Genomic DNA, 53569 nt, shown 5'->3' with positions numbered 1-53569 from the left:
CGTTCAAATGATCATCCGAGGCGGGCAAAGGCTCCGCCGTCCGGACCGGGAAGCGCGCGGCGGCGGCAGGGGACGCCATGACGGCGACGACGAACGCGGTGGTCAGGATGGAGCACAGGCCGAGGGCGGCGATGCCGGGCGACGGATGGTTGACGAACGGCCCGGTCACCAGCAGGAGGAACACCTCGTACCCGGCGGTCCAGCCGCGGGTGCTCGCGCGCCGCCCGCGGAACGCGGCGGCCAGCGCGACCGCGGCGACCGCGAGCGCGAACGGGTAGACGGCCAGGAACATCATCGCGGCGCCCACGCGGGCCTCGGCGCCGGTCGCCCTCTCCCCGAACGCCGCCATCGCCGTCCCGGCGGAGACGAGCAGCGCCGCCTGCGCCCACAGGACGGCACGGGCCGCGGTGACCAGGCGGCGGCCGAGGGCGGGGCCGGGGCGGGAGGCGCGATCGCTCATGCCCGCCACGATGCCGCACCGGCCCGTCCGGGCGCATGGGCGCGAATACTCAGTTACCGGCGAGTAATGGTCCGTGGGCGGGGCGTCAGCGGGCGAGGATCTCCGCGAGCACCGCCGCCTGGCTGTGGTCGACGTCCTTCGTGCCGGTGAGCAGCGTCAGCGGGCCCGGGTCGGCGTCGCCGCGCAGCCGGTCGAGGGCCGCGGCGCGCTCGGGGTCCTCCAGCTCGGCGCCGTAGCGCCGCCGGAACTCCTCGAACCGGTCCACATCGTGCCCGTACCACTTGCGCAGCTCGGTGGACGGGGCGACGTCCTTCTCCCACCGGGAGAGGCGGGCCTCCTCCTTCGACAGGCCGCGCGGCCACACGCGGTCCACCAGGACCCGCTCCCCGTCCCCCTCGTCGGCGCCGTCGTAGACGCGGCGCACCCTCACATCACGTGCCATGCCCCCGTTCCTACCCCGTCCCCCGGCGGCCATGAGCCGGGAAATGTCGGACCCCCGCCGCACAATCGGGGCATGAGCGCCCGGACGCCGCTGTGGCGGCTGACGCCGGCGCAGCGGCTGCTGGAAGGCGGAGCGCTGCTGAACTCGGTGGCCTTCTTCGCCGCCATGCCGTTCGCGCCCCTCTACCTGAGCGAGCACACCGGCCTCGGCAAGCCGGCCGTCGGCGCGGTGGTCGGCGCCGTCGCGCTCACCGCCGCGTTCGGGGGCCTCGCGGGCGGCGTGCTCGTCGACCGCCTCGGCGCGGTGCCGCTGATGCGGGCCGGGCTCGTCCTCCACGTGGCCGTGTACGGGCTGCTGGCCGCGGCGAGCGCCCCCGCCGCGATCGTGCCGCTGTTCCTGGCGCTGGGCGCGGCGCGGCTGATGGTGGAGCCGGGCGCGAAGAAGCTGCTGTCCCACGCCGCCGACGAGGAGGGGCGGATCTTCCGGATCCGGTACATGACGCTGTGCGCCGGGGCGGTCGTCGGGCCCGCGATCGGCGGCGCCCTCTACCACGCCGGCGCGGTCGCGTTCTTCTCCGTCCCGGCCGCGTTCTACGCCGCCTACCTGCTGCTGGTGCTGCTGCGGAACCGGGAGCTGGCGGCGCTGCGGCCGCCCGCCGGGGAGGACGGCGCGTCCGCCCCGTCCGCGCGGGAGTCGCTCCGCGCGACCCTCCGGGACCGGCGGCTCCTCGCGGTGGTCGCCGGCGGCGTCCTGGTGTTCTTCGTCTTCTCGCAGCTGGAGTCGATGATCCCGCTCTACATGAAGGGCCGGTACGGCGACCGCGCCGAGGGTTACTTCGCCGCGCTGTTCATCACCAACGCCGTCCTGGCGCTGCTGTTCCAGCTCCCGATCGACCGCGTGTCCGGCCGCCTCGGCCGCGCCGCGATGGTCTGGGCGGGCGCGGCGGGCTTCACGCTGGCGTTCGGCTGCTTCTGGGCGAGCCCGGCCGGCCTCGCCTGGCTGTACGCGGGCATCGTGTTCTGGACGGCCGGCGAGGGGATCCTGCTCCCGATGCCCGACATGGCCGTCCACGAGCTGGCGTCCGACGAGCTCAAGGGCGCCTACTTCGGGCTGTCGGAGGTGCGGCAGCTCGGGTTCTTCCTGGGGCCGCTCGCGGGCGGGTTCCTGCTGGACGCCGGGACGGCGCCGTACTTCGCGGTCATGGGGGCGTCCGCCTTCCTGTGCGTCCCGCTCCTCGCGCGCCGGGCCGCGCCGGCGCGCTCCGAGCCCGCCCCCGCCCCGGAGGCGGCCTGACCGGGGTCAGTCGAAGTGGAAGGCGTGGTGCTCGGCGGCGGTGCGGCGGGCGAACTCGCCGGCCAGCGCGCGGCCGAGGACGTCGTCGTCGGGACGGTGCCGCTCCAGGTACTCCAGGGCCTCGGCGAGCTCGCCGGCGGTGAGGCGGCGGAGCGGCTTGCCGGTCCAGGGCGGGGGCGGGACGTTCGGACGGCCGGGACGCGGGGCGGGCGGACGGGCGCTCACGGAATTCGGGCCTTTCGGTTGCGACCGCGCGGCGGCCGGTGCGGAATGGTCGGTTCGAATAGGATCGGCGGGTGCATTGGTGGAGCCAGCAAGCGTGCGACGCGGCGGCGGAGGCGCAGGCCGCGGATCCGTCGCCGGCAAATCTCATGGCGGCCGCGCAGGTGCAGGCGATGATCTCGATGGCGGAGGCGCTGCACCGCATCGCCGCGGTGCTGGAAGAGCGGGGCGAAACGGCGCCGGCCGCCGCCCGGCCGAAATAGCGCGGGCAATGAAATACCGGTGTGCCCCGTGGCGGGGCACACCGGTTCTCACGGAGCGTCAGACATCGCTGAACGACTTGCGTTCGATCCGGCCGTTCGCGTGCGGCGCGAGCCGGGAGGTCTTGCCGAGCGGCGGGCGGGGCGGCGGGACGGACGCGGGTTCGGCCGGCTGCTCCGGCTCGGCCGCGACCGAGGCGAGCCGCTCGTCCTCGGCGGCGCCCGGCTCCTCGTGCGGGCGGTCGCGGAGCCGCCGCGCCGCCTGCCGCAGGGCGCGCTCGCCGACCAGCCGGGTCAGCTCCAGGCCCCAGCAGTCCAGCTTGTCGGCGTCGGTCAGGTCGTCGCGGGCGCTGAGCTCGGCCGCGAGCCCGCCGAGCCGCTGCGCCTCGGCCAGGTCGAACTCGCGCAGCAGGTGGCAGCAGAGCTCGGCGAGCGCGGCGTGGTCGCGCTCGAACGACAGGTCCGCGAGGTCGTTGTGGGAGAGCCGGCTGATGGCGCGCTTGCGCTCCAGCTCGCAGTCGGCGATCCGCAGGATCCCGTTGAGCAGCGCGATCGGGCCGGTGCCGGGCGACGACGTCTGCGCCGGGGCGAACGACATGCGCAGGAGGGCGGTGGAGCCGAGCCCGGCGGCGATCACGTGGACGACCAGCAGCGCGGTCGGCGGCATCGTGTAGGGCAGCCCGAACCGCCAGCCGGCGGCGGTGACGGCGATCAGCGCGACCACGGACGCGCCGGTGTTGACGAGGGCGAACAGCAGGCCGCCCGGGGACAGCAGCGCCGCGACGGGCTTGTCGCGGTAGCGGGCGACGAGTTCGGCGACTCCGATCGCGCCGCCGATCAGGGCGGCGAGGAACATCTCGATGATCATGACCTTCGTCTCTATGCGCTGCGGGCGTTCATGCGGCCGAACGGGTGCTCCTCGGTCCGGCCGCCGGGGCGGGACGCGACGGCGGCGGGGCGCTGCCGGGCGGCCAGTTCGGCCTGCTCGACCTCGAGGAAGACCAGCAGCCATTCCGCGGGACCCGCCGCGCGGCCGCTGTGCGGGCGGAGGCCCTGCTCCCGAGCGGAGAGAAAGGAGAGCAGCCATCCGGTGGGGCCGGCGGCGGTGGAGGTTCGAATTCGGGAATCCATGCCGGAGACCATTCCGCAGCGTGCCGCGGAAGTCGACCTCCGACGCGTCAAGTTTTTCGCGCGCGATCAAGGAGAAGAGGCATCGCGACGGCCTGCCGGAACCGCCCCGTCACCTCTTGGCGATCTTCTCTCCATTGCCGGTGATCCGGTTCCTTTTGACCGGCGATGGAATTCCTTTACCAAGAATTCCGGTTGGGCCGGGCCGGGGAGATCGCCTTTTCCGGCGCGCGGCCCGCCGTGGCCGCCGCTGCCGCTCCGCAGGCCCGCGCGGCGCGGCCGCCCGGCGCGTCAGGCGGCGGGGGTCAGGTCCTCGTCGCGGGAGACCAGCGCGGTGTAGAGGCCGCCCGCGGCGAGCAGCTCGGCGTGGGTGCCGCGCTCGGCGACGCGCCCGTGGTCGAGGACGACGATCTGGTCCGCGTCCCGGACGGTCGAGAGCCGGTGCGCGATGGTGATGGTGGTGCGCCCCTCGGCGAGCGCGTCGATGGCCTGCTGGACGGCGTGCTCGGTCTGGGTGTCGAGCGCGCTGGTCGCCTCGTCCAGGACGAGGATCGGCGGGTTGCGCAGGATCGTCCGGGCGATGGCGAGGCGCTGCTTCTCGCCGCCGGAGAACCGGTAGCCGCGCTCGCCGACGACGGTGTCGTAGCCGTCGGGCAGGCCGCTGACGTGGTCGTGGATCTGCGCGGCGCGGGCGGCGGCGTGCAGCTCGGCGTCGGTCGCGTCGGGCTTGGCGAACCGCAGGTTGTCGGCGACGGACGCGTGGAACAGGTAGGTCTCCTGGGAGACGACGCCGACGGCGGCGGACAGGTCGGCGAACGACAGGTCCCGCACGTCCACGCCGTCGATGGTGACGCGCCCGGACGTCGCGTCGTACAGCCGCGGCACCAGGTAGCTGAGGGTGGTCTTGCCGGATCCGGTCTCGCCGACGACGGCGAGGGACGACCCGGCGGGGACGTCCAGGTCGATGCCGGTGAGCGCGGCGGAGTCCGCGTCGTAGGCGAAGCCGACGTCCTCGAAGCGGACGTGGCCGCGGGCCCGGGGCAGCGGGTGCGGCGCGGCGGGCTCCTCCAGGCCGGGTTCCAGGTCGAGGTACTCGAAGATCCGCCGGAACAGCGACATGGAGCTCTGCACGTCGACGGCGGTCTGGAGCAGCTGGACGGTCGGCCGGAACAGGCTGGTCTGCAGGGTGGTGAACGCGACGAGGGTGCCGATCGACACGAGCGGGTGGCCCTGCGAGACGGTGAGCCCGGCGGCCCAGTAGGTGAGCGCGGGCATCGCCGACATGACGATCTGGATCGTGGACTGCCGCCACCGCCCGGCCATGCTCGAGCGGATCTCCAGGTCGGCGAGGTCGCGGGACTCGCCGGCGAACCGGTCGGTGAGCGCGGGCGAGCGGCCCATGGTGCGGCCGAGCAGGATGCCGCTGACCGACAGCGACTCCTCCACGATCGCCGACATCGCGGCGAGCTGCCGCTGCCGCCGGGAGGTGATCCGCCGGCGCTCGCTGCCGACGCGGCGGCTGATCCACACGAAGAACGGCAGCGTGACCATCGTGACGAGGGTGAGCCGCCAGTCCAGCGCGAGCATCGCGATGGCGGTCGCGGTCACGGAGGTGAAGTTGGAGACGAGCGAGGTCACGGTGGTGGTGACCGTGGACTGCATGCCGCCGATGTCGTTGGCGATCCGGGACTGCACCTCGCCGGTGCGGGTCCGGGTGAAGAACGCCAGCGGCATCCGCTGCAGGTGCGCGTAGACGGCGGTGCGCAGGTCGTGCATGACGCGCTGCCCGACGCCGGTGGAGATGTAGGTCTGCAGGACGGAGAACACGCTGGTCGCGACGGAGATCGCGATCATGCCGAGGGCGAGCAGGGACAGCAGTCCGGTGCGGCCCTGCGGCAGCGCGACGTCCAGGATGTGGCGCAGCATGAACGGCGAGGCCAGCGAGACGAGCGCGGACAGGCCGACGAGCAGCGCGACGACGGCGAGCCGGGCGCGGTAGGGGACGAACAGGCGCAGGATGCGGGCGCGATCGGAGCGCGCGGCGCCGGGAGCGGGAGCGGAGTCGGCGGTGAGGTCGGTGGTGGGCTTCGCGGTGGGGTCCTTCGCCATGGGCGGCTCCTTCCGGGGGACGACCCTCGATGTAACTGAGCTTAGCTCATAATTATTTCCGCCCAACTATGAGCTAAGCTCGGTTCCATGGAGAACGATCTGGCCGACCTGTTCCTGATGGCGGCCAAGCGGATACGGCGGCACCAGGTGGAGCGGCTCGCGCCGCTCGGCCTCACCCCCGCCCAGTCGCGCGCGCTCCGGGTGATCGTCGGCACGGACGGCCCGCTGCGGATGACCGACCTCGCCCGCCGCCTCGACATCGTCCCCCGCTCCGTGACCACGCTGGTGGACGCCCTGGAGGCGGACGGCCTCGTCACCCGCGAGCCCGACCCGGCCAACCGCCGGTCCCTGCTCGTCCGCCCGACGGACGAGGGCCGCGCCGTCCGCGCGCGCATCGCCGGCACCCGCCGCGAGGCCGCCCGCGAGGTGCTCTCCCCGCTCTCGGACGCCCAGCGCGAAACCCTCCGCGAACTCCTCACCGTCATCGACGCCGCCGCCGATCCGCCCCGGAGACTGTCAGAACGCTGACAATCGCGGCGGGCGGATCCATCTCGGTTCCGCCTAGCGTCGCGGGGGCGGGCGGCGGACGCTGGGAGGCCCAGTGGCGTCAAGGGTCGCGAGTTCCAGGAGGGTGCCTTGAGCCGGTCCGCCAATCCCGCCGCCTCGGAGTTCCCGCTCTCCGGGGTGCCCGCCGGCATCGCCGAGCCGCTGCGGCCGTACCTGGAGGCCGCCGCGAGCGAGATGGTCGGCGAGATCCAGGCGCTCGTCCCCGAGTACGCGCGCCCGCCGGAGAGCCGCTACGGGCGCCGGATGCGGTGGGCCGTCGAGCAGACGGTCCGGCAGTTCGTGGACTCCATCGGCCGGCCCGACCTGGACTGGGGCACGGTCACCGGCATCTTCGAGGGCATCGGCGCGTACGAGGCGCGCACGGGCCGCAGCCTGGACGGGCTCCAGACCGCGATCCGGGTCGGCGGGCAGGTCGCGTGCCGCCGGTTCATCAAGGACGCCCGGCGGCTCGGCTGGTCGCTGGACGTCCTCGGGACGATCACCGAGTCGCTGTTCGTGTTCCTGGAGCGGATCGCCTGCGCGGCCGGGCAGGGGTACGCGCGGGCGCAGGGCGAGCTCGCGGGCGAGCGGGAGCGGTTCCGCCGGCGGCTGCGCGACCTGCTGGTCATGGACCCGCCGGCCAGCGACGAGGCGATCGGGGAGCTGGCCGGGGAGGCCGGCTGGCAGGTGCCGCGCACGCTCGCGGTCGTCGCGTTCCGCCCGGCGCCCGGCGGGCCCGTCCCGGTGCTGCCGCCCGCGTTCCTCGCCGACTGGGACGCCGCGGACCCCTATCTGATCTTCCCGGACCCGGACGGCCCCGGCCGGGACCGGCTGCCCGCGGCGGTGAAGGGGACGCGGGCGGCGGCGGTCGGGCCGACCGTCCCGCCGGCGCGGGCCGCGCTGTCGCTGCGCTGGGCCCGGCGCGGCCTCGCGCTGATCGAGCGCGGCGTCCTGCCGGGCAAGGAGCCGCTGCGCTGCCTGGACCACCTGCCGACCCTGGTCGCGGCGCAGAGCGAGGAGCTGCTGGACGTGGCGCTCGACGCCCGGCTCGGGCCGCTGATGGCGCTGGCGCCGCACCGCAGGGACGCGCTGTCGCGGACGCTGCTGACCTACATGGAGTGCCGCGACAACGCGGTGGCGGCGGCGGAGCGGCTCCTCGTGCACGAGCAGACCGTCCGGTACCGGATCCGGCGGCTGGAGGAGACCATCGGCGGCGCGATGCTGGACCCGGACCGGCGGATGGAGCTGCTGCTCCTGCTGCACCACCTCGTCCGCATCGACTCCGGGGACCGGCGGCTGTCCCCCGCGTGAAACGGGGGACGGCGCCCCCGGTCTCGCGCGCGGGGGCGCCGCCGTCGTTCCGGGCGGGTCACCCGTTGGGGCAGGTGTCCAGGTACTTCGCGATGCCGGCGTCCGGCTTCGGCGCCGGGCACAGGAACTGGTCGTAGCGGGTGTCGTTGTCGACGAACCGCTTCATCCACGCGATGGAGTACTTCGCGATGGTGGTGTTCGGCGACGTGAAGGTCATGTGGCCGGCGTTCCTCAGCAGCAGGTACGCCTTCTCCGGCGCCGTCCTGACGTTGTTGTAGTACGACTCGGCCATCGACGACGCGGGCGCGATGAAGTCGTTGTCCGCCCCCATGATGAGGGTCGGGGTCCTGATGTTCGGGAAGCTGTAGTTGGTGTCCCACGGCGCGAGCGGGATGTCGGCCTTGAGGGACGGCCGCTTGTTGGCGGCTTCGAGCGTCCCGCCGCCGCCCATCGAGTGGCCCATGACGGCGGTGCGGCTCGTGTCGATGCGGTTCTTGACGCCGCTCTTGCCGGTCAGCCAGTCGAGGGCGGCGAGCAGCTGGTCGCCGCGCGAGGCGGGGACGTCGACGAGGCTGTTGGTCTCCAGGGTCATGACGACGAAGCCCTGGGACGCGAGCCGGGGCCCGTACCAGGAGATCCACGCCTCCGGGGAGACGAAGCCGGGCGAGACGACGATGGCGCCGAACGTGCCCTGGCTCGTGTCGGTCGGCGCGTAGACGGTGCCCTTGTTGAAGCCGGTGCCGCTGCCCGCCGGGACCGGGATCGTCTCGATGGCGAACGGGCCCTTCTCCGCGGTGATGCTCGCCTCGGTCGGCGCGGGGCCGCGCTGGTACGGGTTGTCGGCGGCGCGTTGAACGGCTGCGGCCGCGGGTCTCGCCGGGGCCGCGGCGCTCGCGGGCGGGGCGAGGGCCGCGCCGGCGGCGAGGACGGACGCGACGGAGAGGAGCCGGACCGAACGGGCGAGATTCCTGTGCATCGGGGGGCGTGCCCTTCACTAGCCGGAGCCGCGGCGGGTGGGTCTCCGCGGGTGCCAGAATTGTGGGTCGCCCCGCCGCCGGGCGCTGCTTACGCGGCGACGCCTTGGAACCGGGGCCCTTATAGCGAGATGACAAACGGAGAGGGGCCACTCCCCCCAGAGTGGCCCCTCTCCCCCCGTTCCGCGGGCCGGCCCGATACGCGCACTGGGGACGGCCGCTCCCCCCGAAGCGGCTTCGGCGCGGGGCGCCCGGCGGATGAGAAGACGGTAGCGAGCCCCTCGGCCGCCGTTCGACGCTTCAACCCTCCGCGTCGACGAACGGTGCACCGTGTGCGACGAACGGACCACGCTCCGCAGCCGCACGCCTCCTCCTCCCGCGCGGAGACTCCGGCCGCGGACGGTCGGTGCGGGCGCGGGGCGAGGTGTAAGCGAGGTGTAATCGGCCCGCCCTACGGTGGCCGCGTGGTGATCGACCGCGACGGGCCGCACGGGGGTGGGCCCGCTGCGGCTCGGGCCGCCGGCGCCGCGGTCACCACAGCAGGTGCGCGGCCGTCCCGTCCTCGGTCGGGACGCCGAGCGCGTCGAAGATCTCGAGCGCCTCGCGGCGCGGGTCCGCCTCGCCGCCGGCGTCCCCGCCCGGCACCCGGTTCCCGGACATCTGTTCGCCGGACACCCGGTCGCCGGACACCTGGAGGAGGGCACCGAGGAGGAAGAGGCATTTGGCCCGCCAGAGCGGCACCGACACCTCGGTGGCGAGCTTCAGGGCGCGTTCGAGCAGCCGCCTCGCCGCGGCGAGGTCGCCGCGGTCCCAGTACAGGTCGCCGAGCACGTACATGATGCGCGCGCGCATCAGCGGGTCGGCGCGCTCCTCGGCGAGCCGCAGCGCCAGCCGCAGCGACCGCTCGGCCTCCGCCGTCCGGCCGAGCGCGAAGGCGGTGCAGCCGAGGCCGTGCGCGGCGTACATGCCGACGAGCCGGCTGCCCGCCGCGGTGCCCGCCTCGTCGATGTGCTCGAACAGCGGCCGGGCCTCGCCGGGGCGGCCGAGCGCGAGCAGCGCCTGCCCGATCCAGTACACCGCCTGGAGCTCGACGCCGGTGTAGCGGGCGCGGCGCGCCAGGTCCCGCGCCATGGTGAGCACGCCGAGCGCGTCCTCGGCGTCGCCGCGCTCGTACTGGGCGCAGCCGATCACCAGGACGGCGTGCGACTCGCCCGCGACGTCGCCGACGCGCTGGAACAGCTCGCGGGCCCGGCGGCCGTCGGCCTCGGCGTCGCCGAACCGGCCCGCCATCCGGTGCACGGTCGCGAGCTGGCGGAGCGAGAGCGCGGTGCCGTGGGGGTTCCCGGTCTCCTCGAACAGCCGCAGCGCCTCCCGCACGGACCGCAGCGCCCGGTCGTAGTCGCGGCGCGCGCACGCCAGGTCCGTCGTGCGCTCCAGCAGCGCCGCCTCGCCGCGCGGGTCGCCCGCCGCCCGGACGACGGGCAGCGCGTCCGCGATGACCTGCTGCCAGTCGTCGGTGTAGTGCGCGGGCTGGAACAGGATGGCCGAGCGGACCGCGATCTCCCAGGCCAGCCCCTCCTCGCCGAGCCGGGCGGCCTGCCGGACGGCGGTGGTGAGCCCGAACCGCTCGGCCTCGAACCAGTCGGGGGCGTGCGCCAGCGTGCTCCGCACGATCGCCTCGTCCAGCGGGTACCGGACGGCCGGGCCCGCCGCCAGGGCGTCGCCGCCTCCGGTGACCAGCTCGACGACCCGGTCGGTGAGCGCGAGCAGGCCGCCGAGGGCGCGGCGCAGCGCGGCGGTGCGCCTCTCCGGCCCGTCCTCGTCGCGGCACAGCTCGCGGGCGTGGTCGCGGACGAGGTCGTGGAACCGGTAGCGGACGGCTCCGACCACCGCGGACCGCCCCTGCGCGTCGAGGGGTCGCGTGTCGAGGAGCTGCGCGTCCAGCAGCTGCGCGTCGACGAGCGTCTCCAGCAGCTCGGCGACCTCGGCGGGCGGCCGGTCCAGCAGCGCGGCCGCGGTCCAGCAGGCGAAGTCGGGCGCGTCGAGCAGGCCGAGCAGCCGGTACAGCCGCCGCGCGTCCGAGCCGAGGCCCAGGTAGCTGAGGTGCAGGGTGGTGCGGACGCTGAGGCCGCGCTGCGTCAGCTCGTCCAGCCGGCCCTGCTCGCGCATCCGGCGGACGAACCCGGCGATGCTCCAGTGCGCCTTCGCGGCGAGGCGGGCTCCGGCGACGCGCAGCGCGAGCGGCAGGTGGCCGCACATCCGGGCGAGCTCGGCGGCGGACTCCGGCTCGGCCGCGACCCGGTCCGGGCCGACGATGTGCACGAGCAGGTCGACCGCCTGCCCGGGGGTCAGAACGTCCAGCTCGATGAGGCGGGCGCCGGGCAGCGCGGTGAGCCGGGTGCGGCTGGTGATGACGGCGCGGGACAGCCGGCCGCCGGGCAGCAGCGGCTCGACCTGCGTCTCGTCGGCGGCGTTGTCGAGCACGACGAGGATGCGCCGGTCGGCGAGGATGCTGCGGTACAGCGCGGCCCGCTCGCCGGGGCTCTCGGGGACGGCGGCGGCGTTGACGCCGAGCGCGCGCAGGAACCGGCCGAGCACCTCGGCGGGGTCGGCGGGGTCGCGTTCGGCGCCGCGCAGGTCCACGAAGAGCTGGCCCTCCGGGAAGGCGTCGCGGGTGCGGTGGGCGATGTGCACGGCGAGGGCGGTCTTGCCGATCCCGCCCATCCCGGCGACGGCCGACACCGAGACGGGCGCGTCGCCGTCGCCGCCGGACAGCAGCGCGAGCATGCTGTCGATCTGGTCGCCGCGTCCGGTGAAGTCGGGCACGGCGGGCGGGAGCTGGCTCGGCCGCTCCGGGCGGAAGCGGTCGCCGCCGCCCGGCCCGTCGTCCCCCGGTTCGCTGGGGCCCGGGGCGGCGGGGGCCGGGCCGGCGGCGGTCTCCTGGCGCAGCACGCGGACGTGGGCGTCGCGCAGCTCGGGCCCCGGGTCGATGCCGAGCTGGTCCAGCAGCCGGACCCGTGCCTCCTCGTACGCCTCCAGCGCCTCGGCCTGCCGCCCGCACGACGCGAGCACCTCGATCCATACGGTGAGCAGCTGCTCGTCGAGCGGGTGGGCGCGCACCAGCGGGTTCAGGTGCGGCAGCGCGCGCTCGGGCGCGCCCGCCGCGAGGACCGTCCGGGCGTGCTCCATCGTCGCCTCGACCCGCTCGCGCTCCAGCCGGTCGACGGTGGCCTGGTCGACGGACTCGGGCGACACGTCCTCCAGCGCGCGGCCCCGCCACAGCCCGAGCGCGCGCTCCAGCGCGCCCGCGCGCCGGTCGGGGTGCAGCATGCCCGCGTCGGCGACCGCGCGGCGGAACACCGCCGCGTCGATGTCGGCGCCCGGCAGTTCCAGCGCGTACCCGTTGGTGGTGCGGACGACCTCGACGCCCGGGCCCGCGGTCTCGGTGAGCCAGCGGCGCAGCCGGTAGACGGCGACGGCCAGCGTCGAGTCGGAGATGACGTTCTCGCGGGTGCCCCACAGCAGCGACTTGAGCGTGTCGTCGCCGAGACCCGACAGCCCGGCGAGCCCGGCGAGGGCGAGCGCGCCGAGCAGCGCGCGGGCGATCCCGGAGCTGGGCAGCGCGCGGCGGCCGGCCCGTTCCACGCCGACCCGGCCGAGCAGGACGATCCGGACGTGCTCCCGGTCCCGCTCGGACCCGCGCTCGGTGCGCTCGCCCGCCACCGCCGATGTCGCCTCCCGTGCAATGTGACCTCCACCATTTGATCAAAATCACGCCCGGTTCGGTGCTGGTATTTCTGCACGGTCGTGCGAAAGTCGTGCCGCCGCGGACCCGGCGCCCGCCCTTGCGCGCCGGGCCCGGGGAGGATGGGACAGGATGGTCACCGAGCGCGAAGGGAGATCGGATGGCGGGACGGGTGCGGCCGATCACGCTGGTCGGGACGCCGGTCCTGCACCGGGCGTGCCGGCCGGTGCAGGAGTTCGACGCGGCGCTGGCGGAGCTGGCCGACGACATGTTCGCCAGCATGTACGCGGCGGAGGGCGTGGGCCTCGCCGGCAACCAGATCGGCGTCGATCTGCGGATCTTCGTCTACGACTGCCCGGACGAGGACGGCGAGCGGCACAAGGGGACGGTCGTGAACCCCGTGCTGGAACTGCCGGACCTCGCGGACCGGCGGCTCGACGACGACGAGGAGGGGTGCCTGTCGGTGCCGGGCCCGCACGCGCGCGTCGCCCGTCCCGACCGCGCCACCGTGCGCGGCTTCGACGTCGAGGGGAACCCGGTGACGGTCGAGGGGACGGGACTGCTCGCGCGCTGCCTTCAGCACGAGACCGACCACCTCGAAGGCAAGGTCTACATCGACCGCCTCTCGGCCCGCGCGCGCAAGAAGGTCCTCAAGGAGTACGAGGCGCTGCGCGCCGCCGCCGAAGCCGAGTGAGTCGGGCCGGGTGAACCGGCCCGGTGAGTAGCGCCGGGTGGGTCAGGGCGCCCAGACGGGCAGGTGCAGCGCCGACGGGTGGCCCGCTCCGCGCAGCACCTCGATCCGGACGCGGCGCGACGCGACGGCCCGCCCGGCGGGTTCGCCGCGCCCGTGGTTGCGGGCGAAGCGCGGGAACGCGCCGCCCGCGAGCATGACGCGCGGGCGGTGCCCGCGCCGGAACCGGTAGCCGGTCGGGTGCATCTCGATCTCCGCCCGGACGGTCTCGCCCGGCCCGGCGTCGATGCGGAGCATGCCGTCGGTGACGTTGCGGGAGGCGCCGTCCGGGCCGACGTCGCAGAGCCGGACGAACAGGTCGGCGTGGCCGGTGTCCGTCCGGACGTGGAACGCCGCCGAGACCGGGCCGATCAGGTCGAGGCGGCGGTCGAGGCGGGCGCCGGTCAGCACGGCGACGTCGCCGCGCGCCTCGATCCGCCCGTTGTCGCGCTGCCCGCCGCGTCCGGGCGACAGCAGCGGCCCGCCGGTGGACGGCGTCGGGTCGAGCGGGTCGTAGGTGAACGCCGCCGGGTCGAGCGGGGCGGACGGCTCGTCCCAGGTCAGGCCGTGGGAGAGGTACAGCGGCACCGGGGTGGTCTCCGGCGGCGGCCACTGCTGGAAGTCGAGCCAGCGGTCCGCCTTCTGCAGGTAGAGCCGGACGGGTGCGCGCCGCAGTTCCGCCGCGTCCCCGTGCAGGTGCGCGTTCAGCCAGGAGACCTGGTCGGCGAGGAGGGCGCGCAGCGCCCTGGCGTCGTGGCCCCAGGGGCCGATGGTGATGCGGGCCTGCCGTCCGGCGGCGTGCAGGGCGGCGAAGTCGCGGAGTTGGCCGCGCAGGAACAGGTCCCACCAGCCCGTCACCATGCTCGCGGGCGAGGTGGTCGCGGCGACGCCCGCGCTGTGGTCGGTCTCCCGCCAGAACGCGGCGTTCTCGGCGTTGCCGGTGACCTCGCGCAGGAACGACTCGGCCCGCCCTATCGCGGCGATGTCGGACTCGCCGACCGGCAGGTGCCGCATGGCGTGCCTGACGCGCCGGTTGTGCAGCGGGCGCCTCCGGTCGTCGCGCGTCCCCATCAGCGACGACCACACCAGCGTGTTGTGGAGGGCGAGCGCGCCGCCCGGGTAGAAGGAGCTGACGAACTCGGACGCGGTGATGCCGAGCCCCATCGCCTCCAGGGGCGGGTCCGCGTACGGCGCGATCGCCCATTGCGTGTAGCCGAGGTAGCTCGCGCCGGCGGTCGCGACGCGCCCGTCGCACCACGGCTGGGCCCGCACCCACGCCAGCGTCGCGAGGCCGTCGTCCCGCTCGTCGTGGAACGCGTGGAACTCGCCGCCCGACCCGTGTATCCCGCGTACATTCTGTATGACGACCTGGAAGCCGCGCCGCGCGAGGACCCCGGCGAGCAGCCGCACGAGCGCCTGCCGCTTGCCGTACGGGGTCCGGACGAGCACGGCGGGCAGCGGTCCCGCGCCGCGCGGACGGTACAGATCGGCGACCAGCACGGCGCCGTCCGGCATGGGGACCCGCAGGTCGCGGGCGATGCCGACGTCCACGGCCGCGGCATCGGCCCCGGTCCGGGGCAGCCCGAGGAAGCGGTCGGCCAGCCGGCCCGCCATCGACATGCGCAACCTCCGACGAAGGGGACCTCCACCGTCCCACGACCCCGCGGGAGCGGGGTCAGAGGGCGGCGAGGCGTTCGTACTCTTCCAGGACGCGCGCGAACTCGCCGGTCGGCAGCTCGCAGGCGTGGCCGTCCAGCCAGAGGTGCTCCAGCCGGACCGTCCGGACGTCGAGCCGCAGATGGCAGGCGTTCCCCGTGTGCTCCCACCCGGGACGCGCCGCGCGGACGACGTCGAGATGGTGCCGGTGGCTCTGCACGTCGTGCAGGAGGAACGCCGTCAGGACGTGCGGCGCGCCGCTCACCGCGCGGGCGGTCCCGGCGGCGCGCGAGGCCGCCCCCTCCAGGTCCACGCCCGATTCGACGAGTTCGGGGAAGAACACCCGGACGTGCTGCGCGACGCCCTCCGCCTCCGCCGGCGCGCACGGCAGCCGCACCACCGCGTCCGGGTCGGCGTAGCCGTGCACGGGGACGCCCGCGAGGAACGACGCCCACGCGCCCGGGACGGACGCGAGGAACCGGGCGCGGGTCAGCGCGTCCCGCAGGTCCGGGACCAGCCGGTCCGCGTCGATGCCGCGCGGCATGAAGGTCTTGGTGCCGCCGCGCAGCCGCCCGCCCGCCTCGTCCAGCACGGCGAGGTCGGCCCAGCACGCGCCCGACCCGGTGCCGAGGACGCCGTGCGGGAGGCAGGCGTCGGGGTGCGGGGTGAGGCCGGCGACGTCCTCCAGCGTGGCGCGGGGCGTGCGGACGAGCGCCCAGCCGCGCGTCCGGCGGGACGTCCCGCCGAGCGCGAGCACCGCCGCCACCGGCTCGTCGCGGCCGGGCGCGGCGGCCCGGTGCGAGTCCGCGTGCGCCTGCCGGAACACCGCGACGACCTGCCGGAACGTCTCGCCGTCGAGGCACAGGTAGGCGCCGCCCTCGCCCTCGATGGTGGCGATGCCGTCCGCGACGCCGACCCGGAACACCCGGCCCGGCCACGTCACGGCGGCGTCCGGGCGGCCGAGCTCGGCGAGCATCCAGTCCAGCCCGAGGACGAACTCGGCGTCGCCGAGCAGCCCGGCGAGCGGCTCGTTGCCCGGCGCCGGGAGGCACGCGACCTCGCCCGGCCCGCCGACCCGGAACGCGACGGGCAGCTCCCGGTCCGGGGCGAACCGCTCCGTGCCGGACTGGAGCACGCCTTCGAGCATCTGCCGGTGCCGCACCGCCCCGACCTGCTCCAGGTACTCCTCCAGGCAGCGCAGCAGGACGCCCGGGTCGAGGTCGCAGGACGACCAGCCGCCGACGTCGCGCAGGTGCACGACGGCGCCGTCGTAGTCGAGCCGGTGGAAGCGGTAGAGCTCCTGCCAGGGGTGGGGCCCGCCGGGTCCGGCCGGCCCGGCGCTCAACCGTCCCTTGGTCCGGATGATCGCGGCGACGTCCTCGCCCAGGTCGTTGAGCAGGAAGTCGCGCAGCGGGGCGTGCGCGGGGTCGGTCTCGACCGCGACGCGCACGCCGTCACCGCGGATCCGCACCGGAAGCGCCATCGCCATTCGCGTGATTATGCCGATAAGCGAAGATCATCACCGGTATGGCTGAATGTTCGATCCCGATTCGGGACCGGCGCCGTGCCCGGAGCGGGCCCGGAGCGGGCCTGGAGCAGGGCCGAAGCCGGCCCCGAGCAGCGGCCGGAGCGGGCCTGGAGCAGTGGCCGGAGCGGGCCTGGAACGGGGCTAGAGCGGCTCGTCGGCCATGTACGGCGGGGCCGGCTCGTACTGGATGTGGCGCCGCACCGTGCGCGCGTGGTCGCGCCCATGGATGCGGCCGACCAGCCACAACGCCATGTCGATGCCCGCCGACACGCCCTGGCTCGTGACCAGGTCGCCGTCCACGACGTAGCGCGCGTCCCGGACGACCGTCACGTCACCGCGCGCCTCCAGCTCGTCCTCGTGCGTCCAGTGCGTCGCGACCCTGCGTCCCCTGGCAGGGCCCGCCGCGTGCAGGAGGAACGAGCCGGTGCACACGCTCGACACCCAGTCGGCCCGCTCGGCGGTCTTCGCGATCCAGCCCGTCAGCGCCGCGTTGCCGATCTGCGTCACCCGGGCGCCCCGCCCGCCCGGCACCAGCAGGACGTCCAGCTCCGGATGGTCGTCGAACGTGCAGTCCGGCACGACCCTCATGCCCTTCGCGCAGCGCACCGGCCCGGTCCGCTCCGCGATCAGGACCGCCCTGTCGCCCTCGCCGCGCTGCGCGGCCGACGCGGTGAGCACCTCCCACGGCCCAACGAAGTCCAGCTCCTCGGCGTCCTCGAACACCAGCAGCCCGTAGGTCGTCATGCGTACTCCTTCGTCCCTCGGAATCGGTCCCGGTAGTCGGACGGCGCCACGCCGACCCGCCGGTGGAACGCGCGCCGCAGCGTCTCGCCCGTGCCGAACCCGAGCCGCCGCGCCAGCGTCTCGACCGGCTCGTCGCCCTCCGCCAGCGCCCGCCGCGCCGCCTCGATCCGCACCCGCTCCACGTACACCGACGGCGGCACCCCCATCTCGGCGGTGAACCGGCGCTGCAGGTGCCGCGGGCTCAGGCCCGAGCATTCGGCCAGGTCGGCGATGCTGTGCCGGGCGCCCGGATCGGTCTGCACGGCCGTCACCGCGACCCGGATCGGGTCGGACGCCGGCTGCGCCGACCACAGCGGCACGCTGAACTGCGACTGGCTGCCCGGCCGCCGCAGGAACATCACCAGCTCCCGCGCGACCGCGTGCGCGGCCTCCCGCCCGTGGTCGTCCTCGACGAGCGCGAGCGCGAGGTCCATGCCCGCGGTGACGCCCGCGGACGTCCAGACCCGCCCGTCCCGGACGAAGATCGGGTCGCAGTCGACGCGCAGCGCCGGGTACTCGGCCCTGAGCTGCGCCTCGCGGCCCCAGTGGCTCGTGACGCGCCGCCCGTCGAGCAGCCCGGCCTCGGCGAGCAGGATCACCCCGCTGCACACGGCCGCGACCCGGCGCGCGTCCCGCGCCGCGTCCGTCACCCAGCGGACCAGCGCCGGGTCCTCGCGGGCCCGGTCGACGCCGCTCCCGCCCGCCACCAGCACCGTGTCGAACCCCTCCGGCGGGAGGCCGCCGACGCCATGGGAGGCGACGACGGGCAGCCCGCTGCTGGACGTCACCGGTCCGGCCTGCGGCCCCACGACCAGGCACTCGTACCGCCCGGTCGCCTGCATGACCTCGTACGGACCGGTCAGGTCCAGCCCCTGGAACCCGTCATAGATCACGAATGCGACGCGCATGACTCCAGGCTGCGGCCCCGCCCGTCATGGCGTCAACGACACGTACCCCACAGTTCGCGACACCCCCCTCGCGGCTCGTTCCGCGGCCCGCGCCCGTACCGCGCGTTTCACGCTCCGCCGGAAAAAAGGAGTTGACGCCATTACCGGCCTCAGGCATGATCATCAGCATGGAGCTTTGATACCTTCACGGTCGAGCCGCCCGCGTTCTCGCCGGGCCCGCTCCCGCTCTCCGCGCCGAAGGCGACATTCCGCGAACATCCTCACTGGTCGACGCATACCCGCGTGACCAGCGGAATCGCCATGCCTTCGGCCTTTCATCACCCTTTCACGGCACCCTTTCACGGCTGCGATTCGACATGCCCGGAGGTGGTTTCTCCATGCGCGCCAACAACCTCGAGAACGTTCCCTTCCCCACGAAGAAGAAGCTCAAGAAGAACAAGACCGACTTCAGGTCGGCGACGTTCGCGAACAACCGCCGCGGCACCGGCCGGATGCCGGCCCGCCAGTTCAACCGGGGCCGCTGACGGCACCCCGGCCCCGGGCCCACGCGTCCGGGGCCGGGAACTCCGCCCACACCACGGTCCGCGTCCCGTCCGCGCGGTATCCCCACCGCGCGGCGAGCGCCTGCACGATCCGCATCCCCCGGCCGGTCTCCGCGCCGGGGTCGTCCTTCACGTACGGCCGCGTCCCCGCCGCCCCGTCGTCGGCGACCTCCAACCGCACCGCCCCCGGCACGGCCGCGACCGTCACCGTCACGAGGCCGCCCTCCAAGCCCGACGCCGTGTGCGTCACCGCGTTCGCGACGGTCTCGCTGGCGGCCATCACCACATCGTCCCGTCCCGGCAGGTCCGCCAGGAGGCCGCGGACGAACGCCCGCGCGCGCCCCACCGACCTGCCGGTCCCGGGCAGCGTGACCGTGCCGAGCACCACGAGCCCTCTCCCGCCCACACCACCGCCTCCCCCGTACCGGCCACGGCCGGCGACGCGGCCGGCGGTTCCGAGCACGTCCTCGACGCCCACGCAGACGGCCCCCCTCGCTCCGAAAGCAGCCCGTCACCGCCCAGTACGTCTCCGCACCCGCCCCCCGTTCACTCCCGCCGGTACGCTCCCCGCCATGCCGACCACCCACGTCGTCGAGCTGGGCACGGCGACCGTCACCAAGCGGTACCGCTCGTGGGACCTGGGGCAACCGGAACGCGAATGGCGGGCGCTGACCCTGCTCGCCGAGCACGCGCCCGCCCTCGCACCCGAACCCCTGCGCTACGCCCCGGCGGAGACGCCGCCCAGCGTCACCATGTCCCGCCTCCCCGGCGAGCCCCTCTCGGCGCCGCTCACGGACGCGCAGCTCACCGGGCTCGTCGAGGCGATGACCGCCTGCCAGAGCGCGATCCCCGCCGCGGACCTCGCCGCCCTGCCGCCGCGGCTCCTCCATCCCCTGGACGCGTTGAAGAAGCTCCGCGCCTGGTCACAGCGGGTGCCGACGCCCCCGGACGGCCCGGCCGCCGCCGCCCTCGACGGCGCCCGCGACTGGCTCGGCCGCCCGCACCTCGACACCGTCTTCGCCGCCGAACCGCCGCCCGTCCTCGGCACCGGCGACGGCAACCTCGCCAACGTCCTGTGGGACGGGTCGCGCGCCCGGCTGGTCGACTTCGAGTTCTCCGGACGCGGCGACCGGGCCTACGAGCTCGCCGAGGTCGCCGAGCACGTCTCCGCGAAGAACGTCCTGGCGCCCGGCGACCTGCTCGACCGGTTCGAGCTGACCGCGTCCGAGAAGATCCGGCTGCCCGAGTGCCGGCGCCTGCTGGCCGTCTTCTGGCTGCTCGCCCTGCTGTCCGACGATCCGGACCGTCCGCGCAACCCGCCCGGCACCCTCGTCCACCAGGCCGAGCACCTGCTGACGCTGCTCTGAGCCGCGCGTCGGACCGCCCTCTCAGGACCGCCCTCAGGACTGCCAGGGGCGGCCGGTCAGGCGCTCGTAGACCTCGATGTAGCGGGCGCGGGTGGCGTCCACGACGTCCTGGGGGATGGCCGGGCCGGGCGGCGTGCGGTCCCAGTCCAGGGTGCTGCTCCAGTCGCGGACGTACTGCTTGTCGTACGAGCGCTGCGGGCGGCCCGGCTCCCACTCGTCCGCGGGCCAGAAGCGCGACGAGTCGGACGTCAGCACCTCGTCGGCGAGGACGAGCGTGCCGTCGGCGGCGCGCCCGAACTCCAGCTTCGTGTCCGCGATGATGATGCCGCGCTCCGCCGCGATCTCGGCGCCCCGCTTGTAGACGTCCAGCGTCACGTCCTTCAGCCGCGCGGCGGTGTCCGCGCCGATCTCGGCCACGACGTCGTCGTAGGTGATGAACTCGTCGTGCCCCTCGGACGCCTTCGTGGTCGGCGTGAAGATCGGCTCGGGCAGCTTCGACGCCTCGACGAGCCCGTCCGGCAGGGCGATCCCGGAGACGGTGCCGCCCTTCTCGTACTCCTTCAGGCCGAGCCCCGCGAGGTAGCCGCGCGCGATCCACTCGACGGGCAGCATCGTCAGCCGCCTGCACCGGATCGCCCGTCCCGCCCACTCGTCCGGCACCCGCGTCGCCGAGATCACGTGGTTCGGCACCACGTCGGCGAGCTGCTCGAACCACCACAGCGACAGCTGGGTGAGGATCTTCCCCTTGTCGGGGATCAGCGTCGGCAGGACGACGTCGTACACGCTCACCCTGTCCGACGCGACGAGGATCAGGTCGTCCCCGTCCGCGTAGACGTCCCGGACCTTCCCCGAGTGCAGCAGTTCCACGCCGTCCCCCTCAACTCCGCCTCACGAGTGCTCCCGCCAATGATCCCAGCAGCGGCTCCCCGGCCGTCCGCGTGGGTGCATCCCTCCCAGGAGAAGCGCACCTCTCGTCCCGTCCGGCGGGCGCTGCGACGCTTCCCGGCATGAGTACTGACCAGCACGAATCCAAGGTCGTCCTCGTCACCGGGGCGAGCAGCGGCATCGGCGCGGCCACCGCCGCCCGCCTCGCCGCCGAGGGGCACCGCGTGGTCGCGGGCGCCCGCCGCACCGGCCGGCTGCGGGACCTCGCCGCCCGCTCCCCCGGCGTCCTGCACCCCGTCCCGGTGGACGTGACGGACCGCGACGACGTCCGCGCCTTCGTCGAGGCCGCCCGCGACCGGTTCGGCCGCGCGGACGTCCTCGTCGCCAACGCCGGGGTGATGCCCCTGTCGCGCCTCGACTCCCTGCTCGTGGACGAGTGGGACCGGATGATCGACGTCAACGTGCGCGGCCTGCTGCACGGCATCGCCGCCGCCCTGCCCGTCTTCACCGAGCAGGGGTCGGGGCACTTCGTCACGGTCGCGAGCATCGGCGCGCACCAGGTCGTCCCCACCGGCGCCGTCTACTCCGGGACGAAGTACGCCGCCTGGGCGATCACCGAGGGGCTGCGCCAGGAGTCCGACCCGTCGATCCGGGTGACGACGGTCTCCCCCGGCGTCGTCACGTCCGAACTCGCCGGCACGATCACCGAGCCGGGCGCCGCGGCGGCCATGCGGGAGTACCGCGCCCACGCCATCGAGCCGGACGCCATCGCCGCGGCCGTCTCCTACGCCCTGGCGCAGCCGCCCGACGTGGACGTCAACGAGATCGTCGTCCGCCCCGCCCGCCAGCGCTGACGCCGAGGGGCGAGGCGCGGTCCGCCCCGGCCGGTCTGATCAGTTCGCTGTGCGGAGCGGCACGGAATCGGACGTCGGCGCCGTGCCGGTGATGCTCGCCGTGCGGTGCCGGTCGTCCGCGACCGTACGGGTCTCGCGGAGGATCAGCAGGCCGATGATCGCGATCAGCGCCGAGGTCAGGCCGTGGATGCCGAACGCGGCGGCGAGGGGGCCGCGGTGGGCCAGGACGTTGATCATGTCGCCGAACGGGGCGACGGCCTCCATCAGCAGGACCCAGCCCAGCGCGCGGCGGTGGCCCGTCAGCAGCAGGATGCCGATGACCAGGCCCATCGCGAATTCCCGGGTGCCCTTCATGATGAGAAAGCCGTCACCGCCGCCGGCGCGCCATTCCGGCAGGCCGACGCCTTGGGTGGACGCCTCCGGGGCCAGGATGAAGGACAGCCCGAGATAGAGGACGAACAAGGCGCAGACGGCGACCAGGACGGTATTGACGTTCTTCAGCGACATGGCGCTTCTCCTTCGACGTTCGGAAACGGGGCAGGGCAGGGCAGGGCGTGGCGGGGCGGACGAGATCGGCCCGCTCGGGGCGCCGTCGGCCTCACGATCCGGCGTCGCCCGGGGTGAGGATCTCCATGAGATGCCCGTCGGGGTCGTGGAAGTAGGTGCCCCTGCGGCCCTTGATGTGCTTGCCGTGATAGATCCGCCCGATCTCTTGGCATGCGGGATCGCCGTAGTGGGCGATCCCGCCGTGCCGGATGCGGGCGAGGGCGGCGTCGAACTCCTGCTCGCCGAGCATGAACGCGTAGTGGTGCGGCTCGAAGTCGTCCAGCCGGTCGTAGTCGAGGGTGACATGGTTGGCCAGCGTGACCGGTGTGAAGTGCGCCAGCGGCGGATCGACGGTCAGGCCGAGAATTCCGGCCAGGAACCGCGCCGAAGCCTTCGGGTCACGGGCGGGGACGATGGTGTGGTTCAGTTCCACGGTCATGGGGACTCCCTTTCTGGGACGGGGCTGCGCGGGGGCTCGCGACGGCCTGGCCTGGTGCATGGATGCGTGACCTTCCGGGGGACGGCAGGGCGTCTCCGGCTGCCCTCCCCGGCTGCGGCCGCGGTGTCAGGCGTCGATCTGCTCGAAGATGTGCGGGTAGGACACGATGTCGTCGGGGAACTCGGCGGCCATGCGCTGGAACTCCGGGCTGCCGAACGCCGCGGCGAGTGCCTCGGTCGACTCCCAGACCGCGACGTTCATCAGAAGCCGGCTGCCCGCCGTTCCCTTGTGCATCCGCAGCGAGACGAATCCCGGCTGCGCCTTCATGAATTCGGCCTGCCTCCGGAAGAGGGGCAGGAACGCTTCGGCCCTCTCCTGCGGGACGAGGAAGGTGTTGGCCAGGACGATGGGTCCGGTCTTCTCGGTGAACTGGGCGAACATCGGCGTGCTCGGGTCCAGGCTCTTCAGCTGGGCCATCTTCGGTACTTCCTCTCGCCGTGGGTCGTCGTGCCGCGCGACTCCGCCAACGCTTGTTGGCAAACGCTTGTTGGCAAACGTAGGTCGCGCGATCGTGGATTGTCAACAGGCGTTGGCCTACACTCGTTGGCATGACGGGCACCACGGAGAACCAGCAGGCCGCACGGCGTTCCGACGCCACCCGGGCCGCGATCCTCGCCGCGGCCCGGGAGCGGTTCGCGGCGGACGGCTACGAGAAGGCGACCATCCGGGCCATCGCGCGCGACGCGCGGATCGACCCGTCGATGGTGATGCGGTACTACGGCAACAAGGCGTCCCTGTTCGCGGCGGCCGTCGCGATCGACCCCGGGCTGCCGGGCCTGCCCGTCGAACCGCGCGAGGACCTCGGCCGGACGCTGGTGCGCCACTTCCTCGCCCTGTGGGAGGAGAACGAGGGGCTCACCGCGCTGATACGGGTCGGCGCCACCGACCCGGCCGCCGCCGAGCGCATGCAGACCGTGCTGCGCGACCAGCTGATCCCGCTGGCCCGCCAGGTGGGCCCGGAACCGGAGCAGGCACCGGCGCGCGCGGCGCTGTGCGCCTCGACCGTGCTGGGGCTCGCGCTCACGCGCTACGTGCTGCGGTTCCCCGAGAGCGTGGCGCTCGGCCGCGAGGAGATCGTGGACTGGCTCGGGCCCACGATCCAGCGGTACCTCACCGCGCCCACGCCCTGAAGAACCCGCCCCGGGGTCAGGCGGGCGGGGACGGCAGGCGCGCGGGGGTGCGGTCGGCGACCTGCTCGAAGATCATCGACGACCGGAAGCCGGTGATCTCGCGGCGGCCGGCGAGCCGGTCGACGAGGAAGGCGTGCAGGTGGTCGAGGTCCTGGACGGCGACGTGCAGCAGGAAGTCGTCGTCACCGGACAGGACGAACACGCGGAGCACCTCGGGCAGGCCGCCCGCGAACTCCTTGAACGCGTCGATCGCGGTGCGGCTGAGCGGCCGCACCTGGATCGACACCAGCGCCTGGACGCGGCGGTTGAGCGCGGCGGGGTCGATGTCGGCGTGGTAGCCGCGGATCACGCCCCGGCGGGTGAGGGCGCGGACCCGCTCCAGGCACGTCGAGGGCGCGATCCCGAGCCTGCGGGCGAGCTCCCGGTTGGACTGCCGCGCATCCGTCTGGAGAAGCCGCACGATCTCCGAATCAAGTTCGTCCACGCCCCGGAACGTAGCACCAAAATCAACCATTCGTTCGGTACATCTGTTCGCCGACAAGCATTTGCCTGATTCTGTGTGAGGAAGATGTGCGTTCGGAGGGGAAACGATGTTCGAGCACGAACAGGTGGTCATGCGGACCGGCCCGCGCACGGGACTGCCGGTGTTCATCGCCGTCCACTCGACGGCCCTCGGTCCGGCCGCCGGCGGCGTGCGGATGTGGCGGTACCCCGGCTGGCGGGACGGCCTCGCCGACGCCCTCCGGCTGTCGGCCGCGATGACCGCGAAGTTCGCGGCCGCCGGGTTGTCCAACGGCGGCGGGAAGACCGTCGTGGCGCTCCCCGAGGGGACGGAGCTGGACGCGGCCCGGCGGCGCGACGCGCTGCACGACGTCGGCGACGCGATCGCCGCGCTCGATGGGGCGTACTCGGGCGGGCCCGACGTCGGCACGTCGCCCGCCGACATGGCGGTGATCGGCGAGATCACGCCACATGTCTTCTGCCGGCCCGCCGAGGCGGGCGGCAGCGGCGACTCGTCCCCGCACACCGCGGACGGGACGCTCGCCGCGCTGCGCGCAGCCGCCCGCCACCTGTACGGCACCCGGAGCCTCGCGGGCCGCCGCGTCGGCCTGATCGGCCTCGGCCGCGTCGGCGCGCATCTCGCGGGCCTGCTCGCGGCGGAGGGCGCCGAGCTGACGGTCACCGACATCGACCCCGGCAGGCGGCGGGCGGCCGAAGCGCTCGGCGCCGCCTGGACCGGTCCCGACGAGATCCTCGGCGCGGACGTCGACGTCCTCGTCCCCGCCGCCCTCGGCGGCGTCCTGTCCGAACGGACCGTGCCGCGGCTGCGCTGCCGGGCCGTCGTCGGGCCCGCGAACAACCAGCTCGCCGCCCCCGGCGTGGCGGACCTGCTGCACCGGCGCGGGATCCTGTGGGTGCCCGACTACGTCGCCAGCGCGGGCGGGGTGATCCACGCGGTCACGGCGGAGCTGCACCGCCTCGGTCCCGACGAGGCCCGGGCCCGCGTCGCCGCCATCGAGGACACCGTCACCGGCCTGCTCGACACCTCGTCCCGCCTCGGCCAGAGCCTCGCCGAGGCCGCCGACGCCCTCGCCCGCCGCCGCGTCGAGGCGGCGGCATGAGCGGCATCGCACGGTCCAGAAGAGCCGAGTTCTTCGCAGCCGACGGCGACGGGGACAGGTTCGCCTTCCCGGCCGTGGGCGACGAGCGCCGCATGCTCCTCGACGTCCTCGCGTCGCAGCGGGCCACGCTGGAGCTGAAATGCGCGGGCCTGGGCGCGGAGCTGGCGCTCCGGGCCGTCGAGCCGTCGACGCTGTCGCTGCTCGGGCTCGTCCGGCACCTCGCCGACGTCGAGCGCCGCTGGTTCCGGCAGGTGCTGGCCGGGCACGACGCCCCGCCGCGCTTCTCGTCCGCCGCCGACCCGGACGGCGACTTCGACGGCGCCGTCCCGGACCCCGGCGTGATCGCCGCCGCCTGGGACGCGTGGCGCGACGAGGTCGCCTTCGCCGGCGCCTTCACGGCCGCCGCGCCTCACCTCGACGTCGAGGGCCGGGACGCCTGGCGCGGGACGGTCTCGCTGCGCTGGGTGCTCCTCCACATGATCGAGGAGTACGCCCAGCACAACGGGCACGCGGACCTCCTCCGCGAGCGCATCGACGGCGCCCGCGGCAAATGACCGCAGGGTCATGACACGACCTGCAGGAACACCCAGCGATCCTCCGGCCCCTCAGCGGACCCGTGGACGACCCGGTCTCAGCGCTCGCGGACGGCCTTGAGCTCGATGTCCAGGTCGAACGGCACGGCGAGGGCGATCCGGTCATGGTGCACACCGCTCGCGACGTATGCGCCGGTGGCGTCGTCCAGTTCATATGTGTAGACCGCGAACGCCGGTGCGGTCTGGTCGGTCTCCACACGCCAGTAGTGCCGGATCCCCGCCTCCGCGTAGAGCGCGGGCTGCGTCCGCCGGTCCTTGCGCTTGGTGGACGGCGACACGACCTCGGCGACGAGAACGACCAACTCAGCCGGGATCGGACGCTCGTAGACGTCATGGACGGCGGAGTACACAACGATGTCGGGAGCGATCTCGACCGGCTCCACCTCGTCGTCGTCGAGGAGGACGTCCACGTCGGTGTCGACCTGCCAGGCATCGGGGGCGGCGTCCTCGATGCGAGTCGCCAACCGCCGCGCGATGCGCTGGTGAATCGGACGGCGGCGCGCCCTCACGACGAGTTCTCCGTGGACAAGGCTCACGCGCACCGGCAGGTCTTCCGGCGGGCGGCGGGCACGGCAGCGCGTCGTTCAGGAAGTAATCCGTTTTGTGTGTCACCACGGCTCTGTCAGCATGAGCCCATGCGCCACCCACTCGACACGCTGGACTGGCCGATCTCCACCGACCGGCTGCTGCTGCGCCGGGCCTCCCCCGACGACCTGGACGCGACCTGGACCTACCGGCAACTGCCGGAGACTCACGAGTGGGTCGGGGCCGCCACGACGACGTACGACGGCTACCGTGAGCGTTTTCTCCGCGAGGAGCGGCTCACGGACCTGCTCGTCGTCGAACTGGACGGCCGGGTGATCGGCGATCTGACGCTGCAGGTCCAGGACGCTTGGGCCCAGGAGGAGGTCGCCGACCAGGCGAAAGGCGTCCAAGCAGAGCTCGGGTGGACGTTGGATCCCTCCTACGGCGGCAAGGGCTACGCCACCGAAGCGGTACGCGCCCTCATCGACATCGCCTTCGGGAGGCTCGGCCTGCGCCGCCTGCACGCGGAGTGCTTCTACGACAACGAACCTTCGTGGCGGCTGATGGAGCGGGTGGGGATGCGCCGCGAACAGCACACGGTGAAAGACTCCCTCCACCGCACCAAGGGATGGCTCGACGGTCTCTCATACGCGATCCTGGCCGAGGAATGGGCCGCTCCCGAGTGATCCACCGCCCCGCTGTCCAGGTCCGGCGCGGCAACGGCCGGGCCCGAACCGTCCACCGACACCGTGAACCGCAGCCGGCACCGGCTCCAGAACACGATGCGCGGCGGCCCCGTCAAGCCCAGGCGCAGGAAGCGCTGGATCGCCGCCGGAGTCGGGCTCACAGCCGCGGCGGCCGCGGTCGTCTCCGATCTGTCGGCGCCGGACGCGTAGTAGGAGCCGGTCCTGTCCGGGCGGCAGGTCATGCTCGCCGCCGCGACCACCGCGGGGTCCAAGCCCGCGAGCTCCGGCAGGTACTGGCACACCAGGTGGGTCGAAAAGCTGGGCAGGGTCACCCAGGTCTCCGAGTGGTGGACGCGGCGCGACGGCAGCACGTGGCTCAGCGTCGCGCCGGGCCTGGTCAGCCGCGTCGAGAAGCGGTCGCTGATCAGGGTCGCCGACCTCGGCTTCGCCCACATCCAGCGGCTGCCGACCGATCCCGTCCAGCTTAAGGCCGCGCTGCTCCGAGCGCCGCTCCGGGCGCCCGGGACCAGCCGCAGATCACCACCATCAACCTGCTCAAGGATCTGCTGGCCGCGACACCCGCCCCGGCGAAGGTCCGCGCCACCGCCTACCGCGCCCTCGCGGCCATGCCGCACATCGACAACCTCGGCCGGATGGCGGGCGGCTACCGGCTCAAGATCTAGTACATGAACGAGCACCTCAAGGCCCAGAACCACTGACCTGGGCGACAACGGTCTCCCTCGACACCGGGACAACCACCCCGGCCGTCGAGGGAGACAAGTCCGGCCACCGAATCCGGCAGTCCTTTTGCGGCCACGATTCCGCACCGCATTCCGGCCGATACGGCGTTCAATGAACCTTGTGATCGTCTTTAACGTCTTCCTGTACGTCGTGCTGCTGGGCGTGTTCGCCATGGGCCTGTTCGGCCTCGTGACCGGCATACGCGACCGCGACGGCACGGTAGCCGGCGGCGTGCTCATGATGCTCGCCGCCGTGGGCATCGGCTGGGCGATGACCTTCGTGGTGAAACAGGAGCACCAGCTCATGACCAGCCAGGTCAGCGCCTCTGACGCGCTGCGGTGCACCGCCACGGTCCTCAAGGTGAGTGACGAGCGCTCGACCATCAACGACGACCGCGTCTACCGGTTCCACGTGCGAGTACAGACCCCTGGCGAGGCCCCGTACGAGACGGACAGCACGGCGGCGGTGTCGCCCATGATCGCCGGCGCCATCGGCGCGGGCAAGACCGGATACGCGTGCCGGGCCGATCGCCACCACCCCAAGAAGGTGCAGATCCTCTGGAACCATCCGACGGCGGGAGGCGGAGTTCCCGCGCCGCAGCACCGCACGACGGAAGTCCGAAAGCCCGCATAAGGGCGACACGCCACGACTCAACGCACCCGGCCACCGCCATCCGGTGACCACCGCTCGACGCTCGTCAGGAACTCCGCGAACGCACGCCGGTCGAACACCAGCCTGGGACCGTCCGGGTCCTTGCTGTCTCGTGCGACGACGGCATTGGGGAGAGCACCAAGCTCGACACACTGCCCGCCGTTGTTGGTGCTGTGGCTGCTCTTACGCCAGGAAATGTTGTTCAGGTCCATCTCTCCGCTACCACCCTACGGATAATCTCCATGGACTCTCGCACGGAATGAGCGTTGGCCCGCAAGGAGCATAGCGATTCGGAAAGTTTCGCCACGTCCCCGACGCCCGCCATCGTGAGACCGCGAATCGCCGTCTCCACATAAGCTACCTCGCTGCGGTCCGCCATGGTCGCGAGCACGAAGGAACCGGAGAGGCCCTCGTGCACCGCGCACGGCACGATCTGCACCGTGAGGCGTCTTCCCTGCACCTCGATCAGATGCTCTAGCTGCTCTCGCATGACTCTGTGATCGCCGACTTCGCGGTAGAGGACGGCCTCGTCGAGGAGAACAGCGAGGGCTGGCGGAGCCGGATCTTCTCGCAAGAGGATGCTCTGCCGTGCCATGCGCGCCTCCACTGCCGCCTTGTCTTCCAACAGGGCCATCGCGTAGTCGGGAGTCTGCAGCAGGCCATCGACCACGGATATCTGGAAGGCTTGGAGCATCGCGGCGTCGCGTTCGATGGCGGGCCAGTCGAACCAGGTGGGGTAGGCGGCGTCCTGGACGAGGTCCTTCCAGAGCCGGGCGAGGCACCCGTCTGCGCCCACCAGCTCGTCCAGCTGCTGCGCGAACTCCTCGGTGCAGCGGGTCTTGCCCACCTCGATCTGCCCGATGTACGAGCCGCTGACGGGGAATCGCTCGCCGAGACGGTCTTGACTGAGCTTCATCCGCTCGCGGTAGTAGCGCACCTGGTTCCCGAACGCGATGAGCGTCGGGCTGATGGCCTGCGAGTTGTGGCGAGCCTTCCGGACCATGTCGCATCCTCCCGCAACCGTTCCGCGCCGCCCGGCAAGGAGCGGCGAGCGATCGCCAACCTCACCAGGCGTGATTACGCGAATGAACTCCTGTTGTCACGCAGAGTGTTGCTCATGCGCTTCGCTGGTGCCTGCCGAATCCGAAATCTGTCAGGGAGGGCGGGCGATATGTCCCTGAATGCCATGACGCCGGACGTGCCGACGCTGGTGTTGGAGCCGGATGATCGGGCTCCGAGGCTGGCGCGGCGGTTCCTCGCGGAATGGTTCCGCGAATGGGGCTCGCGCGACGACTACATCGGACGCGTCCTGGTGAGTGAGCTCGTCACGAATTCGTGCGTGCACGGCGAAGGTCCGGTCGTGGTGCGGGTGTTCCGGGACGAGCGGGACGGCGGCGCCGTGATCGAGGTGTGGGACGGCGGGGACGGGCGTCCGGTGGTGCGCGCGGAGGACGTGCAGGCCACGTCCGGGCGCGGCGTGTTCATGGTCTCGCAGCTCGCCCTCTCGTGGGGAACGCGGCCGCTGGTGGAGGGCGGAAAGGTCACGTGGGCGAAATGCGGCCTCTAGGGGGTCGTGCTCTTCGGCGGCGGCTCGCGGCCGGCCGGGCGCGGGCCTTTCGGCCGGCGCCTCCGAGACAGGGCGAGGTTCTGTTTCCCCGCGGCGGTCCGGAATCGCGGATGGAGGCGGTCGGTGCGCTTCTCACGTGCCGGTTGTTCTCGGGTCGGTAATGCGGCGTCCCGGCAGGGGGCCCGGCGCGAAACAAGGAGGTACGGCGATGGGCAAGCACGACAACAATGACGACACGCACCGGCCCGGGCAGCCGATTCCCCCGGACAGGAAGGACGACGACAACACCGGTGGCGGCGGGAAGAGGGGCAAGTGACGGCATCCGACCTCGTCCGGCGGCTGCGGGAGAGCGGTGACCTGCGCAGCCCGGAGTGGGAGCGGGCGATGCACGCGGCGCCGCGCCATCTGTTCGTGCCGGACCGGGCGTGGTGCACGCCCGACGGTGCCGGTGCTCCTTTCACGATCGACCGGGCCGCCGATCCGGAGCGGTGGCGGGAGGCCGCCTATGCCGACGCCGCGATCGTCACGCAGGTGGACGACGGTGCCGGGGATCCGGCATCGGGCGAAGGGATGAGGACGTCGTCGCTGTCGGCGCCCGGGGCGGTGATGAGCTTCCTCGAACTGCTCGCGCCCCGCGATCACGACCGCGTGCTGGAGATCGGCACGGGGACGGGCTGGACGGCGGCCCTGCTGTCGTCCAGGCTCGGCGCCAGGCGGGTGACGTCCGTCGAGGTGGACGGGCGGGTCGCGGAGAGGGCGGCGGCGAACCTGCGCGAGGCGGGGTTCGCGCCGGACCTGGTGGTCGGCGACGGCGAGGAGGGCGTTCCCGCGCGGGCGCCGTTCGACCGGGTCCATGTGACGTGCGGGGTCACCGTCCTGCCGCCGAGCTGGATCGAGCAGACGCGGCCGGGCGGGGTGGTCCTCTTCCCCTGGATGCCGTCGTTCGGGGACGGGCACAAGGCGCGGCTCACGGTCACGGGCGACGGCCGCGCGATCGGGCGGTTCCACGGCTCGGCCGACTACATGATGCTGCGGTCGCAGCGCAGTCCCGGGTTCGGCGACCTCGACCGGGACGGCGACGAGACGCGAACGCGGCTGGATCCGCGGACCGTGACCGGCGACTCGTACGGGGCGGACGTCGCGATCGCCGGGATGCTGCCCGACGTGCTCGGTGCCGAGCGGATCGTCCGGGGGCGGCCGGTCCTGGTGCTCGTCGACGAGGCGGGGACGTCGTGGGCGCGGTGCTCGTACCGGGCGGGCGCGGACGACTTTCCGGTGGTCCAGGGCGGTGAGCGTCGGTTGTGGGACGAGGTGGAGGCCGCCTACCTGCGCTGGGTCGAGTGGGGAAGTCCCGGACGGGACCGGTTCGGGCTGGTCGCCGGCCCGGAGGGGCAGCGCGTCTGGCTCGACCGTCCGTCCGACGTGATCTGAGGCGGGCGGGCCCGGCGGCACGCGACGTCGTGCGCCACCGGGCTCGCACGGCGTCAGGGACGGGCCGGAACCAGGTCGGCCGTGAAGCGGTCTATCTCGGCGGCGAGCGCACCGGGGGCCTCCAGCGGGGACAGGTGGCCCGTGTCCTCGATGACCGTCATGCGCGCGCCCGGGACGACGGGCAGGAGGTCGGCCTCCAGCGACGCGGGCGGGTCGACCCGGTCGTGCCGCCCGGCCAGGACGTGGACGGGGACGTCGATGGCGCGCGCGGCGGCGGTGATGTCCTCGGTGATGCCGTGGCGCGGCCAGGCGAGCCGGGCGTCGTCGCTCGCGGCGAGGCTGTCGTTGATCACCTGTTCGCGCAGGCCGGCGGGCAGGGGCCGGTGGGTCAGGACGTGCTGGAGCGCGTCGCCGACCGTCGCACGGCTGTCGTAGGCGTGCGCCAGCGCCTCCGCCGCCCGCGCGTCCACGGCCGGGCGCGGCGGGGCCGGGGCGACGAGGACGAGCCCGGCCAGCCCGCCGGGCCGCCGCGACGCGACGAGCTGGGCCGTCTTCCCGCCCATCGAGTGCCCGACGAGCACGTACCGGTCGAGCCCCAGCCCGCGGACGACGTCCAGCACGTCGTCGGCGAGGCGCTCGATCCCGTAGGGGCCGGGAAGGTCGCGGGCCGCGCCCCAGCCGCGGTGGTCGTAGGACACGACGGCGCGTCCGGACGCGAGCCGGTCGATCACCGGCGCGAAGGTGCGGTGGGAGCCGCCCCAGTAGTGGAGGAACACCAGCGCCGCAGGCTCACCGTCGCGGACCCACACCGGCAGCCGTCCGCCCTGGACGTTCACGTATCGCTTGTCCATCGGGACTCTCCTTTCATCTCCTTCGACGCTAATGACCGGCGGCCTCCCGGAACAGGTAAGCTCCGGCCTGCCCATGGTGAAAAACGGACAGCACGCTTCCATCCGAACGCTGCGCTACGAGGCGGGCGACGCGGCGGACGGCGGCGTCGAAGTGATCACGTTCTCCCAGCTGCGCGCCATGCCCGCAGGCAGCGAACTTCCGCCGTTGCAGCGGGCTGACTTCCATGTGCTCGCGATCGTCGGTGAAGGGCGGGGAGCGGCGACGGTGGATTTCGTCCATCACCACTTGGAGCCGGGCACGATCGTCTGGATCCGGCCGGGCCGCGTGCACCGCTGGGACGACATCGCCGACGTGGGCGGAACCCTCGTGCTCTTCCGTCCCGAGTCCGTGCCGCACGGCTCCCCGGGCGCCGAGCCATTCGGCCCGGTCGCCTGGCGGCAGCCCGGACGCCCGGCGCTGGTCCGCCTCGCGGCCGATCACCTGCGCCGCGAGTACGACGCGTCCCGCGCCCGACCGATGCCCGGCGGCACCAAGATCCTGCGCGCGCTCCTGGAGGTCCTCCTGCTCCGCGCCGCCGAATGCGCGCCGCCGCCGCCCGCCGGGCGCGAGGCGTTCACCGCCTATGCGACGGCCGTGGAGGCGCACTTCGCGACCTCGCGGGAGGTCGCCTGGTACGCCCGGCGACTGGGCTACTCCCCGCGCACCCTCAGCCGGGCGACGCAGGAGGCGACCGGCCGCAGCGCCAAGCGGTTCCTGGACGAGCGGGTGGTGCTGGAGGCCAAGAGGCTGCTCGCCCACACCGGCATCACCGTCGCCGAATGCGCCCGCAGGACCGGATTCGACGACACCGCCAACTTCTCCAAGTTCTTCCGCGCGCGCGCCGGACTCGCCCCCTGCGCGTTCGCGACCCGCGCACGAACACCCGCGACGAACGCACCGCCCACTGCGGAGCGGAATGGTGCAGACTTCCTGTAAGCGGTGATTCGCGGAGGGGGCTCCTGTGGACAGGGCGTTGCTGTTCGTGATCGGGCTGGTCAACCGGACGGTGTTCGCGGTCACGCGGGGACGGATCGTGCTCTACCGTTTCGGCGGGATGCCGGCCGTGATGGTGCAGCTGGAACCCCTTGGCGGACCGGAGGTCATCGCCTCGTTCCGCGACGGCGAGGACCACGTCCTTCTGGCGGAGGACGCGGAGGACGCGGAGGACGCGGACGGCGCGCTGGTGGAGTCGTTGCGCTCGGCCACGTCCGCGAGGGTCGAGGCCGGGGGCCGCTGGTACCCCGTCGGCATCGTCATGGTCGAGGACGGCGGAGAAAGAGAACGCCTGCTCAAGCGGGTGCTCAAGCAGGCGTCCATCAGCGAGCGGTACGAGGCGAAGCGGCGGCGGGCGGTTCCCGTCGCGCGGCTGACGCCGCAGGGGGCGCCGGCGCCGGACGCGTCCGCCGAGGCCGTCAGCGGGATCCGGACCGGCTGATCAGACCGACGACCGCACCCGGCGGCGTGCCCGCGCCCCGGCGGGCGACTCCACGAGGCGGCGGCAGAGATCGGCGAGGAAAAGGCCCGCCATGCCGACCATCAGCGATCCCGGCAGCAGCATCAGAGCGGCGGGCACGCTGTTCGGGAGGACCCCGCCGGCCGCGTTGACCAGGCCCGGAGCGCCGATGAGGGCGAACAGGACGAGCGCGCGGCGGCTCGTGCGGTCGCGCGCCAGCGCGGCGGCGGCCAGGACGGCGGCCGCCAGCACGCCCGCCGCCTGCAACTCGCTCCAGGTCCGTACGACGGCGCCGAGAGCGTTCATGGCGTGCGGCGGTTCCGTGTCGGCCCGGTGGCCCACGAACAGGACGAACGCCGGGTACGAGTAGAGCACGGCCAGGATGGCGGCCACGGTCACGGCCCCGGCGAGACGGGCGCGGCCGAGGAGGCGGGCGCCGTGGCGCGGGCCGGGGGACAGAACGAGGGACGCCGTGGCGAGCAGCGCGAGCGGCAACGAGGTTCCCGCGAAGTCCCTGCCGAGATACGCGTAGGCGTAGTCCTGGAAGGCCGTCCCGTAGGCCGCGAAAGCGATCTGTACGGCGGCCACCGTGCAGGCGCCGATGGTGGCCTGGCGGCGCAGGCCCCGCCAGGCCAGCATCGCGATGACCGTCCAGGCGAGCCAGTACGGCCCGGTGCCGAAGTGGTAGAGCAGCCCGTACGACCCGAAGCCTTGGTGCCCCAGACTGGCGGCGACGTCGACCAGCGTCGGCACGTTCAGGATGAACCGTGCCGTCTCGACCATCAGCAGGAGCAGGGCGAGGAAGCCGGTGATGGCGAGGGCGTCCGGCCAGAGGGACGTCCCGGCGCCGGACAGGGCGCGGCGGATACGGATCCGCACCGCGCCGGACAGCAGGTCGGCGGTGTCGGCGAGGGACGGGCGCGTCTGGCCGGGGCGGGCCGCCGACAGCAGGACGTCCAGCATCTCCTGGCCGTGGGTCTCGCGGTGGGCGGCGGGGTAGCAGCCCAGGAGGCGGCGGTAGCGGTCTTCGAGCGTGCTCAACGGAGCCCCCTCGGGGAGAGTCCGGCGAAGGCCGGGGCGGTCCCGCCGCCGGGCAGGCGGAAGGCGGCGAGGCGGCGGGCGGCGGCCTCGGTGCGGCGGCGGAGCGCCTCGACCTCGGCGGCGAGCGCGGCGGCGCCGTCCTCGGTGAGCCGGTAGTAGCGGCGCAGCCGGCCGTCGACGACCTCCTCCCGGTCGGGGGCGATGAGCCGCTCGGCCTGGAGCCGGTCGAGGGCCGCGTAGAGGGTGCCGGCACGCAGCCGGGTGCGCCCGGCGGAGATCCGCTCGACATCGGCGATGATCCCGTAGCCGTGCTGCGCCCCGTCTGCGAGGGCGGTGAGGATCAGGAACGTCGGTTCCTGCATCGGCTTGCTCATGCGATCTTTATATATCGATCACTTGACTATGCACAAGACCACCGGTTCCCCGGGACGGGTTCACCGCACCGTACGCTTGGTAGCGATCGATGACACAGGGTGACGATCCGGGGGAGGGACGGCTGTGACGCAGAGCTGGGGCGAGCGCACCCGCTACTGGCGCGACCGGCTCTTCGTGTCCGTGCGGGGGCGCGCGACGATCGTCACCGTCACGTTCGCGGCGCTGTTCCTGACCGTGATCCTGGTGCTCGGCATGCTCCTCGTCCGCGACTGGCTGCAGCGCCGCGAGGCGGACAAGGCGGAGCGCACCACGGAGCGGATCGTGTTCGACGTCTTCCGCGGGCGGGCGGGCGCCTCGCTCACCACCCGCCCGGACGAGTCCACCCTGGTCCAGGTCGTCAGCCCGGACGGCAGGACGGTGCTGGCGGCGACGCCTCCGGCCCGCGACAAGCCGCCGCTCGCGTCCGTCAACCTCGCGACCGGGACCCTGCTCGTCGACCGGCGGGCCTGCCCCGCGTCGATCCCGGGCTGCGCATGGGTCTTCGGCCTGCGGGTGGCGAACCCGTCGCCCTGGCCGCCGGGGGCGATGGTCATCACGGCCGAGCCGCTGCCGAGCCTGCTGAACGTGTGGGGGCTGCCGCTCAGCCTGGTCGCGATCCTGCTCGTCCTGCTGGCCCTCGTCGCGTGGTGGACGTGGCACACGATCGGCCGGGCGTTCGCCCCCGTCGACCGGATCCGCCGGGAGCTGGCCGGCCTCGACGCACGCGACCTGCGCCGGCGCGTGTACGTCCCGCGGACCCACGGGGAGATCCAGGCGCTCGGCGAGACGGTCAACGGGACGCTGCAGCGGCTGGAGGAGGCGACCGACCGGGAGCGCAGGTTCATCTCCGACGCCTCGCACGACCTGCGCAACCCGATCGCCGGGCTGCAACTGCAGCTGGAGATGGCGCTGGACGAGGCGGACGAGGAGTCGCGGCCGCTGCTCCGCTCGGCGCTGCGCGACACCGAGCGGCTCAACGACATCGTGATGGACCTGCTGGAGCTGTCCCGGCTGGACTCGCGGGCGCCGCAGCCGGAGGAGGCCGTCGACCTCGGGGAGGCGGCCCGCCGGGAGGCGGACCGGCGCAGCGACGGCGTGCGGATCACGGCCCGGGTCGAGCCCGGCGTGGCCGTCCGGGCGAACCCGGTGCGGATCGCGCGGGTGCTCGGCAACCTGATGAGCAACGCCCAGCGGCACGCCGAGTCGAGCGTCGTGGTGACGGTCCGGCGGGACGGTGGAACGGCGCTGCTGGAGGTCCAGGACGACGGCCACGGCATCCCGCCGGACCAGCGGGAACGGGTCTTCGAGCGGTTCGCGCGGCTCAGCGAGTCGCGCGAGCGGGACCCGCAGGGGACGGGCCTCGGGCTGCCGATCGCCCGCGAGATCGCCGAGATCTACGGCGGCACCCTCACCATCGCCGACAGCGACAGGGGCGCGCGGTTCGTCATGCGCCTCCCTCTCGTGCCGGACGCCGGATGACGTCGATGACCGAGGACAGGCCGCCGTCGCCGTGCCCGGCGTCGACGGCGCGCCAGAACAGGTCACGGAGGGCGCGCGGCCCGGCGGTGTCGATGCCGGCCTCGTGGCTCGCCTCGACGACGTGGTCGGCGCCCACGGCCTGCATGCGGAGGCTGTTGGCGCCGCCCGGGGAGGTGCCCCCGTCGATCTCCTCGGTGAGGATGCGCAGGAAGCCCATCGGGCCGTCGCCCGTCAGGGCCTCCAGGGTGGTCGACGCGAACGGCCGGAACTGCTGCGCGGACACCCCGGCCGTGCCGAGCAGGGCCGCGGCGTGCATGTACGAGGTGAGCGTGGACCAGAACAGGTACAGCTGCGACTGGTAGAAGAGCATGGACAGGCCCGGGTCGGTGCCGACGAACGTGGTGTCGCCCAGCTCGGCGAGGGTGCCCCGGTGGCGGTCGAGGACCGCTTCCAGGCCGCTGTAGAAGACGTACGAGCCGGGCCGCCCGATGCCGGGCGGGGGCACCATCACGCCGCCCGTCAGCAGGTCGGCGCCGTTCTCGCGGGCCCAGTCGCCGGCGCGGCGCAGTTCGCCGGGGCTGCCGGAGCTGAGGTTGACCAGGGCGCGCCCCTTGACGTCGGCGTCGCCGATGGAGTCGTACATGGCCTGGTAGTCGGTCTGGCTGATGACGACCAGTTCGGACGCGGCGAGCGCGTCGGCCATAGTGGGCGCGAGGGTCGCGCCCTGTTCGACCAGTGGGGCGGCCTTGGACGGGGTCCGGTTCCACACCGTGGTCGGGTGACCGTTGGCGAGGAACGTCCGCGCCATGGTCGCGCCCATGGGGCCAAGGCCGATGACGGTGACGGGCGATGTCATGTGCTCCTCCTAAGGGCGGGTCGTTCGGGCCCAACCGTGGCGTGGAGCGCTACGGAACGGCTGCGGGTCCGTCCGTAGCGCTCGTTACGCTGGCGGTGTGCGCTTTGGGGTGCTTGGCCCGCTTACGGGGTGGACGTCCGGCGGGACGCCGGTCCGGGTGCCCGAGCCCAAGGTCCGGACGCTGCTCGCGGCGCTGCTCACCGGGGTGCTCACCGAGCCGGGGCGGCCCGTCCCGGTGGACCGGCTGATCGACGCGCTGTGGGGCGACCGGCCGCCCCGGAACCCGGTGGGAACGCTCCAAGCCCGGGTCTCGCAGCTGCGGAGGGTCCTGGAGGACGCCGAGCCCGGGGCGCGGGCGCTGGTCGCCGCCCGCCCGCCCGGGTACGCGCTCGACGTCCCGCCGGACGCCGTGGACGCGGGCGGGTTCGCGGCGCTGCTCGTCCGGGCCGGGCGGGCCGCCGATCCGGTCGCCAGGGCGCACCTGCTGGGGTCCGCGCTGGAGCTGTGGCGGGGGCCGGCGTTCGACGGGTTCGCGGACGCCCCGTTCGCCGAGGCGGCGGCCGCCGGCCTGGAGGAGCGCCGGCTGGCCGCGCTCGAAGAGCGCGCCGAGGCGCGGCTCGACCTCGGCGAGCACGCGGCGGTCGCGGCGGAGCTGGCCGCGCCGGTCGCGGAGCACCCGCTCCGGGAGCGGCTGCGCGCCGCGCACCTGCGCGCCCTGTACCGCGCCGGACGGCGGGCCGAGGCGCTCACCGGCTACCACGACCTGCGAGAACGGCTCGCCGACGACCTCGGCATCGACCCCGGTCCGGAGCTGACCGCGCTGTACCGGTCGATGCTGGAGCAGGACCCGTCCGAGACCGAGCGCCCCCGGACGGCTCCGCTCCTGCCGGCCGTCCTCGGCGAGCTGATCGGGCGCGAGCGCGAGGTCGAGCGGGCCCGCGCGCTCCTGGCCGCGCACCGGCTGGTGACGCTGACCGGGACCGGAGGCGTCGGGAAGACCCGGCTGGCGCTGGAGACGGCGGCCCGGTCGGCCGCCGTCCACCCGGACGGCGTCTGGTTCGTCGAGCTGGCGCCGGGCCGTCCGGCGACGCCCAGCGAGGTCGCCCGGCTGATCGGGCACGTCCTCGGCCTGCGCGACGAGACCGCGCCGGACCCCGGCGGCCCGTCCGACGCCGCCGGGCGGGTCGGCGAGGCGCTGCGCGGGCGGCGGGCGCTGCTCGTCCTCGACAACTGCGAGCACGTGGTCGAGCAGGTCGCGGAGCTGGCCGGGCGGCTGCTCGCCGCCGCGCCCGGCCTGCGGGTCCTCGCGACGTCGCGCGAGCCGCTCGGCCTGCCGGACGAGCGGCTGCTGGTCGTCCCGCCGCTGGACCTGCCCGGGCACGCGACCGCCCCGGACGCGCTGCCGGAGTCGGGCGCGGTCCGGCTGTTCGCCGCGCGGGCGTCGGCGGCCGACCCCGGGTTCGCGCTGGACGCCGCGTCCGCGCCGTGGGTCGCGTCGATCTGCCGGCGGCTGGACGGCGTCCCGCTCGCGCTGGAGCTGGCGGCGACGCGCGTCCGGGCGTTCGGGGTGCGGGAGCTGGCGGCGCGGCTCGACGACCGGTTCCGCGTGCTGGCGGGCGGCCGGCGCGGCGGACCGGAGCGGCAGCGGACGCTCCGCGCGGTGATCGACTGGAGCTGGGGGCTGCTCGGCGAGGACGAGCGGGCGGTGCTGCGGCGCCTCGCCGTCCACGCCGGAGGCTGCACCCTCGCGGCGGCGGAGGAGGTCTGCGGCGCGGACGCCGGGGTCCTCGCGCGCCTCGTCGACCGCTCGCTCGTCGTGCGCGCGCGGGACGACCGCTACCGCCTGCTGGAGTCGGTCGCCGCGTACGGGCTGGACCGGCTGCGCGAGGCGGGCGAGGAGGCCGAGCTGCGGCGCCGCCACGTCCGGTACTACACCGGCCTGGCCCGGCGGGCGGACGGCGCGTTGCGGGGCCCCGGGCAGCGCGAATGGCTGGAGCGGCTCGACCAGGAGGGCGCCAACCTGCGCGCCGCCCTCGATCACGGGGCCGGGCTGCCGCTGGCGAACGCCCTGGCCTGGTACTGGTACCTGCGCGGGCGGTTCGGCGAGGCCCGGTGCGCCTTCAAGGAGGCACTGGCGGAGTCCGGTGCGGCCGAGCACGGACGGGTGGAGGCCGAGACGTGGCTCGCGGGTTTCACCATGCTGGCGGGCGAGACCACCGATTCCGAGCGCCTGCGCGTCGCCGCCCTTGAGCGCTACAAGGACCGGGACGCGTTCGCCTATGCGCGGGCGGAGTGGTTCCTGAGCCACGCCCACTGGGCCTATGGCGACATCGCCGCGAACCAGGCTCGCGTCGAGCATGCTCTCGCCGTGTTCCGCGCGCGCGCCGATCCCTGGTACACGGCCGCCGCGCTGGCGACCCGCGCCAAGTTCGCGATCGTCGACGGCGGCCTGGCGGCCATGGAGCGCGACGGCGGCGAGAGCATGGAGCTCTTCACCGCCCTGGACGACGCGTGGGGGCGACTGGAGGCGACCGACGCCCTCGGCCGCCGCGCCGAGATCACCGGCGACTACGCGGCGGCCGCCGCCCACCACCGCGCGGGCCTGCGGCTCGCCGAGGACCTCGGGATGTGGCCCGAGGTGTCGTTCCGCACGGCCGGGCTCGGCCGCGTCGCGCTGCTGACCGGGGCCCTCGACGAGGCCCGCGACCTGCACGAGGAGGCCCTGCGGATCGCCGTCCGGCAGGCGGCCCGGTCGGCGGAGGAGTTCGCCGAGGCCGGGCTCGGGCTGGTCGCGCGGGCCCGCGGCGACCTCGACGCCGCCGAGCGGCACCTGCGCGCCCCGCTCGGCTGGCTGCGCGGCATCGGCGGGACGGCCGGGATCGCGTTCCTGCACGCCCAGCTCGGGTACGTCGCGGAACTGCGCGGGGACGCCGAGGCCGCTCTCTCCCTCCAGCTCGACGGGCTCGCAGGCGCGCGCGCCACCGGCGACCCGCGCGCCATCGCGCTCGCGCTCGAAGGGGTGGCGGGTGCGCGCGCGCTGGCGGGCGAGCACACCGCGGCGGCGCGGCTGCTCGGCGAGGCGTCCGCGCTGCGCGCGTCCGCCGGCGCCCCGCTCCCGGAGGCCGAAATGGGGGATATCAACCGAGCTGTCGGGACGATCACGGCGGCGATCGGCGTTGCCCCGTTCAGGAGCGCGTTCGAGGACGGCCGCGCGGGCGCGCGGCCGGAGGGAGCACCATGAGCGAGGATCTCGGTTTCGGCTGGCAGGGCGATCTGCTGGACCTGCCCGCCTACCTGAAGCGCATCGGCTTCGACGACGACCCGCGGCCGGACGCCGCGACGCTGCGCGCTCTGCACCGGGCGCACGTCACCGCCATCCCCTTCGAGAACCTGGAGATCATGCTGGGCCGGCCGATCGGGCTGGACCTCGCGACCGTGCAGGGCAAGCTCGTCGACCGGCCGCGCGGCGGGTACTGCTTCGAGCACAACCGGCTGTTCGCGGCGGTAGTGGAGAAGATCGGCTTCCAGGTCACGGCGCTGACCGGCCGGGTGTCCATGGGATCGGAGAAGGTGCTCCCGGGCACGCACGCGCTGCTGCACGTCCGCACGCCCGGGCAGGGCGAGCACGAGCCCGCGCTGCTGTGCGACGTCGGCTTCGGCGGCGGCCCGCTGGAGCCGCTGGAGTTCCCCGGCAGCGCGGACATCGACCAGGACGGCTGGGGCTTCCGGCTGCGTTCCGGCTCGTCCGCCGCGGCGCTGCCGGCGAGCGCCCAGGTCTGGGAGATGCAGCAGCGCGGCGCGGACGGCTGGTTCCGGCGGCACTCGTTCCCCATGGTCGAGGCCTTCCGCGTCGACTTCGACGTGCTGAACCACTACGTGGCGACGAGCCCCCGGTCGCCGTTCACGAGGCGGCCGTTCGTCCAGCGGTTCTCCCCCGAGGCGCACCTCGTGCTGGACGGGACGAGGCTGACGGTGACGCGGCCGTCCGGCGCGAGCGAGGCGCGCACCGTGGCGCCGTCGCGGCTCCCCGACGTGCTCGCCGAGGATTTCGGCATCGTCCTGGCGGACGACGACGCGCCCCGGCTGGTCGAGGCGGTGGACGGATTGAACCTGGACGTGTAATGTCCGGGTTATGCGGATCGGCGAGGGGGTCGAGTGGGCGGCGCACTGCCTGCTGCTGCTCGACTGGATGGGCGAGGACCGGCCCGTGCCGACGGCACGGCTCGCGGCCGGCTTCGAACTCCCCCCGCCCTACCTGAACAAGCAGCTCCAGGCCCTGGTCAAGGCCGGTCTCGTGACCTCGACGCCGGGCGCGCGGGGCGGCTTCCGCCTCGCCCGCCCGCTGGAGAAGATCACGATGATGGACGTGGTGGCCGCGATCGAGGGGCCGGAGGAGGCGTTCCAGTGCACCGAGATCCGCGAGCGCGGCGTCGGGGCCGGCACCCCCGCGTCCGTCCTGCGGCGGCCCTGCGCCGTCAGCACCGCCATGCGGAAGGCGGAGCTCGCCTGGCGCCGGGCGCTGGCCGAGCAGACGCTCGCCGACGTCAGCGCGGCGGTGAAGCGCGGGGTGCCGGAGATCGAGGACAACGTGCGGGCCTGGTACGCGCGCAACTGACCACCTGACCGGCACCGGGCCGTCCTCGGCGGCACCGGTGCGCTCCAAATCTGGTTATCCCCCATCTTGGAAAGGGAAAATTATGAAGGCACGGATGACCGGGCTCCCCGCCATCGCCCCCGACGCCTACAAGGCCCTGCTCGGCCTGGAGGGCGCGCTGGCCAAGAGCAGCGTCCCGAAGAGCACGCTCGAACTGGTCCGGCTCCGCGCCAGCCAGATCAACGGCTGCGGCTTCTGCGCCGACATGCACGCCTACGACGCCAAGAAGGACGGCGAGACCGACGAGCGCCTCTGGTCCGTCGCGACCTGGCGCGAGTCCCCGTACTTCACCGACGAGGAGCGCGCCGCGCTCGCCCTCACCGAGGCCGCCACCCGCCTCGCCGACGACCCGGCGGGCGTCCCCGACGACGTCTGGGACGAGGCCGCCGACGCCTACGACGAGGAGAGCCTGCTCTCCCTCATCATGTGCATCGCCGCGATCAACGCGTGGAACCGGATCAACGTCACGACCCGCCAGATCGCCGGCTCGCTGCGCGCCTGAGGCCGCTCCCGGCCGGGACCAGTCGGGTGACGGATGCCCGGCCGGTCCCCCGGCTCCTAGCGTCGGCGACGACGAGAGGAGACGGGCATGGGCGGGGAGAACGCGGTCACGGGCTGGATCGCGGAGGCGGCGCGGCCGGTCGCCGCGGGCTCGGCGGACGGGCCGCTCGGCGACCTGGAACCGCTGCGGGACGCGGCGCGCGGCGCGCGCGTGGTGGGCCTCGGCGCGGCGACGCGCGGCGCCCACGAGCTGTTCGTGCTCCAGCACCGCGTCCTGCGGTTCCTGGTGGAGGAGCTGGGGTTCAGGACGCTCGCCCTGGAGGAGGACTGGACGAGCGGCCTGCGCCTCGACGCCTACGTGCGGACGGGCGAGGGCGACCCGCGCGCGCTGCTGGCCGACGCGTGGCTGCCATGGCGGACGGACGAGGTGCTCGACGCGCTGCTCTGGATCCGGCGGTTCAACGAGCACCACCCCGACGACCCGGTCCGGGTGTTCGGGCTGAACTTCACCACGGTCCGGGCATCGGCGTACGACCTGGTCATCGAGCACGTCCGGCGGGCCGCCCCCGGCAGGCTCGGCGAGATCCGGGAGCTGTACGCGCCGCTGCGGCCGGACGGCGACATCGACGAGCATGTGGGCCGGTTCCGCCGCGAGCCCGCCAAGCGTCCCTTCACCGACCAGGCCGAGCGGGCGTACGCGCTGGTCAAGGACCTACCCGGCGACGATCTCGCGGTGCACGCGGCCCAGGCGATCGTGGACTTCCACCATTTCCACGGCCTGCCCGCCGACGGGATCATCCCGTTCAGCGAGCGGCGGATGGCGGCCAACCTGCTCTGGTGGCACGACCGGACGCGCTCCAAGGTCGTCTACTGGGGCGGCCTCGCGCACGCGGCGAACGGCGAGCGCGTCACCAGCGGGCCGTCCGAGCGCACGAACACGGGCGGTCGCCTGCGCAAGGCGCTGGGGAACGGCTACCTCGCGGTCGGGCTGACGTTCGACCACGGCGCGGTGCACGGCGGCGTCCCGGTCCCGCCGCCGCCCGCCGCGTTCGGCGACGCCGTCCTCGGGCAGGCGGGCCCGCCGCACTACCTGCTCGACCTGCGCGGACCGCGTCCGGCGGAGGTCGCCGCCTGGCTCGCCGCCCCCGCGCCGATCCGCGTGATCGGCCCCGGCTACCGTCCCGAGGACGACGCGGACCACGCGATGCCCGGCTCGTCCCCCGGCGCCCTCCTCGACCTCGTGATCCATTCCCACGAGGTCACCCCGGCCCGCCCCCTCAGGTGAGGTCGAGGTGCGGTAGCTCGCCTCGGGACGCGACGCCCAGCTTCGGGTACGCCTTGTAGAGGTGGTAGCCGACGGTGCGCGGGCTCAGGAACAGCTGCGCGCCGATCTCCCGGTTGCTGAGGCCCGCCGCGGCGAGCCGGACGACCTGGAGCTCCTGCGGGGTGAGCCGGGCGGCGAGATCGTCGCCACCCGCGTCGGCGCCGGCGGCGGCGAGGCTCTCGCCCGCCGCGCGCAGCTCGGTGCGGACGCGCTCCGCCCACGGCGCCGCGCCGAGCCGCTCGAACGCCTCCAGCGCGGAGTGGAGCTGGGCGCGCGCGTCGTTGCGGCGCCGCGAGCGCCGCAGCCACTCGCCGTAGAGCAGCTCGGTACGGGCCCGCTCGAACGGCGTGCCGCCCTTGCGGTGCAGCTCGACGGCCTCCGCGAACATCGCGTCCGCCGCGCCGTCCGGGGCGAGCAGCGCGGCGCAGCGCAGCGCGATCGCCTCCGCCCACGGCCGCCCGATCTGCCGCGCCCAGCCCGTGTACCACCCGGCGGCGTCCTCCCCCAGCTCCGGGCGGCCCGCGCGGACGGCGGCCTCGACGAGGTCGGGCAGGCTCGCGATCGCGCCCTGCCGGTTCGGCCCGCTCACCACGTCCGACAGCCGGGACAGCGCGGCCTCGTGGCGGCCGAGACCGAGATCGAGGAGGCCGCGCGCCGCCGCCGCGTGGACGCTGCTCGGCGGCACCGCGCGGGCCAGCGCCTCCTCGGTCAGCTCGGTGCAGCGCTCCTCGTCGCCCTCGATCGCGGCGAGAAGGCCGAGGACGGTCTCCAGGTAGACGCGGATGCGGTGCTGCCCGGTGTCGGCGGCGATCCGCAGGCCCTCCGTCGCGGCGGTGCGCGCGTCGCGGTGGTGGCCGAGCATCAGCCGCGCCCGCGCCCGGATCATCAGGACGGGCGCCAGCAGCCCGATCGCGCCCTGCTCACGGTACCGCGCCTCCAGCTCGGCGGCGGTCTCGGCGGCGCCCTCGATGTCGCCGATCAGGATGTGCCACAGGGCGACGCGGACCCGGTCGCGCGGGCCGAAGCACAGGTTCATCCCGTCCATCAACTCGCGGAGCGCGGCCACGCCCCCGGCCATGTCGCCGGACGCCGCGAGCGGGTTCTGCCCCGCGAACACCCGGGACAGGGCGCGCAGGTGGGACGCGTTCGGCAGCTCCAGCTCGGTGCCGCGCGCCGCGATGGCGTCGACCGCGGCGTAGTCCCCCGCGTTCGCGGCCGCGCCCGCGGCCTGGAAGAACAGGTAGCCGGACAGGCGGGGATCCAGCTCGGCGACGGACGCCGCGGTCTCCGCGAACATCCGGTACGCCTCCTTCGTCCGGTCCTGCTCGTCGGCGAGGGACGCGCGGATCAGCGTCAGGTCGGCGCGCGCCCGCGGGTCGTCCAGATCGGCCTCGGCGCGGGCGGCCAGCTCGACGGCCCGGTCCGTCAGCCCGGCGAACGCGTACGCGCGCGCGGCCGTGGCCAGCCGGCGGCCGCGCGCCGCCGGGTCGGGGCTGAGCGCGGCGGCGGACTCGTACATCGCGGCGGCGGACGCGTTGCCGCCGGTGTCCCGCTCGTCGCCCGCCGTCGACTCCAGGACGGCCGCGACGGCCTCGTCCGGCCCGGTCGCCGACCGGGCCAGGTGCCAGGCGTGGTGGCAGCGGTCGCCGCGCTCCCGGTACGTCTCCGCGAGGGCGCGGTGCGCCGCGATGCGCAGGTTCAGGGGCGCGTCGCCGTACGCGGCGGTGCGGACGATCGGGTGCCGCACCTCCAGCCGGCCGTCCGCGGTGGAGCGCAGCAGGCCGCGGCGCTCGGCGGGCTCCAGGTCGTCGACGGACGCGCCGAGCCGCTCCGCCGCCCCCATGATCGCGCCGATCCCGCCGGCGTCGTCCGCCGCGACGAGGAGCAGCAGCGTCCGGGACGGCTCCGGCAGCGCGGCGATCTTCTCGGCGTACGACCGGCGGATCCGCTCGTACGCCGAGGACGCGTCGTGCGCCTGCGTCCGGAGCCCGGGCAGTTCGAGGAGGGCGAGCGGGTTGCCCGTCGCGGCCGCGAGGATCTCGTGGTGGACGTGCCGGGGCAGTTCGGCGGCGTGCCGGGCGAGCAGCTCGGTGGCGGCGGCCCTGTCGAGCCCGCGCAGCCGCATCTCGGGCAGGCCGGGCGCGGGGAACTCCGGCGCGTCCATGTCGCGGGCCGCGAACAGCAGCCCGACGGGCTCGGCCTCCAGGCGCCGCGCGGCGAACAGCAGCGCCTCGACGGACGGACCGTCCAGCCAGTGCGCGTCGTCGACCAGGCAGAGCAGCGGCTTCTCCTCGGCGAGGTCGGCCAGGAGGGTCAGGACGGCCAGTCCCACGAGGAACCGGTCACCGCCGTCGGCGTCCTGGCGGGCGCCCATGTTGAGGGCGTTGCGCAGCGCGCGCGCCTGTGCGTCGGGCAGCGAATCGATCCGGTCCAGGTGCCCGCTCAGGAGCATGTGGAGACCGGCGTACGGCATCCCGCTCTCGCACTCGACACCGGTACCGCGCAGCACCCGCATGCCGGACGCTTCCGCAGCGGCATGGTCGAGAAGAGCGGTCTTGCCTATGCCGGCCTCACCGCGCAGTACGAGAGTCCGACCGCGCCCCTCGCGGACCTGGCCGAGAAGCCGGTCGATCGTGGCCAGTTCCTCGTCCCGCCCGTACAACATGCCTTCACTTTAGGCGTTTATCCGCCGCCCACCGGAGTAGAGGAACCCCATGGCCGAACACAAGCGGGACGAGGACAAACCGCTCGCCGACCGCCGCGCCGAGGCGGGCGCGCCGCAAGAGGTCGACGACGACTTCGCCGAAGAGCACACCCCCAGCAAGACCGACCCCCCGAACGCCGAGGCCGAGGCGCCCGGCGGCGAGGACGAGGGCTACCGCCCGCACACCCAGGCGCCCTAGCGGATCGCCCAGCGCCGACCACGCGGCCCCGGCGGGTCAGGTGGCGGCGGGTCACGCGCTGTCGTCGTCGTGGTCGGAGCCGACCGTGACCCCCACGATGTCGGGCAGCTCGGCCAGGGCCGCGGCCAGGTCGGGGATCGAGCCCGGTCCCTCCAGCACCAGCGTCACCACCGCGTTCCACGGGCCGCGCCGTCCGGACGCGTGCACTCCACCAGCACCCTGCGCAGCGCGCCCCGCCCGTCCCGGTAGACCAGCCGCAGCCGGGCCACCCCGGTGGGCCGGAACCGCTCGATCGGCAGCCGCCGCGACAGCGCGCTCAGCCCGTAGACCACCAGGAAGTGCCCGCCGGTCACCGCGATCGCCAGCAGCCACAGGCCGCCGCCCGCCGCCATCCCGACCGCCGCCGTCACCCACACCACCGCCGCGGTCGTCAGCCCGCGCACCGCGTCCCGCCGGACGAAGATCAGCCCGCCGCCGATGAAGCCGATGCCCGACACGATCTGCGCCGCCACCCGCGACGGGTCGAACGACACCGGCCCCGGCGCGTGCTGGAACCCGTACTTGCTGACCAGCATGAACAGCGCCGCGCCCAGCCCGACCAGGGTGTGCGTGCGCAGGCCCGCGCTCTTGTTGCGCAGCCCCCGCTCCAGGCCGATGCAGGCCGACAGCACCAGGGCGAGCAGCAGCTCCCCGATCTGCACGAGCCCCTGCCCCGCCGACAGCTCCAGCACCTTCCGCCCCTACCCGTCCGTCCGCTCCGGGAAGCCGCACGCCGAGGCCGCCCCGGGAGGCCGGGGCGGCCTCGGCGCCTGTCCGCTAGTCGGGGTGCGGGGGCTGCTGGTCCGGCGGTGTCCCGCCGCCCTTGCCGCCGCCCTTGTTCCCCTTGTCGGTGCCGTGCGCGTGACCCTTCGCCCGCGTTCCCTTGGGGTCGGTGGCCTCCGGCGCCGGCTCCTCGGTCACGGCCGTCCGGCCGGACCGCCTCATCTCGGGCTGCTGCGGGTTCGGCATGATCCCTCCTATGCGCTGGACGGCTCGGGGCGCAGCGGGTCGTGGCCCACCGTCATCAGCTCGTGCCGCCACCGCTCGTTGCTCGCGCCGTCCGGCGGCGGGGCGTCCAGATGCTCCTCGACGTAGTCCACGACCTGGCGCATCACGTCGGCGTCGCCGTCGGTGAGGTCGACCTTCCGCTTGCGCAGCAGGTCCACCACACGGGCGCCGAGCTCGGAGACGCCGGTTTCCGGCTCCGCCGGGAACGCCTCCTCTCCCGAGGCGTCCGTGAGCAGCCAGGTGCGCAGCTCGTCGGACGTCATGTTGACGAGCCGGTGGAAGTCCTCCCAGGCCAGCTCCGCCTCGGCCGGTATGCGATCGTTCATGGCGTTCGCCCTACCCGGTGTCGGCCGTCCCATTCGTCCGCCCTGCCGGCCACCGGATCGGCCGCCGGCCCGGCCCGGCGCGCCCGTTAGAGCGCCCCGCCGCGGGGAACACGGCCGGGATGGACCACTCCCGAGCCCCCGTTCTGGAAGCCCTGGCCGCCTACCACCGGGAGGGTCAGGTCCCGTTCACCCCACCCGGCCACAAGCAGGGCCGGGGCGCCGATCCCCGCGCCCGCGAGGTGCTCGGCGACGCCGTGTACCGGTCGGACCTGCTCGCGATGTCCGGGCTGGACGACCGGACGTCCAGCAATGGGGTGCTGGAGCACGCGCAGGAGCTGATGGCGGACGCCGTCCACGCCGACACGACGTTCTTCTCCACCTGCGGAAGCTCGCTCTCGGTCAAGAGCGCGATGCTCTCGGTCGCAGGCCCGCACGAGAAGCTGCTGGTCGGGCGGGACGCGCACAAGTCCGTGGTGTCCGGGCTGATCCTGGCCGGCATCCGCCCGATCTGGGTGGAGCCCGAATGGGACGCCGAGCGGCACCTCGCCCACCCGCCGTCCCCGGGGGCCTATGCCGCCCGCTTCGACGAGCACCCCGACGCGAAGGGCGCCCTCGTCACCAGCCCCACCCCGTACGGGACGTGCGCGCACCTCTCGGCGATCGCCGAGGAGTGCCACAAGCGGGGCAAGCCGCTGATCGTGGACGAGGCGTGGGGCGCGCACCTGCCGTTCCACCCCGACCTGCCGACCTGGGCGATGGACTCCGGCGCCGACGTGTGCGTGACCAGCGTCCACAAGATGGGCGCGGGCCTCGAACAGGGCTCGGTGTTCCACCTTCAGGGCCCGCTCGTCGACCCGGACGTGCTCAAGGCCCGCGAGGACCTGCTCGGCACGACCAGCCCGTCCGTCCTGCTGTACGCGGGCCTGGACGGGTGGCGCCGGCAGATGGTCGAGCACGGCCGCGACCTGCTGGGCAACGCCCTGGAGCTGGCCGCTCGGGCGCGGTCCGAGCTGGCGGAGATGGGCTTCGACGTGCAGGGACGCGACGAGTTCACCGGCCCCGGCCTCGCCCGGGACCTCGACCCGCTCCCGATCGTCGTCGACCTCGCCGGCCTCGGCACGAGCGGCTACCGCGTCGCCGACCGGCTGCGCGAGCACCACCGGATCAACATGCACCTGGCCGACCACCGCCGGATCAGCGCGCAGCTGACCTTCGCCGACGACGAGGACACCGTCGGGCAGCTCCTCGCCGCGTTCCGCGACCTGCGCGCGAACGCCGGCTCGCTCACCGGGGTCCCCGAGGTGAAGGTGCCATCGCCGGCCGAGCTGCGGCTCGAACTGGTCGTGCTGCCCCGCGACGCGTTCTTCGGCCCGGCCGAGCAGGTGCCCGCGGACCGGGCCGCCGGCCGCGTCTCCGCCGAGATGATCACCCCGTACCCGCCCGGCATCCCGGCCGTCCTGCCCGGCGAGCGGATCACCGCCCCCGTCCTCGACTACCTGCGGACGGGCGTCGACGCCGGAATGGTCATCCCCGACACCGCGGACCCGTCGGTGAAGAGCGTCCGGGTGTTCATCGAACGCTGATGTAGTCCTCCAGCCGCGCGACGCTGAACCCGCGCCTCTCGATCTGCTTGAGCAGATCGGCGAACATCCGCGTCATCGTCTCGCCCTTGAGCTGCTTCGGGCCCCGGAAGTGCGCGAGGAGGATGTCGCCCGGGTGCAGTTCCTTCTTCGGGTCGTCGTACTGGAAGTCGTGGATCTGCATCGACGCCCGCCACATCACGATGCCGCTGATGCCGCATTCGCGCGCGGCCTGCTGCGTCAGCGAGTTCCACCGCCCGAAGGGCGGCCTCAGCAGCGTCGGCGCCGTCCCGTACTGCTCGGTGAGGGCGTCGCGGTCGCCGCAGATCTCGTGCTTCTGCCCTTCCAGGCCGAGCGTGGGCAGCACCGGATGGGTGATGGTGTGGTCCTGGATGCGGTCGCCGAGCGCCTGCAGCGGCTTGAAGTACCCGTAGTCGTCCTGGATGTCGTCCTTGGTGAGGAACATCGTGACGGGCACGCGGAGGTCGTTCATCATCTCGACGAACTTCGGGTCCTTCTCCTGCCCGTCGTCGAGGGTCACGAAGACGACGCGGTCCTTGGTGGGGACGCTTTCGAAGACCTTCGCCGGGCCCTTCCTCGGGAGTTCGAGCGGTTTGTCCACCGGCGGCGCCGGCGCAGGGACCAGCGGTTTCAGGCCCCATTTCCGCCAGACCGCCGCCGTGTCCGGTTTCTGCCCGACGGCGGGCGCCAGCGGCGCGACAGGCGCCGTTCCCTTGGGCTTCTCCGCCGCGGACCGCTGGCAGGCGGCGAGCGCGAGGGCGAGGACCGCGGCCCCCGCGACGACACGGACAGACCGGCCCCAATAGTCCCCCATAGCGCAGAACTTACCGCCTTTCCCAAGGGTCCACTGAGCGGGGTCCCCTGCCGGTTCGCCCCGCGTCCGGCCGGTTCAGGCCAAAAGCCGATCGCGAAATCGGCGCCCCTTACGGTGGTGCCGGTGTCGGACACGCAGACCACCCGCCCGGACCCGCCCGGGCCCGTCGCCTGGCCCGCCTACGACCCGCGGCCACCCGTGCAGGGGGAGCCGGTCCGGCCCGTGCGGCGGATCGGGCGGGCGTTCGGCGCCGTCCTCGGCGTCCAGGCCCTGGTCGCGTTCGCCGTCCTGCTCGTCCTGAACAGCTACCGGCGGTCCGCCGCCGGGTGGCTGCTGCCGCTCATCGGGGTGGCCGACCTCGCCGCCACCCTGCAGATCTGCTGGCTGGCGATCCGCGACATCCGGCTCCTCGGCGGCCGGACGGCGGGCCCGCGCCGCCTCCTCACCGCGCTGGTCCTGCTACTGGCCGCCGCGCTGGCGGGCGGCGCCTACGCCTTCCATCGGCACGCCGCCGCGCCCGTGCGCGGCACCCTCGGCACCCCGGTCCAGGACGGCGACCTGACGTTCACCGCGTCCGGCCCCCGGTGCGGCGTGAAGATCACGGGGATCGCCGCCACCGGTACCTGGTGCCGCGTCCGGCTGACGGCGGCCAACACCGGCTCCGCGCCCCTCCGCCTGGACGCGGCGGCGCAGCGCCTGCACGGCGGCGACGGCAGGCGGCCCGGTTCGCTGCTCCTGAGCCCGTCGCGCTCGAAGAGGTACGTGCGGGCGGCGTCCCGGCCGCTGCCCGCCGGCTCGTCCTTCAGCGGCTACCTGCTCTTCGACGTCCCGTCCGGCTTCGCCGCCCGCACGCTGGAACTCCACGCCGCGGGCGGGAGCCGGGGCGTGCGCATCGAGATCGAGGGCGCCTGACGGGTCAGGCATCGGCGCGCGGGGAGCCGGACGGCAGCCCGAAACGGACGGGGACGCCGGGCGAGTACAGGACGCTCAGCGGTTCGCCTTCCGGCGCGGGCAGCCCGGCGGCGGCCACCAGGTCCTCGTCGCAGGCCAGCAGTTCGGCGCGGTGCAGCGGCCAGCGCGGATGGGCGTTCCGCAGGAACATCGTCCGGCCGAAGGAGGCATTGTGCAGCCCCCACCGGGCGGTCAGGAAATGCTCCAGATCCGTCGGCTCGCCGATCGGCTCCCCGATGCGGACGACCATTCTGCAGCTCGCGCCGCGCGGTCCCGGCCAGCGCCTTGAACTGATGTAGGAAACGGTGTCGCCGACGCGCCGGACCGACATCCGCGACCACAGGTACGGCAGCCCGAAACCGATCCTCCCGAACAGCACGGGGATCAGGCGCGAGGCGTCCATGGAACGGAAGACGACGCCGCGCCGACCGTTCCCGTCCACCGAATAGAGGCGGACGTTCGTCTCGGGGAAACGGCTGAGGTACGGGACTCCGGGAAAGCGGAGCCAGCCGACGCGGTGCATCCGGAAGGCGACCAGGCCCACGTGGGCGGCGCCGTCGAAGGCGTCCGGCCGGGTGCCCGCCGGGAGCAGTCTCGCCACGTCGGCGGGGTCGGCCGCCCAGTGCACCAGCGCCACGTCCAGCCACGACTGGGTGAGCAGCGGGCGGTCGATCGAGCCCGGCGGATCGGGCGTGACCGGTTCGGCGGGCGCGCTACGGGACGGCACCCGGCCAGTTTAGGCGGGGGCCTCCGCCGAGCCGGGACGCGGGATCAGCCGGAAGGCCACGAAGGCCGGGACCTGGTTCAGCAGGGCGTGGTCCTCGGGATGGCTCTCGGCCATCTCCGGGACGGGACGGGGTTCGAGGAGTTCGTCGATGAGGAACCCGGCGCGGCGGAATTCGGCGCAGATGTCCGTCAGCGGCATGCGCCAGGCGCGGATCGGCCAGTCGCGCTCATCGCTGAGCGATTCCTCGACGGGTTCCACGTCGAAGTAGGAGCCGCCGAGCCGCAGCCATTTCGCCGTCGGATGCTCCGTCGACAGCACCAGTGCCCCGCCCGGCGCGAGGATGCGGCGCAGCTCCTCCAGCAGCGCGACGCGGTCGTCCAGATAGTGGATCGCGAGGGCGAGGACGGCCAGGTCGGCCGTCCCGTCGGGGACCCAGTCGAGCGGCTCGGCCAGGTCGTGGACGCGCAGGTCCGCGCGGCCGCCGGTGCGCTCGCGGGCCAGCTCCACGAACCGCGGGCTGGCGTCGCACCCCAGCACGCGGGCCCCGCGCTCCTGCAGCTCGGCGGCGTAGAAGCCGGGCCCGCACGCGGCGTCGAACACGGTCATGCCGCGCACGTCCCCGGCGAGCCCCAGCACGGCCGGACGGTCGTAGAGCGCGTTGTGGGGGCTCACTTCGGCGTGCGCGGCGTACTCGTCGGCGAAGCGCTCGTACATGCGTCCGATCGTGCCAGACGCTTCGGCGCATGGCGCTCCCGCGCGGGACGCCCGAACGGCGCGCCCGCGCGGGACGCGGCGTCAGGTCTCCGAGGCGCCCGCGGTCGCCGCTCCCTCCTCCCCTTCCGGCGTGCCCGCC

At 74.0% G+C, this 53569-nt stretch carries 59 protein-coding genes (1 of these 59 cut by a window edge); 27 read left to right on the top strand and 32 right to left on the bottom strand.

Going from position 1 to position 53569, the window contains the following annotated elements; all coding sequences use genetic code 11:
• Both J4557_RS42030 and J4557_RS42025 read right to left on the bottom strand, forming a co-directional pair.
• Nucleotides 1-460: the 5' portion of a hypothetical protein gene (locus J4557_RS42030; protein ID WP_208272420.1), read on the bottom strand. 11 nt of this gene lie to the left of the window's left edge; the window shows 460 of its 471 coding nt (coding positions 1-460); the start codon lies at nt 458-460; its stop codon lies off the left edge, out of view.
• An 85-nt stretch (nt 461-545) separates the two neighbouring features.
• The gene (locus J4557_RS42025) at nt 546-902 is read right to left on the bottom strand and encodes a DUF488 domain-containing protein (RefSeq protein ID WP_208272419.1); all 357 of its coding nucleotides are present in this window, start codon (nt 900-902) and stop codon (nt 546-548) included.
• Nucleotides 903-974: 72 nt separating this feature from the next.
• On the opposite strand from J4557_RS42025, the gene J4557_RS42020 reads away from it, so the two are divergent.
• On the top strand, nt 975-2195 hold the full coding sequence (locus J4557_RS42020; RefSeq protein WP_208272418.1) for an MFS transporter: 1221 nt from the start codon (nt 975-977) through the stop codon (nt 2193-2195).
• Nucleotides 2196-2201: 6 nt separating this feature from the next.
• On the opposite strand, the gene J4557_RS42015 is transcribed toward J4557_RS42020, so the two are convergent.
• On the bottom strand, nt 2202-2420 hold the full coding sequence (locus tag J4557_RS42015) for a hypothetical protein (RefSeq protein ID WP_208272417.1): 219 nt from the start codon (nt 2418-2420) through the stop codon (nt 2202-2204).
• 71 nt (nt 2421-2491) lie between these two features.
• Between J4557_RS42015 and J4557_RS42010 the strand changes: the two genes are divergently transcribed.
• Nucleotides 2492-2680, top strand: coding sequence for a hypothetical protein (locus tag J4557_RS42010; protein ID WP_208272416.1), 189 nt, complete (start codon nt 2492-2494; stop codon nt 2678-2680).
• Nucleotides 2681-2738: 58 nt separating this feature from the next.
• Here J4557_RS42010 and J4557_RS42005 read toward each other — a convergent pair whose 3' ends face one another.
• The 3 genes from J4557_RS42005 to J4557_RS41995 form a co-directional block, all read right to left on the bottom strand.
• Nucleotides 2739-3545, bottom strand: a complete 807-nt coding sequence (locus J4557_RS42005) for a hypothetical protein (RefSeq protein WP_208272415.1) — start codon at nt 3543-3545, stop codon at nt 2739-2741.
• 11 nt (nt 3546-3556) lie between these two features.
• A complete protein-coding gene (locus tag J4557_RS42000; RefSeq protein ID WP_208272414.1) occupies nt 3557-3808 on the bottom strand; it encodes a hypothetical protein in 252 nt (83 codons plus the stop codon).
• A gap of 288 nt (nt 3809-4096) precedes the next feature.
• Nucleotides 4097-5914 (bottom strand): ABC transporter ATP-binding protein, encoded by a 1818-nt coding sequence (locus J4557_RS41995; RefSeq protein ID WP_208272413.1) that lies wholly within the window; start codon nt 5912-5914, stop codon nt 4097-4099.
• 87 nt (nt 5915-6001) lie between these two features.
• On the opposite strand from J4557_RS41995, the gene J4557_RS41990 reads away from it, so the two are divergent.
• Complete coding sequence (locus tag J4557_RS41990) at nt 6002-6442, top strand: MarR family winged helix-turn-helix transcriptional regulator (RefSeq protein WP_208272412.1); 441 nt, start codon at nt 6002-6004, stop codon at nt 6440-6442.
• Nucleotides 6443-6550: 108 nt separating this feature from the next.
• The gene (locus J4557_RS41985) at nt 6551-7771 is read left to right on the top strand and encodes a PucR-like N-terminal domain-containing protein (protein WP_243777214.1); all 1221 of its coding nucleotides are present in this window, start codon (nt 6551-6553) and stop codon (nt 7769-7771) included.
• A gap of 58 nt (nt 7772-7829) precedes the next feature.
• Here the strand turns inward: J4557_RS41985 and J4557_RS41980 are convergent, their stop codons facing one another.
• Nucleotides 7830-8747, bottom strand: coding sequence for an alpha/beta hydrolase family protein (locus J4557_RS41980; protein WP_208272411.1), 918 nt, complete (start codon nt 8745-8747; stop codon nt 7830-7832).
• A gap of 529 nt (nt 8748-9276) precedes the next feature.
• Nucleotides 9277-12468, bottom strand: a complete 3192-nt coding sequence (locus J4557_RS41975) for an AfsR/SARP family transcriptional regulator (protein WP_208272410.1) — start codon at nt 12466-12468, stop codon at nt 9277-9279.
• A gap of 182 nt (nt 12469-12650) precedes the next feature.
• Between J4557_RS41975 and def the strand changes: the two genes are divergently transcribed.
• Nucleotides 12651-13184, top strand: a complete 534-nt coding sequence (gene def, locus J4557_RS41970; protein ID WP_208272409.1) for a peptide deformylase — start codon at nt 12651-12653, stop codon at nt 13182-13184.
• 42 nt (nt 13185-13226) lie between these two features.
• On the opposite strand, the gene J4557_RS41965 is transcribed toward def, so the two are convergent.
• The 4 genes from J4557_RS41965 to J4557_RS41950 all read right to left on the bottom strand — a co-directional run bounded on the left by J4557_RS41965 (nt 13227) and on the right by J4557_RS41950 (nt 18095).
• Nucleotides 13227-14840: a CocE/NonD family hydrolase gene (locus J4557_RS41965; protein WP_208272408.1), complete on the bottom strand. Its 1614-nt coding sequence runs from the start codon at nt 14838-14840 to the stop codon at nt 13227-13229.
• Between the two features lie 55 nt (nt 14841-14895).
• Entirely contained in the window at nt 14896-16365 is a 1470-nt protein-coding gene (locus tag J4557_RS41960; protein ID WP_208272407.1) for a hypothetical protein, read from the bottom strand.
• A 180-nt stretch (nt 16366-16545) separates the two neighbouring features.
• Complete coding sequence (locus J4557_RS41955; protein WP_208272406.1) at nt 16546-17148, bottom strand: DJ-1/PfpI family protein; 603 nt, start codon at nt 17146-17148, stop codon at nt 16546-16548.
• Entirely contained in the window at nt 17145-18095 is a 951-nt protein-coding gene (locus tag J4557_RS41950) for a GlxA family transcriptional regulator (protein ID WP_208272405.1), read from the bottom strand. The genes J4557_RS41955 and J4557_RS41950 overlap by 4 nt, the downstream gene beginning before the upstream one ends.
• Before the next feature lie 377 nt (nt 18096-18472).
• Here J4557_RS41950 and J4557_RS41945 point away from each other — a divergent pair, with 377 nt between their 5' ends.
• Entirely contained in the window at nt 18473-18619 is a 147-nt protein-coding gene (locus J4557_RS41945) for a hypothetical protein (protein ID WP_208272404.1), read from the top strand.
• Here the strand turns inward: J4557_RS41945 and J4557_RS41940 are convergent.
• A complete protein-coding gene (locus tag J4557_RS41940) occupies nt 18603-19043 on the bottom strand; it encodes an ATP-binding protein (protein WP_208272403.1) in 441 nt (146 codons plus the stop codon). The two genes, J4557_RS41945 and J4557_RS41940, sit on opposite strands and share 17 nt — an antisense overlap.
• A gap of 166 nt (nt 19044-19209) precedes the next feature.
• Here J4557_RS41940 and J4557_RS41935 point away from each other — a divergent pair, with 166 nt between their 5' ends.
• The gene (locus tag J4557_RS41935; protein WP_208272402.1) at nt 19210-20004 is read left to right on the top strand and encodes a phosphotransferase family protein; all 795 of its coding nucleotides are present in this window, start codon (nt 19210-19212) and stop codon (nt 20002-20004) included.
• A 33-nt stretch (nt 20005-20037) separates the two neighbouring features.
• Here the strand turns inward: J4557_RS41935 and J4557_RS41930 are convergent, their stop codons facing one another.
• On the bottom strand, nt 20038-20871 hold the full coding sequence (locus tag J4557_RS41930; RefSeq protein WP_208272401.1) for a phosphoribosylaminoimidazolesuccinocarboxamide synthase: 834 nt from the start codon (nt 20869-20871) through the stop codon (nt 20038-20040).
• A 140-nt stretch (nt 20872-21011) separates the two neighbouring features.
• Here J4557_RS41930 and J4557_RS41925 point away from each other — a divergent pair, with 140 nt between their 5' ends.
• Nucleotides 21012-21743 carry an SDR family oxidoreductase gene (locus tag J4557_RS41925; protein WP_208272400.1) on the top strand — a complete coding sequence of 244 codons (732 nt, stop codon included), beginning with the start codon at nt 21012-21014 and terminating at the stop codon, nt 21741-21743.
• A gap of 39 nt (nt 21744-21782) precedes the next feature.
• Here the strand turns inward: J4557_RS41925 and J4557_RS41920 are convergent, their stop codons facing one another.
• The 3 genes from J4557_RS41920 to J4557_RS41910 all read right to left on the bottom strand — a co-directional run bounded on the left by J4557_RS41920 (nt 21783) and on the right by J4557_RS41910 (nt 23205).
• Nucleotides 21783-22250, bottom strand: a complete 468-nt coding sequence (locus J4557_RS41920; RefSeq protein WP_208272399.1) for a DUF4267 domain-containing protein — start codon at nt 22248-22250, stop codon at nt 21783-21785.
• 91 nt (nt 22251-22341) lie between these two features.
• Entirely contained in the window at nt 22342-22728 is a 387-nt protein-coding gene (locus J4557_RS41915; protein WP_208272398.1) for a VOC family protein, read from the bottom strand.
• 126 nt (nt 22729-22854) lie between these two features.
• The gene (locus J4557_RS41910; RefSeq protein ID WP_208272397.1) at nt 22855-23205 is read right to left on the bottom strand and encodes an antibiotic biosynthesis monooxygenase family protein; all 351 of its coding nucleotides are present in this window, start codon (nt 23203-23205) and stop codon (nt 22855-22857) included.
• 131 nt (nt 23206-23336) lie between these two features.
• Here J4557_RS41910 and J4557_RS41905 point away from each other — a divergent pair, with 131 nt between their 5' ends.
• The gene (locus J4557_RS41905) at nt 23337-23918 is read left to right on the top strand and encodes a TetR/AcrR family transcriptional regulator (protein WP_208272396.1); all 582 of its coding nucleotides are present in this window, start codon (nt 23337-23339) and stop codon (nt 23916-23918) included.
• A 16-nt stretch (nt 23919-23934) separates the two neighbouring features.
• Here the strand turns inward: J4557_RS41905 and J4557_RS41900 are convergent, their stop codons facing one another.
• Nucleotides 23935-24402, bottom strand: coding sequence for an Lrp/AsnC family transcriptional regulator (locus J4557_RS41900; RefSeq protein ID WP_190855830.1), 468 nt, complete (start codon nt 24400-24402; stop codon nt 23935-23937).
• A 106-nt stretch (nt 24403-24508) separates the two neighbouring features.
• On the opposite strand from J4557_RS41900, the gene J4557_RS41895 reads away from it, so the two are divergent.
• Together J4557_RS41895 and J4557_RS41890 are read left to right on the top strand one after the other, a co-directional pair.
• Nucleotides 24509-25540 carry a Glu/Leu/Phe/Val dehydrogenase family protein gene (locus tag J4557_RS41895; protein WP_208272394.1) on the top strand — a complete coding sequence of 344 codons (1032 nt, stop codon included), beginning with the start codon at nt 24509-24511 and terminating at the stop codon, nt 25538-25540.
• A complete protein-coding gene (locus J4557_RS41890) occupies nt 25537-26094 on the top strand; it encodes a DinB family protein (RefSeq protein ID WP_243777213.1) in 558 nt (185 codons plus the stop codon). The genes J4557_RS41895 and J4557_RS41890 overlap by 4 nt, the downstream gene beginning before the upstream one ends.
• A 77-nt stretch (nt 26095-26171) precedes the next feature.
• Here the strand turns inward: J4557_RS41890 and J4557_RS41885 are convergent, their stop codons facing one another.
• Nucleotides 26172-26669 carry a Uma2 family endonuclease gene (locus J4557_RS41885; protein ID WP_307800514.1) on the bottom strand — a complete coding sequence of 166 codons (498 nt, stop codon included), beginning with the start codon at nt 26667-26669 and terminating at the stop codon, nt 26172-26174.
• A 99-nt stretch (nt 26670-26768) separates the two neighbouring features.
• On the opposite strand from J4557_RS41885, the gene J4557_RS41880 reads away from it, so the two are divergent.
• The 3 genes from J4557_RS41880 to J4557_RS41870 all read left to right on the top strand — a co-directional run bounded on the left by J4557_RS41880 (nt 26769) and on the right by J4557_RS41870 (nt 28718).
• On the top strand, nt 26769-27344 hold the full coding sequence (locus tag J4557_RS41880) for a GNAT family N-acetyltransferase (RefSeq protein ID WP_208272392.1): 576 nt from the start codon (nt 26769-26771) through the stop codon (nt 27342-27344).
• Between the two features lie 63 nt (nt 27345-27407).
• A complete protein-coding gene (locus tag J4557_RS41875; RefSeq protein ID WP_208272391.1) occupies nt 27408-27554 on the top strand; it encodes a hypothetical protein in 147 nt (48 codons plus the stop codon).
• A 642-nt stretch (nt 27555-28196) separates the two neighbouring features.
• A complete protein-coding gene (locus tag J4557_RS41870; RefSeq protein WP_208272390.1) occupies nt 28197-28718 on the top strand; it encodes a hypothetical protein in 522 nt (173 codons plus the stop codon).
• Nucleotides 28719-28735: 17 nt separating this feature from the next.
• On the opposite strand, the gene J4557_RS41865 is transcribed toward J4557_RS41870, so the two are convergent.
• Both J4557_RS41865 and J4557_RS41860 read right to left on the bottom strand, forming a co-directional pair.
• Nucleotides 28736-28948 (bottom strand): DUF397 domain-containing protein, encoded by a 213-nt coding sequence (locus tag J4557_RS41865; RefSeq protein WP_208272389.1) that lies wholly within the window; start codon nt 28946-28948, stop codon nt 28736-28738.
• The gene (locus J4557_RS41860; RefSeq protein ID WP_208272388.1) at nt 28939-29739 is read right to left on the bottom strand and encodes a helix-turn-helix domain-containing protein; all 801 of its coding nucleotides are present in this window, start codon (nt 29737-29739) and stop codon (nt 28939-28941) included. Before J4557_RS41860 ends, J4557_RS41865 begins: the two co-directional genes overlap by 10 nt.
• Nucleotides 29740-29907: 168 nt before the next feature.
• Here J4557_RS41860 and J4557_RS41855 point away from each other — a divergent pair, with 168 nt between their 5' ends.
• Nucleotides 29908-30303, top strand: coding sequence for an ATP-binding protein (locus J4557_RS41855; RefSeq protein WP_208272387.1), 396 nt, complete (start codon nt 29908-29910; stop codon nt 30301-30303).
• A gap of 312 nt (nt 30304-30615) precedes the next feature.
• Nucleotides 30616-31734, top strand: a complete 1119-nt coding sequence (locus J4557_RS41850; protein ID WP_307800513.1) for a methyltransferase domain-containing protein — start codon at nt 30616-30618, stop codon at nt 31732-31734.
• 53 nt (nt 31735-31787) lie between these two features.
• On the opposite strand, the gene J4557_RS41845 is transcribed toward J4557_RS41850, so the two are convergent.
• A complete protein-coding gene (locus J4557_RS41845) occupies nt 31788-32585 on the bottom strand; it encodes an alpha/beta fold hydrolase (protein ID WP_208272386.1) in 798 nt (265 codons plus the stop codon).
• A 73-nt stretch (nt 32586-32658) separates the two neighbouring features.
• Between J4557_RS41845 and J4557_RS41840 the strand changes: the two genes are divergently transcribed.
• Nucleotides 32659-33561 (top strand): helix-turn-helix domain-containing protein, encoded by a 903-nt coding sequence (locus tag J4557_RS41840; protein ID WP_208272385.1) that lies wholly within the window; start codon nt 32659-32661, stop codon nt 33559-33561.
• Nucleotides 33562-33586: 25 nt separating this feature from the next.
• Nucleotides 33587-34060, top strand: coding sequence for a hypothetical protein (locus J4557_RS41835; protein WP_208272384.1), 474 nt, complete (start codon nt 33587-33589; stop codon nt 34058-34060).
• Here J4557_RS41835 and J4557_RS41830 read toward each other — a convergent pair whose 3' ends face one another.
• Together J4557_RS41830 and J4557_RS41825 are read right to left on the bottom strand one after the other, a co-directional pair.
• Nucleotides 34061-35119: a hypothetical protein gene (locus J4557_RS41830; RefSeq protein WP_208272383.1), complete on the bottom strand. Its 1059-nt coding sequence runs from the start codon at nt 35117-35119 to the stop codon at nt 34061-34063.
• Nucleotides 35116-35493 (bottom strand): PadR family transcriptional regulator, encoded by a 378-nt coding sequence (locus tag J4557_RS41825; RefSeq protein ID WP_243777212.1) that lies wholly within the window; start codon nt 35491-35493, stop codon nt 35116-35118. The genes J4557_RS41830 and J4557_RS41825 overlap by 4 nt, the downstream gene beginning before the upstream one ends.
• Before the next feature lie 124 nt (nt 35494-35617).
• Here J4557_RS41825 and J4557_RS41820 point away from each other — a divergent pair, with 124 nt between their 5' ends.
• Nucleotides 35618-37012, top strand: a complete 1395-nt coding sequence (locus J4557_RS41820; RefSeq protein ID WP_307800512.1) for a sensor histidine kinase — start codon at nt 35618-35620, stop codon at nt 37010-37012.
• Here J4557_RS41820 and J4557_RS41815 read toward each other — a convergent pair.
• Nucleotides 36978-37868, bottom strand: coding sequence for an NAD(P)-dependent oxidoreductase (locus tag J4557_RS41815; RefSeq protein ID WP_208272382.1), 891 nt, complete (start codon nt 37866-37868; stop codon nt 36978-36980). The genes J4557_RS41820 and J4557_RS41815 overlap by 35 nt on opposite strands.
• Nucleotides 37869-38025: 157 nt before the next feature.
• Here J4557_RS41815 and J4557_RS41810 point away from each other — a divergent pair, with 157 nt between their 5' ends.
• The 5 genes from J4557_RS41810 (at nt 38026) to J4557_RS41790 (ending at nt 44308) form a co-directional block, all read left to right on the top strand.
• Complete coding sequence (locus tag J4557_RS41810) at nt 38026-41109, top strand: AfsR/SARP family transcriptional regulator (protein ID WP_307800511.1); 3084 nt, start codon at nt 38026-38028, stop codon at nt 41107-41109.
• The gene (locus tag J4557_RS41805; RefSeq protein WP_208272380.1) at nt 41106-41990 is read left to right on the top strand and encodes an arylamine N-acetyltransferase family protein; all 885 of its coding nucleotides are present in this window, start codon (nt 41106-41108) and stop codon (nt 41988-41990) included. The genes J4557_RS41810 and J4557_RS41805 overlap by 4 nt, the downstream gene beginning before the upstream one ends.
• 10 nt (nt 41991-42000) lie before the next feature.
• Complete coding sequence (locus J4557_RS41800) at nt 42001-42483, top strand: RrF2 family transcriptional regulator (RefSeq protein WP_208272379.1); 483 nt, start codon at nt 42001-42003, stop codon at nt 42481-42483.
• Between the two features lie 94 nt (nt 42484-42577).
• Nucleotides 42578-43024: a carboxymuconolactone decarboxylase family protein gene (locus tag J4557_RS41795; protein WP_243777211.1), complete on the top strand. Its 447-nt coding sequence runs from the start codon at nt 42578-42580 to the stop codon at nt 43022-43024.
• Nucleotides 43025-43111: 87 nt separating this feature from the next.
• The gene (locus J4557_RS41790) at nt 43112-44308 is read left to right on the top strand and encodes an erythromycin esterase family protein (protein ID WP_208272377.1); all 1197 of its coding nucleotides are present in this window, start codon (nt 43112-43114) and stop codon (nt 44306-44308) included.
• Here the strand turns inward: J4557_RS41790 and J4557_RS41785 are convergent.
• Nucleotides 44301-47012, bottom strand: coding sequence for a helix-turn-helix transcriptional regulator (locus J4557_RS41785; RefSeq protein ID WP_208272376.1), 2712 nt, complete (start codon nt 47010-47012; stop codon nt 44301-44303). The genes J4557_RS41790 and J4557_RS41785 overlap by 8 nt on opposite strands.
• A 49-nt stretch (nt 47013-47061) precedes the next feature.
• Between J4557_RS41785 and J4557_RS41780 the strand changes: the two genes are divergently transcribed.
• Nucleotides 47062-47250, top strand: a complete 189-nt coding sequence (locus J4557_RS41780; protein ID WP_208272375.1) for a hypothetical protein — start codon at nt 47062-47064, stop codon at nt 47248-47250.
• A gap of 164 nt (nt 47251-47414) precedes the next feature.
• Here the strand turns inward: J4557_RS41780 and J4557_RS41775 are convergent, their stop codons facing one another.
• The 3 genes from J4557_RS41775 to J4557_RS41765 all read right to left on the bottom strand — a co-directional run bounded on the left by J4557_RS41775 (nt 47415) and on the right by J4557_RS41765 (nt 48623).
• Nucleotides 47415-47981 carry an MgtC/SapB family protein gene (locus tag J4557_RS41775; protein WP_208272374.1) on the bottom strand — a complete coding sequence of 189 codons (567 nt, stop codon included), beginning with the start codon at nt 47979-47981 and terminating at the stop codon, nt 47415-47417.
• Nucleotides 47982-48066: 85 nt separating this feature from the next.
• On the bottom strand, nt 48067-48258 hold the full coding sequence (locus J4557_RS41770; RefSeq protein WP_208272373.1) for a hypothetical protein: 192 nt from the start codon (nt 48256-48258) through the stop codon (nt 48067-48069).
• A gap of 8 nt (nt 48259-48266) precedes the next feature.
• Nucleotides 48267-48623 (bottom strand): DUF3140 domain-containing protein, encoded by a 357-nt coding sequence (locus J4557_RS41765; RefSeq protein ID WP_190855900.1) that lies wholly within the window; start codon nt 48621-48623, stop codon nt 48267-48269.
• A 119-nt stretch (nt 48624-48742) separates the two neighbouring features.
• On the opposite strand from J4557_RS41765, the gene J4557_RS51290 reads away from it, so the two are divergent.
• Nucleotides 48743-50206, top strand: a complete 1464-nt coding sequence (locus J4557_RS51290; RefSeq protein ID WP_208272372.1) for an aminotransferase class I/II-fold pyridoxal phosphate-dependent enzyme — start codon at nt 48743-48745, stop codon at nt 50204-50206.
• On the opposite strand, the gene J4557_RS41755 is transcribed toward J4557_RS51290, so the two are convergent.
• Complete coding sequence (locus tag J4557_RS41755; protein ID WP_208272371.1) at nt 50193-51038, bottom strand: polysaccharide deacetylase family protein; 846 nt, start codon at nt 51036-51038, stop codon at nt 50193-50195. The genes J4557_RS51290 and J4557_RS41755 overlap by 14 nt on opposite strands.
• Before the next feature lie 123 nt (nt 51039-51161).
• Between J4557_RS41755 and J4557_RS41750 the strand changes: the two genes are divergently transcribed.
• Nucleotides 51162-51950, top strand: coding sequence for a DUF4352 domain-containing protein (locus J4557_RS41750; protein ID WP_208272370.1), 789 nt, complete (start codon nt 51162-51164; stop codon nt 51948-51950).
• A gap of 4 nt (nt 51951-51954) precedes the next feature.
• Here J4557_RS41750 and J4557_RS41745 read toward each other — a convergent pair whose 3' ends face one another.
• Complete coding sequence (locus tag J4557_RS41745) at nt 51955-52716, bottom strand: YqjF family protein (RefSeq protein ID WP_208272369.1); 762 nt, start codon at nt 52714-52716, stop codon at nt 51955-51957.
• Nucleotides 52717-52725: 9 nt separating this feature from the next.
• Nucleotides 52726-53430, bottom strand: coding sequence for a class I SAM-dependent methyltransferase (locus J4557_RS41740; RefSeq protein WP_208272368.1), 705 nt, complete (start codon nt 53428-53430; stop codon nt 52726-52728).
• Between the last annotated feature and the right edge of the window lie 139 nt (nt 53431-53569).

Origin of the sequence: Actinomadura nitritigenes (genome assembly GCF_017573545.1) — a bacterium.
GTDB classification, from domain to species: Bacteria; Actinomycetota; Actinomycetes; order Streptosporangiales; family Streptosporangiaceae; genus Spirillospora; species Spirillospora nitritigenes.
This window is presented reverse-complemented; position numbering and strand designations above follow the sequence as displayed.

Coding starts and splice junctions, on each gene's coding strand:
- J4557_RS41825 (WP_243777212.1), bottom strand. CDS start 35,493: ATGAGCAAGCCGATGCAGGAACCGACGTTCCTGATCCTCACCGCCCTC.
- J4557_RS51290 (WP_208272372.1), top strand. CDS start 48,743: ATGGACCACTCCCGAGCCCCCGTTCTGGAAGCCCTGGCCGCCTACCAC.
- J4557_RS41950 (WP_208272405.1), bottom strand. CDS start 18,095: ATGCGCGTCGCATTCGTGATCTATGACGGGTTCCAGGGGCTGGACCTG.
- J4557_RS41935 (WP_208272402.1), top strand. CDS start 19,210: ATGCCGACCACCCACGTCGTCGAGCTGGGCACGGCGACCGTCACCAAG.
- J4557_RS41785 (WP_208272376.1), bottom strand. CDS start 47,012: ATGTTGTACGGGCGGGACGAGGAACTGGCCACGATCGACCGGCTTCTC.
- J4557_RS42020 (WP_208272418.1), top strand. CDS start 975: ATGAGCGCCCGGACGCCGCTGTGGCGGCTGACGCCGGCGCAGCGGCTG.
- J4557_RS41920 (WP_208272399.1), bottom strand. CDS start 22,250: ATGTCGCTGAAGAACGTCAATACCGTCCTGGTCGCCGTCTGCGCCTTG.
- J4557_RS41945 (WP_208272404.1), top strand. CDS start 18,473: ATGCGCGCCAACAACCTCGAGAACGTTCCCTTCCCCACGAAGAAGAAG.
- J4557_RS41795 (WP_243777211.1), top strand. CDS start 42,578: ATGACCGGGCTCCCCGCCATCGCCCCCGACGCCTACAAGGCCCTGCTC.
- J4557_RS41780 (WP_208272375.1), top strand. CDS start 47,062: ATGGCCGAACACAAGCGGGACGAGGACAAACCGCTCGCCGACCGCCGC.
- def (WP_208272409.1), top strand. CDS start 12,651: ATGGCGGGACGGGTGCGGCCGATCACGCTGGTCGGGACGCCGGTCCTG.
- J4557_RS41955 (WP_208272406.1), bottom strand. CDS start 17,148: ATGACGACCTACGGGCTGCTGGTGTTCGAGGACGCCGAGGAGCTGGAC.
- J4557_RS41815 (WP_208272382.1), bottom strand. CDS start 37,868: ATGACATCGCCCGTCACCGTCATCGGCCTTGGCCCCATGGGCGCGACC.
- J4557_RS41880 (WP_208272392.1), top strand. CDS start 26,769: ATGCGCCACCCACTCGACACGCTGGACTGGCCGATCTCCACCGACCGG.
- J4557_RS41740 (WP_208272368.1), bottom strand. CDS start 53,430: ATGTACGAGCGCTTCGCCGACGAGTACGCCGCGCACGCCGAAGTGAGC.
- J4557_RS41755 (WP_208272371.1), bottom strand. CDS start 51,038: ATGGGGGACTATTGGGGCCGGTCTGTCCGTGTCGTCGCGGGGGCCGCG.
- J4557_RS41965 (WP_208272408.1), bottom strand. CDS start 14,840: ATGTCGATGGCGGGCCGGCTGGCCGACCGCTTCCTCGGGCTGCCCCGG.
- J4557_RS41860 (WP_208272388.1), bottom strand. CDS start 29,739: ATGGTCCGGAAGGCTCGCCACAACTCGCAGGCCATCAGCCCGACGCTC.
- J4557_RS41915 (WP_208272398.1), bottom strand. CDS start 22,728: ATGACCGTGGAACTGAACCACACCATCGTCCCCGCCCGTGACCCGAAG.
- J4557_RS41805 (WP_208272380.1), top strand. CDS start 41,106: ATGAGCGAGGATCTCGGTTTCGGCTGGCAGGGCGATCTGCTGGACCTG.
- J4557_RS41865 (WP_208272389.1), bottom strand. CDS start 28,948: ATGGACCTGAACAACATTTCCTGGCGTAAGAGCAGCCACAGCACCAAC.
- J4557_RS42005 (WP_208272415.1), bottom strand. CDS start 3,545: ATGATCATCGAGATGTTCCTCGCCGCCCTGATCGGCGGCGCGATCGGA.
- J4557_RS41765 (WP_190855900.1), bottom strand. CDS start 48,623: ATGAACGATCGCATACCGGCCGAGGCGGAGCTGGCCTGGGAGGACTTC.
- J4557_RS41800 (WP_208272379.1), top strand. CDS start 42,001: ATGCGGATCGGCGAGGGGGTCGAGTGGGCGGCGCACTGCCTGCTGCTG.
- J4557_RS42025 (WP_208272419.1), bottom strand. CDS start 902: ATGGCACGTGATGTGAGGGTGCGCCGCGTCTACGACGGCGCCGACGAG.
- J4557_RS41840 (WP_208272385.1), top strand. CDS start 32,659: ATGGTGAAAAACGGACAGCACGCTTCCATCCGAACGCTGCGCTACGAG.
- J4557_RS41905 (WP_208272396.1), top strand. CDS start 23,337: ATGACGGGCACCACGGAGAACCAGCAGGCCGCACGGCGTTCCGACGCC.
- J4557_RS41910 (WP_208272397.1), bottom strand. CDS start 23,205: ATGGCCCAGCTGAAGAGCCTGGACCCGAGCACGCCGATGTTCGCCCAG.
- J4557_RS41960 (WP_208272407.1), bottom strand. CDS start 16,365: ATGGCGATGGCGCTTCCGGTGCGGATCCGCGGTGACGGCGTGCGCGTC.
- J4557_RS41790 (WP_208272377.1), top strand. CDS start 43,112: ATGGGCGGGGAGAACGCGGTCACGGGCTGGATCGCGGAGGCGGCGCGG.
- J4557_RS41925 (WP_208272400.1), top strand. CDS start 21,012: ATGAGTACTGACCAGCACGAATCCAAGGTCGTCCTCGTCACCGGGGCG.
- J4557_RS41855 (WP_208272387.1), top strand. CDS start 29,908: ATGTCCCTGAATGCCATGACGCCGGACGTGCCGACGCTGGTGTTGGAG.
- J4557_RS41870 (WP_208272390.1), top strand. CDS start 28,197: ATGAACCTTGTGATCGTCTTTAACGTCTTCCTGTACGTCGTGCTGCTG.
- J4557_RS41845 (WP_208272386.1), bottom strand. CDS start 32,585: ATGGACAAGCGATACGTGAACGTCCAGGGCGGACGGCTGCCGGTGTGG.
- J4557_RS41895 (WP_208272394.1), top strand. CDS start 24,509: ATGTTCGAGCACGAACAGGTGGTCATGCGGACCGGCCCGCGCACGGGA.
- J4557_RS41980 (WP_208272411.1), bottom strand. CDS start 8,747: ATGCACAGGAATCTCGCCCGTTCGGTCCGGCTCCTCTCCGTCGCGTCC.
- J4557_RS41995 (WP_208272413.1), bottom strand. CDS start 5,914: ATGGCGAAGGACCCCACCGCGAAGCCCACCACCGACCTCACCGCCGAC.
- J4557_RS41770 (WP_208272373.1), bottom strand. CDS start 48,258: ATGCCGAACCCGCAGCAGCCCGAGATGAGGCGGTCCGGCCGGACGGCC.
- J4557_RS41990 (WP_208272412.1), top strand. CDS start 6,002: ATGGAGAACGATCTGGCCGACCTGTTCCTGATGGCGGCCAAGCGGATA.
- J4557_RS42000 (WP_208272414.1), bottom strand. CDS start 3,808: ATGGATTCCCGAATTCGAACCTCCACCGCCGCCGGCCCCACCGGATGG.
- J4557_RS41890 (WP_243777213.1), top strand. CDS start 25,537: ATGAGCGGCATCGCACGGTCCAGAAGAGCCGAGTTCTTCGCAGCCGAC.